A 57107-nucleotide genomic window follows, 5' to 3' on the forward strand; every position below is an offset into this window, starting at 1 on the left:
ATTGCGGCAGTTCGGCATTGCCGACCTGGTAGAAAAACAACTTAAAGGTTCAAGATGAGCGACCTGCTCGCCATAGGCGCATCGGGCGTGAAGGCATATGGCCGTGCGCTGTCGGTTGTGGGCGATAACATCGCCAATGCCCAGACCGATGGGTATGTCCGGCGCACGGTTCGGCTGGAGGAAGCTCCTGCCGCAGGCGACGTCGTTCTGTCGCGCAACAGTATCCGCCCGGGTGGGGTCAGCGCCGCTGGCGTCACACGCGAGTTGGACCAATGGTTGGTGGATGACGCGCGCACGGCCTCCGGCGAAGCCGCGCGACAGTCGGCGCGTCTGAGCTGGATATCTGCGACCGAAAGCGCGCTTGGCAATGGCGGCAATGATATCGGCGCCACCGTAACCCAGATTTTTGCAACCGCTGATCAACTGAGCGCCAACCCGAATGATGCCACTTTGCGGCGTCAGTTTCTCAACAATATCGATGAAAGCGCCAGCGCGTTCCGGCGGGCATATGATGCATTGAGTTCCATGGCAAATAGTGCTGCGATGGAAGTGAGCAGCGCAGTGGATCAATTGAACACCGACTTATCAGCGCTTTCCCGGGTCAATGACGGCTTGCGCCGCGCACGCGCCGGGTCATCCAATGAAGCCACCTTGTTTGACGAACGTGTTCGCCTTGTCGGCAACATCGCAACCGCGATAGATATTGATATCCATTATGACGCAAACAATGCCGCCATTGTCCGCACCCCGGCAGGCGTTCCATTGGTCGAAGGTAATAGCGTCGCCACCGTGAATCTTGGCGTGTCCGCAGGCGGGCTTTTGTCCTTCGGCGTTGCTCCTGCAACTTCACTTGCACCCGCGTCGGGTCGACTTGCAGGCCTGACCGATGGCGCAGCACATATATCCACCCAGCTTGCGGCACTGGATTCGCTTGCGGCACAATTAAGCACTGCGCTGAATAGCGCACATCAGGCAGGCGTCGATGCCAATGCTTCTGCTGGAAAGCCATTGTTGAATTTCAATGGCTCTGCCGCCGACTTGACCGCAACCGCGCTTGCCATAGCAGACGTTGCGACCGCAAACGCAGCGGGCAGCAACGGCAATATTCTGGCCTTCAACGCCGTCCGCACGAGCAGCGGCATTGAACAGGATATCAGCGCCTTCATCACGCAACAGGCGCAGATAGCATCCGCAGTTCGCGCGCAAGAGGCCGCGGCCAGTGGGCGGCGGGACGGCGCATTTGCCGCACGCGACGCCGTTGGTGCAGTCGACCTCGACCGCGAAGCTGCGGATCTGTTGCGGTTTCAGCAGGCCTATGAAGCTGCGGCCCGAACGATTCAGGTCGCACGGGAAACCATGCAGACCATACTCAACATCTTCTGAAAGCCCATGCGATGATTAACGGAACCGGAGGCCGCATGACGCAGGAAGCCACACGCCAAGCGCGTCTGGCGGCGCAGATTTCGGCAAAGCAAACGCAAATATCCACCGGCAAGCGTCTTCAGCGCGCGTCGGATGATCCAACGGCGGCAGCGCGCATTGCGGACCTGAGCCGCATGCAAACCAATGACAACGCGCGCGCGCGCAACATCAGCTTGGGGATCAGCATGACGGCGCAAGCTGACGCGCAGTTGCGCAACATGTCCCACCTGCTGGCGCGTACGCGGGAGTTGACCATTTCAGCCGCAAGCGTCGGCCTTACCCCGTCTGACCGCACGACCATGTCACTCGAAATACGCGCCATGGCGGACGAAATTGATGCCATGGCATCCTTACAATCCGCCACAGGCGACGCGCTGTTCGCAAATAACGCTGCGAACCCAATCCGTTTTGACGACACCATCGCCTTCGCGCCAGTGCCCGCACGTCAGGCCATTTTTGAAACGGGCGGCATTGCGATTACGCAAATCATGCGGGATGCTGCCTCTGCTATCGCGGCGGGCGACCTGCCGTTAATAGGCGCGGCGTTAACGGCGCTGAACGGGGCAGTAAATCATGCCGCCGATGCCCAGGCGGAAATCGGTGTCAATGCAGCGCGGCTCGACCGGTTGCAGGAATTTTCCGCACAGCGCGGAATCACGCTCAGCGAAGAGCTTTCGAAGCTTGCCGATACGGATTTGAGCGCAGCTATTGCAGAGCTTAAAGCAATGACATTAACGCTTGAGGCTGCACAGGGCGCTTTTGCGCGCATTAACCGACGCACTTTAATGGATTTTCTTGCTTAGGGTCAGGACTACTTAAATCCACCTTCGCGGTTTGAGGCCATACTGTTCAGTGCAAGGCGGCAGGACGTCAAAATAGCTTCGATCTCGCAAGCAAAATGCCCTGCCAGGCAGAATGACTGCCTGCGGCGGACATTTTACTTCGATATCTTTGCCATTTTGACGCCGCGAAGGTGAATTTAAGTGCTCCTGACCCTAAAAACAGGCGCAATAATCGGCGGGCCCAGCCGTTTAACCAGCGGACAGTTCCACGCAGAGGGCAGATTTTTCATGTTAGCCATTATCGGTATCGTTGTTTTGCTTGTCATGGTGTTTGGCGGCTTTGCGATTACCGGCGGCAATCTGGTACCCGTGATGAAAGCCTTGCCAGCCGAAATGCTCATCATCGGCGGCGCCTGTGCTGGCGCATTAATCATCGGCAACTCGGTCAACGACTTAAAGTCTCTTTGGGCCAGCCTGCAGAAGGTGTTCAAAGGCCCGCAATATGGAAAGCAGGATTATCTGGACTGCATCTTCCTGATCGCCAAGTTGATGAAAATGATGAAAATCGACGGCCCGGTTGCAATTGAATCCCATATTGAAGATCCAGACAATTCTACAATCTTCAGCGAATATCCAAAATTGCTAAAGGACAAGACGCTTATTCATTTGATCTGCGACACCTTGCGGCTTGTCGTTGTGTCTTCCGGCACGCTTGACCCGCATGCCGTCGAAGAGGTGATGGATAACGCCATCAAGAACCATCATCACCATAATATCAAGCCCGCAGACGGCTTGCAGGGCCTTGCCGATGCGTTGCCGGCGCTTGGTATTGTGGCGGCGGTGTTGGGCGTGGTGAAAACCATGGGTTCTATCGATAAGCCGCCGGCTATTCTTGGCGCTATGATTGGATCGGCTTTGGTTGGCACATTTTTGGGCGTGCTGCTGGCTTATGGTCTGGTCGGCCCCTTTGCCAACCGCGCGCGCCAAGTCATTGAGGCCGATGCCGCAATTTATCATGTCGTCAAACAAATGATCATTGCCTCTCTGCACGGCCATCCGCAGCCATTGGTCATCGAGGCGGCACGTTCGGGCATCGAGCATTCCAACCAGCCCAGCTTTGCTGAGGTCTTTGACGGGATGCGAGGCCGGTAATGCCTAAACCAATTGCGCCGGTCCGTCCGGTCATTGTCAAGAAAATCTATGAAGCGCCGCATTCTGCGCATCATGGCGGCGCTTGGAAAGTTGCTTATGCCGACTTCGTAACGGCGATGATGGCATTCTTCCTATTAATGTGGCTTTTAGGCGCAACGACGGAAAAACAACGCAAGGCGTTGGCAGACTATTTCGCGCCGACATTGGTTGCGAGCAAACAGGATACGGCAGGCTCTACGAGCTTTTTTGGCGGCGATTCGATCACTTCGGTCGACAATTATCCAAATCGCGCCGGCCAAACAGGCACGCGCAGCATTACAATCCCTAGCGCAGCGACGGGTGGTCCCAAAGAAGCAGCGGGACTTGGACAGGATAAAGCCAATTTCCAACAGGTCCGCGAAAAACTGGCGAAGAAGGTTAATGCAGACAAATCGATGAAGCGATTTGCCCGAAGCGTTCGCATTACCGAAACGCGCGAAGGCATGCGTATCGACCTGATCGACGATGCCAATTTTGCCATGTTCATATCGGGAACCGACATCTTGACCCCCGATGCCATTAATCTTTTGACTCAAGTCGCCGATAGCTTGCGCGGTCTGCCAAACGGCCTGATCATCCGGGGGCATACCGATGCGAAACCTGTGTCAGCACGCTTAGGCATCAACAACTGGCAAATTTCGTCCGCCCGCGCAGAAGCAACCAGGGCCCATTTGGTCCGGTCAGGTATTCCCGATTCGCAATTCTTACGCATTGAAGGCGTCGCAGACCGCGAACCCTATTTTCGAGACAATCCGGACGATTCGCGAAACCGGCGCATGTCCCTAACGCTTGGCTGGCGGACGGTCTCAGAGGGCAGATAGCATCTCAAATTGGATGTAACATTTTGTAAAATAAATCAGTAGAATAACAACTGTATTCCATATCGGAACGGAATCGAATTTCTGCGCATTTTGTTAACCTTCTGTTTACTTTCTTATCTAATCTAAACCCCGACGTTTATTTTGTTGGGAAAAATAATGAGTTCAAATATCTGTGCCGTCCAGACGGCAGCCGCAAAGCCGATCGCGATCGAAGAATATTTGCTTGGTGATAGCGCGCCAATGATTCTGTTGCGTAACATGGTCCGACGCGTAGCAAACTCCACGGCCTCCGTCATGATTTGCGGCGCGTCCGGTTCGGGCAAAGAGGTCGTCGCGCGCGCCATTCATGCAACCGGTCTGCGCGCGTCCAAACCTTATGTCGCGCTGAACTGTGGCGCTATTCCGGCGGAATTGATTGAATCCGAATTGTTTGGACATGAACGCGGTGCGTTTACGGGCGCACAGGCTCGCCGCACCGGCCATTTCGAAAATGCCGATAAGGGCACGCTGTTTTTGGACGAGATTGGCGACATGCGTTTCGACATGCAGGTTAAACTTCTGCGCGTTCTGGAAGATGGTTTGGTGTCGCGCGTGGGCGGCAACAGCGCGTTACCTGTTGATGTGCGCATCATTTCTGCGACGCATCAAAATCTTGAGCAGGCCATTACCAACGGACGTTTCCGGCAGGATTTATATTTCCGCTTGGGCGTCGTCCTGCTGCATGTGCCAACGCTCGCCGAACGGGTCGAGGACATACCCCAATTGATTGCCCATTTTCAGCGTGGCAAAAATAGCACCGAGAACTGCCATTTTGACAATTCCGCAATTGCCCAACTGCAGGCGCATGATTGGCCCGGCAATGTCCGCGAACTGCGCAATATTGTTGAGCGCGCAAATGTGTTGTTCCATGGCGAGACGATTGACGCCTTTGGTGTTGACCAATTGCTTGGGTTCACCGCACCCCGGATGAACGTAGCACCACGCGCCGCAACATTGCCCGATCCTGTCCCGACCAAGCCGCAAACATGGGACGCGCCCATCGACCTCAAGGCGCAAATTGAAAGGATTGAGCTGGAGCGGATTCAAACTGCCCTTGGCCGCGCCGATGGCGTCATATCTGAGGCCGCGCGCTTGTTAACGCTCAAGCGCACCACCTTGATTGAGAAAATGCGCAAATACGGCGTCGACCGCGTCGTGCTTCAATAGGGCCAGGGACCGCCGAAACGATAATGCCTGTTGCGCCAACTTACGCGCTTTGCTAGGGGCCGGCTCCTACCTGTCTAGGCGTGTGCGGCCATGGCGGAATTGGTAGACGCGCAACGTTGAGGTCGTTGTGGGCGAAAGCCCGTGGAAGTTCGAGTCTTCTTGGCCGCACCATTTTTTACTCCATCGATCTAGCGCAAAGCTCGTGCCTCCAAGCGTTGATGACCGCATGTCCCGTTTCGCGCAATGCCGGGTAAAACCACAGGCGGACGACGTGCAGCATTATTTCGGGGATAACGCTCCTGCGACCGGAATTGATGCAGCACCCGTCGTCCCAGCGCAGGCTGGGGCCTATCGCGCCTGTCGATCTCGCCAGACACACGTGATGGCACCAGCCCGCGCTGGGGCGACGGTGGTTTTTGCTGAATGGGTTGGTTTAGGGGATTGATGCATTTGTCATTGGAATCGCGCAATTCATATTTTACAAATATTTACAATGTTTACATTTGAACTCGGACTGCCGTAAGCTTAACGACGGAGTCGTAACATCACGCAAAAGGCCGAAAAGGTTCTTAACCAATGAAAGTGTCAGAGCTCTTGGCGGCCTTCATAGTAGGCGGATTTTTTTATTTTATTCTATCGGTTTTAACATGTGCATTGCATGTGCGGTTTGACCCATACAGCCAATTTTCGCGCATGTTTAGAAGGCGTCCGTTTCTAGCAGCATTGTATCCTTTCGTTATTTTACTTTTCTGCGTCAAACGTGCGATTGTATTTATTCACGCGGGCGGTCACGGGGCGTACATTAAACTTTTCGAATTTATCAGCGGTCGCAAGATCTATCAAAAAGCCGGAGGGTATTCTAATTACAGCAACACAAGAAGGGCGACTGTGGACAGGTCGGCGAATCACCTCGAAGCTGAGGCAGGCACATCCCTCATTGGGGATAGTGGTATCTTGTCAGAGAAAGTCTAACTTGAAAGACATACGAAGGGGACTGACAGGACGTTAGTTTTCCGACGCCTTAGGTTGGGGACCACTTAAAGACCTTAAGATTATCCCAAGGTTTTTCAAGTCCATGTCGCAGATACGCCGGCGCGAAGTTGACCCCAGAATAAGCTGAGTGTCTGACCCGAAATTAAGTTGAGTAGTGTCAGCGAGTTAGCTTGACGCTTTTCCACATCATTGATTCAGCGGTTTTGCAACAACCCGAAGGATTTCAACGATGTGGACCGACACCACTCGCGCGCATCATGCACGCAACGGATTGGCTTTGCCAAGTGATTTAACTGATGAGGAGTGGGCGGTTCTGGAACCGTTTTTTCCGCTGCCGTCCTTTGTCGGCCGTCCGCGCAAATGGCCGATGCGGCGGATAGTAGAAGCGATGCTGTATCTGCTACGCGGTGGCCTGCCATGGCGGATGCTGCCGCCGGGCTTTCCACCTTCCTCGACGGTGCAGCGTTGGTTTTACGCTTGGCGCGATGATGGCACATGGCAACGGATCAACCATTATCTGATCCAGGATGCCCGGGTGGCGCAGGGTAGCGAGGCTTCACCCAGCGCCGGAGTGATTGACAGCCAGTCTGTCAAAACGACGGAAAGCGGCGGCATACGCGGCTATGACGCGGGCAAGAAAGTGAAGGGGCGCAAGCGCCATATCATCACCGATACGAACGGCTTTCTGGTACACGCCATTATTCACAGCGCCGATATACAGGACCGCGACGGCGCGCCGATCGTGCTCTCCGACATCCGTTATAGCTTCCCTTGGCTGCGCCATGTCTTTGCCGATGGCGGCTATGCCGGTGACAAGCTCAAAACCGCGCTGACCAAGATCGGCGACTGGACCATCGAAATCATAAAGCGTTCTGACCGGGCAAATGGCTTTATTGTTCTACCGCGCCGCTGGGTCGTCGAGCGAACGTTCGCATGGCTAAACCGCAACCGGCGCCTTGCCAAAGACTTCGAGCGCAGCATCGCTTCCGCAACGGCATGGCTGTTCATGGCCTCCGTCCAGTTCCTCGCTAGACGAATCGCAAAACTATGATATTAAACATGATAATTATGAGTCAGACTCTGAAATAGGCGGGAGCCGGAACAAAAATATTTGTAAAATAATTTGAGTCTTCTTGACCACCATTTTTAGCCAACCGACGTAAGGCAAAACATGGAACCCGGGCGGGGCTATTGGGGATCGTGACCGCCCCATAACTCAATCCCATTTCGGCGTCTTGGCAAAATCAGCTTCGCGAAAGGGCGTTTCGTTGAACAGATAAGGGTAATAAAAGCGCCGCAGCCGTTCATGATAGATGCGAATGCGATCCTGGTAGGCAAGGCCTGCGCGCATATCCGTTTTTGCCACGCGATGGAGAAGCGTCTGGACGCCCACGGCAGGCAGGAGGGCGCCGGTACGAACGGTCAAGCTATCGCGCCTTTCCAAGCCGGCACGATAGGCCTTTGCTTGGTCGCCAGCGGCAAGGTCGCCCAAATGCTGGAAAGCATAATACCATTTCCAGTGGAAGCCGCCTTCGACCGGTTTGGTGTCTTTCCATTCGGGATGGACCTTGAAAAAGGTCTGCATTGTTTCCGCCTTGGGCCGATCCCAACCGCCATGGATTTTCTCACGCTGCGCAAGCGTGAGCTCTACACCCTGACGCACCGGCACTGCCATGTTGATAGCGAGATGCGCCATAGCAGGAAGGATTAACGTGAGCACCAGCCAGCTTGCCGCCAATGTCGCGGCATTGGTAACCGAGCTCCAGCCCCGACTACCGATCCACAGGCAGAGCAGGGTCCAGAAGACAAGATACGCCGCGGAGACCAAAAAGAATATTGCGATGCCGCCAATATGCGCACCCGAAATTATGGCACCAACGGCAAAGGGTAGCACCAGCATCAGCCACAACGCACCCAGCCGCAGGACAATGCGCCGTCGCCATAAACCGCGCTCGCTTCGCGCCATGGCAGCGAGCAGATTGAAACGGCCAGCCTCTCGCTCGCCAGACTTGAGATCATGGAGCAATATGATCACGAGCAAAGGCGCAATATATGTCAACACAAACGCCCAGTCGAAACGGCCCGGCAGCGCCAGCTCCGCATTGTAATTTTCGCTTTCATAGAGTTGCGCCTCTAGTCCCAGCGCCCGGACGCGCAGGATATAAGGGGCAACATCGCGTTGGCCGATGGCGGCAAAGGCGAGTGCGGATGGCGCGTCCCATGTCGCATGGAAAGTGTAATAAGCGGCATTTCCGGCATCCCCTTCCTTGGACACCCATTTGGCAATGGCCGCGACGTCGGCTGCCTGTTGCGGCTGGATACGCGCGATAATGTCCCGCTGACGTGACATCTCGGTCATGCCCGCCCAGACACTAAAGATGGATAGAATTGCCATTAACAAAAGTGCGGGCAGCGCGAGACGTTGCCGCAGGAAAAGCCGAGCTTCGAGCGTCCATAAAGAACTCATGCCGTTGCCTCCAGCCGCCTAACCGTAAAGTGCACGCCCATGAGTAAGGCGACAAGCCACGTCAGGAGCATTGCGAGACCTGGCAAGGCGGCCTTCACTTTTTCCGGTGTCGAGGCACCGCGATAATTGAAGTCGGGCACGTCTTGCCAATTCTTCGGATCGATCCGCACACGGCGCGCAGCCTCCGGATCCTTGTTGCGATTGCTGTCGTCGGCATAAGCAATGGATTTCGCCTGCAATTCGTTAAGCTGCTGCACAATATCGAAGCGATAGGCCTCCGATTGCGAGAGGAAGCGTCGATGTCCCTCAAGATCGGTCCCCGCAATCGCCATCGAGGCGCGGCGCAGCGCGATGGCTGGGCTGAATAGACCTACCAAATCGGTTTGCTGGCTTTGCGCTTTTTGCGCTTTGAACTGACGCGTTGCATATTCATCGAACAGTTTGGATGTCAGTTTTTCGCCTTCTAAAGCCAGCAGTCCACGATAGTTGACGGGCAGGTCTTCAACCTTGTCCACGCCATATTGTTGAAGCGTGCGTGCCTTGAAAGCGCTGAAAAAGGGATCGTCCGGATTATGGCTATCGCCCATCGCCCGTAAATCTCTTTGGATTGCAATATCGGTTTCCAATCGCGTTAGCGCTGGATTGGCGGCGAGCGCCAAGTCCGGCGCAATGCGCGGCAGCAGGATCACGGCAAAGGCCCATATCCCGATCAGCGCCATAAGAGCGGTGCGCGCCTGCGCGGCAAGCGCCGACGCTAATGTTATCAATAACACCCAGATCGCAAGGTAGAGCGCATAGCCGCCAAGCATTAAGAGGCCGGGAACGCGCGCTGCACCCTCGACCGTAATCAGCCAGCCCAATGCGAGCGCAGCCGGTGCGAGCATCAGCGCGGCTATCGTCGCCAGCCCCCATGCCTTTCCCAACAAAAGGCTGCGTGCAGATACGCCGTGCGCAAACATCTGCCGGATCGTGCCCCGCTCACGTTCGCGCGCGACAGCGCCAAAGCCGATAAAGATAAGCATCAATGGCGCTAGCACTTGTAAGACGAATGCCGGGGTGAGTTGGCCGAAACGGACGAGTAGCGAGCTTTGTCGCACATCGCCAAAGTTGGCGCTGTTTTGCCTATGGCCCTCAAGGTAGATCGTATTGCCCGTAAACGCGTCAACGCCCGGATCGAACGCGGCCAATACAGGCAGCGGTCGGAATACGAAATGGCCATAATGCACCATACGGTGCGGGTGGCGCGCAGGGGCACCATCAAACGCCGCATCGGCCTGTTGCTGAAAACGGGCGCGAATGGCGTCGCTGTTATCTCGGCTACTGATCGACGTCAGCGCCGCCAGAATCGACAACGCAATCAACATCAAAAGCCCAAGCATAGCGACGCGATTGCGTCGCAGCAGCCGCCATTCATCGCGTGCAATCAGCCGTATCGCATTCATGCGGCGACGGCCTCTCCATAACGGCGGTGGAGCGCCATGACATCAAAGCCTTGCGCGCGGCTTACTTCTTCCACAATATGCCCGGCATCAAGGAAACCTATCCGATCGGCGCAATCCGCCGCCCCCAGCAGATCGTGCGTCACCATCAGGATCGCGGTGCCGCGCGCCTTTAATGTCGAAAGCAGCGCATTGAAATCCGCCGTCGCCTTGGGATCGAGGCCGGACGTCGGCTCGTCGAGCAACAGCACAGGCACCTGCCGCACCACCGCCAGCGCAATGGCCACCTTTTGCCGCATCCCCTTTGAAAAACCCGATAGGTTCCGGCTGCGCGCTTCACTTTGCAGGCCTGCGGCATCAAACGCAGCCTCAATGTCCGTGTTGCTGCGGGCTTCACCCGCCAGCGCCAAGAAATAATCGACATTCTCCCGCGCGGTCAGATGCTCGTAGAGCGCGACATTTTCGGGCAGATAGGCGATTTTGTGGCGCGTGGCTTCTGGATCATTTGCCGGATCAGTTCCGGCGACAACAACCTTGCCTGCGCTTGGTTTCAAAAAACCCAGCAAGGTCGACAGCGTCGTCGATTTGCCCGCACCATTGCCACCCAGTAACGCATAGATTTCGCCTGCTGCGACCGTCAGCGAAAGATCGTGGAGTACGAGCTTCCCACCGCGCGCAACGCGCAAATCAGATATTTCAATCACGGCCATCAGAAACTGACCCGTGCACCTACCGTGAACGCGCGCGGGCTGCCTGGCGCGACCCACAGACGGGCAAAGCTATTCGTAAAATAGGTTTCGTTGAACAGGTTTTTGACGTCACCGAAGACTTCCAACCCCTCTATCAGTTCGGCCTTAGCAAAGGCGCGAACCAGCGTGTAGCTGGGCAGGAAGAAGTTGGTGGCTGTCTCCCCCAGTCGTTCGCTGACATGCTGTATGCCAGCACCAAAGGTCAGGCCGCGATCATCGCCGATGGTAAAGCGCTTTGAGAGCTGCGCATTGAGGCTGTGCTTGGGAATATTGATCAACGGATCGCCCGAACGGATTTGTAAGCTGAAATTGGGATCGAGTACGTCGGCCTTCGCTTCGGCATCGACATAAGCGTAGGAGAAGAGCAGATCGACATCGCCGGGCAACCTGCCCGCAAGATCAAATTCAAGGCCTGTGCTGCCCGCCTTGCCGACGGGAATCGAGAAGCCGGGATTGGCAACATCGGCTGCGAGGACATTGCGCTTTTTCAGATTGAACAATGAAATTGTGCCGCTCAAGCTGTTGTCGAACAGCCCGAATTTGGCTCCGGCTTCAAAAGATTTGCTAAACTCCGGATCGAACACATCGCCATTGGCGCGCGCGCCAAGGTTGGAGCGGAAGCCTTCGCCATAAGCCGCATAAAATGACACTGCTTCGCTCGCCTTAACAACCAGCCCGAATTGCGGACTGACCCGGCTGAACGAGCGGTTCTGACTGACGCTTGTCGCCCGGTTAAGCGAACGAACATCATAGTCGTCATAGCGCAGGCCGATCCGAACCTGGAGCGCGTCAGACAGGCTGATCTGATCCTGCAGATAAAAGCCATAGGCCTTTTGCTGATCGAGCCGGTTGGTCAACGGCCCCGTCACGGGAAGGGGGAAGCGTCCATAGACGGGGTTTAATATGTTGATCGCATATTGCGCGGCTTCGGTTGACGTGGCGGTTACTGACGCGGGACGGAAACGCTGGAAAAGCTGGCCATTGTCGAATTCGTCATAATCGACACCAACCAGCAAGCGGTTCCGCAATCCGCCAAGCTCGAAATCACCCGACAGCTCGCCGCGCACAACGAAATGTTCGCCTTCATAGTCGCGGAAGCGGCGCTGTCGCGACAACACATTGGGTGTCGCGGGGCGGCCAAGAAACTGCCTGCCACTGGCAAGCTCGGCTTCGCTGGAAAAGCCTTCCAAATCGGTTTCACGATAGCTTGTGCCGATCAACACACTCCAATCATCCGAAAACGCGTGCTGCAATTGCAACTGATGACCGGTTACTTTCGCCTCAAGCGGTCCGTCGCCTGGCTCTCCAAGAAAATTGCGGCGCGGCATGGCGTTCAGATTGCCACCAGGCGCAACGATGCCGCGATCAAAGTCAGCCTCGCTGTGCGTCCACTCAAGCTCATAGCTGAGTACCGTGTCTTCTGCGAGCTTCAAGGCGACGGAGGGCAGAAAGCCATAACGCTTGCTGTCAACCGTTGTTCGGAAACTGTCTGATTTTTCGAAGAATCCGATCAGGCGCACGGCGATGCTCTCACCAACGGGCAAGTTGGCATCCGCATCAAAACGGACCCGGTCGAAACTGCCGAACAGGCCTGACGCGTTGACCTTCAGGGCATCAAATTCAGCCTGTTTGGTAATGATATTGACCGTACCACCCGGCTCTCCGCGCCCATAAAGCGCCGCTGCGGGTCCCTTCAGCACTTCAATCCGTTCGACACCAGCCACATCACGCGACCCGCCAAAGCCGCGACCGCCATTGAAGCCATTGACCAGATAGCCGCTAGGAAGATTGTCATCGCCAGCAAAACCGCGCACTGCATAACTATCCCACAGGCCGCCAAAATTATTCTGTCGGGAAACGGAGGCGTTCAGGTCAAGAGCATCTGTCAGGCGTAAGATGTTATTGTCTTCCAAGGTTTCGGAACTGATCACGCTAACCGCTTGTGGGACTTCTTTCGCTTCAAACGCGCCCTGATAGGCTTGGCGGATGCCTGTAACCGTAATTTCGGCATCCGCACTCTCTTCAGCAAAGGCCGGAACGGTTACAAGACATGAGGCACCAGCAAGCAAAATCGAAATAGAGCGCAAGACATTTTCTCCCTGAATATTCAATACATAGGAATCAGGTGATATAATATCATTACATTGTCAACCCTTCACCACCGCCTTTTGCGTCGGAATTCAAACGGACGAGCATTTTATCGTGCTTAAATGTCAACAGATGCTATGGCCGACACATGCAGTCCAAGCCTAACCTCAACACCCCCGATAAATCATTTGTCGCTGAAAATGATGCTCTTTTGGAAGCGGTCCGACACCTTATCGAACAGGTGCCAAGCGATCCCGCTTTGGCCTTTGACACCCTGCCTACATATCTGCCCGATACTGGCGCAGGCGAGCGGGAATTGTTGCCCGATCTCGCCGCGTTGGTGCTTGGCGGTGCTCATCGGCTTGATAACGAATTGTCCTTCGCGCACATGGACCCGCCAACACCGTGGCTGACGTGGGCGATGACGCTTTGGAACGCACGACTAAATCAGAATCTCTTACATCCCGCAACCGCGCCAATGGCACGTAAAATCGAAGAACGCACCATTGCGTGGCTCGCCCCATTTTTCGGGATGGACGGCGGTCACATGGTGCCAGGGTCAACGGTCGCAAACCTGACTGCGCTTTGGGCCGCACGCGAACTTCGAGGGGTTGACGAGGTCGTTGCCCCAGACACGGCGCATGTTTCGGTCGAGAAGTCGGCACGACTGCTTGGGTTACGTTTTCGGCCGCTGCCAACGGACGGTCAAGGCCGCCTCCTGCCTGACGCGGTTGCGGGATTAGATCGCGCCTGCCTCGTCCTCGTTGCAGGTGCAACATCGACCGGCGTTATCGATCCGTTACATTTGTCAGGCTCCGCAGCATGGACGCATGTTGACGCCGCATGGGCAGGGCCACTGCGCTTGAGTAAAAAATATGCCGGGACACTCGATGGAATCGAACTAGCGGACTCGGTGGCAGTTTCTGCGCACAAGTGGTTCTTTCAACCTAAAGAATCTGCCTTAGTTTTTTTTCGCGATGCGGCGATGGCGCATTCGGCGCTGTCCTTCGGCGGACCTTATCTCGCTGCGCCCAACATTGGTTTGTTGGGATCACATGGTGCGACAGCCGTGCCGCTTTTCGCGACATTATTGGCCTGGGGTCGCGATGGACTCGCGTCGCGGCTTGACACTTGCATGGCGGCAGCAGAAAAATTTGCCGCCTTTGTCGAAGAAGACCCGCGACTAGAATTGCTTGGCCATCCTGAAACCGGCGTCGTTGTCTGGCGTCCACGTAACAAGACAGTTGACCAACTTTCGGCCGCATTGCCTGTCGGACTTGCTTCAAAAACGACAGTTGCAGGAACCCAGTGGCTGAGATGTGTGGCCGCTAATCCATCTGCCAATGTCGATGCCATCATTGACGCCATTCAGACAGTAATTTGATCAAAACAAGGTCTGCTGCCGCCCGTTACCGCGCTGCGTCACGTGGTGCGGAATGCCGGGAAGAATTGTGCGCGCGAGCCGGGCCATGGACATAGGCTTAGGGCCGAGATAAAGAGCAGGCAATAATTTAGTGCACTGTCACCGGAATTCAATGGGCTTGCCAGAATCGGAAGGGTCAATCACGGTGAAGATCAACCGGGGGGCTTTTCCAGCATGGTTTTTGATCGCAGCAATGGAATCTATCGGAGCATCTTCGCTGCGCTTGTCGGATGGCTGATATTAGTAGGGGCTGGGAATGCCCCAAAAGCAGAGGCTAAGGCAGAACAAGCTACAGAACAAACCGAAATAGCCGATACCTTGAAGGGCATTAGATCTGCCCTGCAAGATGCGAATAGACCCGACAGCACCAGCAAGCCATGCACCAACGAGATGGAGAATCGAAATTCCGATCTTTGCGCTCAATGGAAGGCTGCGGACGCGGCCCGTGACGCAGCTAATTGGGCATGGTGGCAACTGGTCATTAGCGCCGCTGGCTTGTTGGGGCTGATAGTGTCGCTGTTTTTTACCCGCCGTGCCTTGGTCGCTGCCGATAACACTAACAAGGCGTTTATTCGTGCGGAAGCTGGCATCCTCGTGCCAAGCATTGAGTTTTTCGGCGGTGGACTGTGGGCCGATAGTTTCAAAATCAAGATGCACAATGTTGGTCGCACGCCCGTTACAATTGTCCATTATCAGCTTCACTTGGACAATGATAACATCGGCCATCAAATGGAAATTCCGCTCCATGCCGATGAGCATCAGCTTGAAATTATGATTGACGCCGGAAAGCCGTTCATATTGCCCTACAACGACATGTCCCAATGCCCCGAGGTTATCAGGATGGTCGGAGGCGCTATATACAGCGACATGTTCGGTCGAATTTCTACATGCCCGATCGCGTATTTGGTAAACAGATGCACGAGAACATTTACCTATGACCGTGAAGTCAATTTCTCCCGCTGGGATAAACTGGCAAAAAAACAAAACAAAAAGAACAATTAATTTAATCACAGCGCCCGCCTAGCGGCGGCAGCTTTAACCCTTCCTGTAACTCCTACATAATGCCGCTAAATTATTCGTAATTCCCAAAATGTCATATAATATCATTATATTGTCAACTCTTCACCACCCCCTTTTGCGTCGGCCCACCAAATCCATAGGGATTCGTAAATCCAAAACGTTCCGAATCCACCGCGTCTTTACGCAACCTCGCTTCACTCTGCGGCGCGCAGCAGCTTTGCCATTTCGGTGTCATCCCATTCGACGCCGCCCGCAATCCGCCAAACCTCCTTGCCTGCGCTGTCATATAATATGGTCGTGGGCAGGGCGATGGCGTTGTTGAATGCGGCCAAAATCGCGTTGTCGGCGTCGGTATAGGGCACCAGATTCTGAACCTTAGTCTCCTTAAAAAAGGCCAAGACGGGCGCGCGGCCTTCAAGGTCTTGGGATACCGCAATGACCGCCATCCGGTCCTTTTCCAGCTTTGCCAGCGCGTCCAGCGTCGGCATTTCGGCCTTACACGGCGCGCACCACGTCGCCCAAATGTTGAGCAACAACGGCTTGCCTTCAAAATCTGCCAAAGCCACATCCTGTCCGTCGGCGTCCGCAAAGGGCGCGGTTGGTGCCTTTTGGCCCGCGAATCTGTAACTAAGCGTCGCGCGGGTGCCATTTGCGCTTTCCAATATGATCTCGGCCTTGCCTGCGGCATCCGAGTTTGCAGCTAATGCGGGTTGCGCTTGCCCCTGGCCTGGGGTTTCTTTATCGCACCCGGTTAACACCAGAAGGATTAGGGCAATTACAAAGCGCATGTCGGATTCCAATAGCATGTGGGGCGGCCGGTTCGGCGAAGGCCCCGGCGCGATCATGCGCGAGATAAATGCCTCCATCCCATTCGACAAGCGTCTTTGGCAAGAGGATATTGCGGGCAGCAAAGCGCATGCCGATAACTTGGCCGCAAGCGGCATCATTTCGGAGGCGGATAATGCTGCGATCCAAAAGGGGCTCGACGCCGTCCACGCCGAATATCAAGCCAATGGCGTGCCCGTTGATCTGACGCTTGAAGATATTCACATGGTCACCGAAACGCGCCTGCGGGAAATTATCGGCGAACCTGCCGCGCGCCTGCACACCGCCCGGTCCCGCAATGATCAGGTCGCGACCGATTTCCGTCTGTGGGTGCGCAACGCCACACAGGAAATCGACGATGGCCTGCGCGCGTTTCAATTGGCGCTTGTCGCCCGCGCCGACGAACATGTGGGCAGCATCATGCCCGGCTTCACCCATTTGCAAGTGGCGCAGCCGGTGACGCTGGGTCATCATTTGATGGCTTATTATGAAATGGCAAAACGCGACCGCAGCCGCTTTACCGATTGCCGCCGCCGCCTGAATCTCTCGCCCTTGGGGGCGGCCGCTTTGGCGGGCACATCCTTCCCGATTGATCGCACCGCCACCGCCGCTGCGCTTGGCTTTGACGGTCCAATGGGCAACAGTCTGGACGCCGTATCCGACCGCGATTTCGCGTTGGAGTTTCTGACGGCGGCGGCACAAACCGCCTTGCATCTGTCGCGTTTGGCCGAAGAAATGATTTTATGGGCATCACAACCCTTTGGCTTCATCGCCTTGCCCGATGCCTGGTCAACGGGCAGCTCGATCATGCCGCAAAAGCGCAACCCCGACGCGGCTGAGCTGGTGCGTGGCCATTCGGGGCGGATCATCGGGTGCATGAACAGCCTGATGATCACTATGAAGGGCCTGCCCCTGGCCTATTCCAAAGATATGCAGGACGACAAACCCCCGGTGTTTGAGGCCTATGACCTGCTCGCTTTGTCGATTGCCGCGATGACGGGCATGGTTGCCAATGTGACGTTCAACGCAGGTCGCATGCGGGAGGTCGCAGATACCGGATTTTCCACCGCAACCGATTTGGCCGACTGGCTAGTGCGCGCATTTGCCATGCCCTTTCGTGAGGCGCACCATGTCACGGGCAGCATCGTCAAAAACTGCGAGGCACGCGGCATTGGCCTGTCGGAGATTAGCGCTGATGATTTGGCAGCGATCAACCCCATGCTCGCAGGCTGCACTTTGCCCGACCTGTCGATTGATGGCTCCGTCGCCAGTCGCACCAGCGCTGGCGGCACCGCGCCCGTGCGTGTACAAGAAGCCATCGCTGCGGCAAAAAAGGAACTTGAGGCATGAAATTGCAACGCGTCCTGTTGGTAATCGGCGTCGCATTGGCCGCGACCGCATGCGGTAAGGTTGGCGACCTTGAACCGCGTTCGGGCAATGCCCTTCCGCCGCAGGCTTATGGTCAGACGACCGAGCAAAGCGCACGGAAATTAACGATGCCATCGGTGCAGGCGCGTACCGCGCGTACCGATGAATTGCTGAAACGTTCTGAAAGGCGGGAGGATGACCCCTTTGACGTCGCACCGGGGGAGGAGCCCAAGCCCTTAAACCCTGAAAAACAAACGCCACCTGCCAAAACCAATCCCGAATAAGTACCCATCATGAACCATTTTGATCTTATCGATGGCGTCTTGCACGCCGAAAACGTGTCGCTAGCCGATATTGCGGATGCCGTTGGCACGCCTGTCTATGTCTATTCACGGGCCACATTCGAACGCCATGCAGTGGTGTTTCGTGCGGCTTTGTCGGGACTTGATAACCCGCATTTGGCCTTTGCGGTAAAATCGAACCCGAATCTTGCTGTGTTGAAAGTTCTGGCGCGGCAGGGCTATGGTGCCGATGTCGTTTCGGGCGGCGAAATGGACCGTGCGCTGGCCGCCGGCATGGCAGCCGAAGATATTGTCTTTTCCGGCGTTGGTAAAACCGCCGAAGAAATGACCCGCGCATTGAAGATAGGCGTTGGCCAGTTCAACATTGAATCGGAAGAAGAAGGTCAGGAGCTGGCGGCGCTGGCCGCTGCGCTTGGCCTGACCGCGCAGGCCGTTTTGCGCATTAATCCCGATGTGGACGCGGGCACCCATGGCAAGATTTCAACGGGCAAGGCGGACAATAAATTTGGCGTCGGCATTGACCGTGCGCCGGGCATTTACGCACGGCTAAGCATCTTGCCGCACCTGCACATGCGCGGTGTCGCGCTGCACATTGGCAGTCAGTTAACGAGCCTTGAGCCGCTTGAAACAGCCTTTCAAAAGGTAGGCGTGCTGCTGCAGGAATTGCGTGCGGCGGGCCATGTGGTCACGCATGTGGACTTGGGCGGCGGCCTTGGCGTGCGCTACCGTGACGGCGACAATCCGCCAGACCCCGCCGAATATGGCGCGATGGTCGCGCGCGTGACCAAGGATTGGGGCGTGCGGTTGATGTTCGAACCCGGCCGCGTTATCGCTGGCAATGCAGGCGTCTTGCTGACGCGCGTCATCCGCGTGAAGCCCGGTGCGGGCAATGCGCCGTTCGTTATCGTCGATGCCGCAATGAACGATCTGGCGCGCCCCGCGCTTTATGATGCCTGGCATGATTTTGAAGCGGTTGTGCCCAATGGGCACAAGATGCTGGCCAATATCGTCGGCCCGGTATGCGAAACCGGCGACACCTTCGCCATGGGTCGTGAGATTGACCCTGTTATGGCCAATGACCTTGCCATTTTCCGCACCGCTGGCGCTTATGGTGCGACGATGGCGAGCACATATAACAGCCGTGGACGGGTGCCCGAAGTTCTCGTCGATGGCGACAAGTTCGCGGTCGTGGCGGAACGGATTTCGCCTGAGGCGATCTTGGCGGCGGAGCATGTGCCCGACTGGCTGAAATAGGAAATCGCGTTGGATCAGTTGCCGATATTTGTGAACCTGAAAGGCAGGAATGTCATTTTGGTCGGTGAAGGCGAAATGGCCGATGCCAAAAGACGCCTGATACAACGCGCTGGCGGCATGTGTGTGGATGCGAGTCATAAGGACGCCCGGATTGCTTTTGTGGCGATCGCGGACGAAGACGACGCACGCGCCGCCGCCGATGATTTGAAAGCGCGCGGTTTGCTCGTCAATGTCGTGGATAGGCCTGAAATGTGCGATTTCACCACGCCAGCGATTGTGGACAGGTCGCCCGTTTTGGTGGCGGTCGGCACCGGTGGGGCGTCGGCGGGCATGGCAAAGGCCATTCGCCAACGCATGGAAACCTTATTGCCCGAAACCTTGGGCCCGCTGGCCGATGCGATTTCGGCTGCGCGCGCAGCCCTACGCGAACGCTGGCCCGAGGGACCACAGCGCCGACGCGCGCTGGATCAGGGCTTTGCCGCAGGTGGCCTGCTGGACCCGTTTGGCAACCACGCGCCCGACACCGTCGAAGTTTGGTTGAAAGCCGCCGAAGAGCCAAAGGGTGACCGCATAATCGAAATCGCGTTGCTGTCGGATAATCCCGATGACCTGACCTTGCTAACCGCGCGGTTATTGGGTGAGGCGGACCATGTTTTCCATGACGCCCATGTGCCAGCGGCGATCCTAAACCGTGCGCGCGCCGATGCGTTACGCCATGCAGGCCCGCCGCCCTTACCCGCGCCAGAGGGCTTGTCACTGTTCCTACGGTTGCCGTCCACGCATGGATAGGGCATGAGGTGGGCTTGAACAATATCAAGGTCGCCATGTCTGCTTTTCCATCGAAAATCTGTTTCTACGGCTGCGGCAATATGGGCAGCGCAATGCTGCGCGGATGGGTGGCTGCTGGCGTGTCGCCTGACACTTTCCATGTTGTTGACCCTGTCGCCGAAAACCTGCCTGCGGGCGTTGCGGTATCGCGCGCGTCACAAGAGGTTGCGCGGCCATTTGATGTGCTCGTGTTGGGTATCAAGCCGCAGCTTTTGTCATCGCTCGCACCCGACATTGCGTCATTGCTTGCGCCCGGAGCATGGGTGATTTCGATACTCGCTGGCACCACAACGCAAACCCTGTCGGAGGCATTTCCTTCCGCGCGGATTATCCGGCTGATGCCCAATCTGGCAGCCGCTATCGGCAAATCACCCCTTGGCGTGTTTGCGCCAAATGAAACGGAATTGGTCAAAACGGACATCGCAGCTTGGCTAACGCCTTTGGGGGCAGTCATTTGGATCGACGACGAAGCCCATATGGATGCGGTAACGGCGCTGGCGGGGTCGGGCCCAGCCTTTATCTACCGCGTCATTGATGCACTGACCAAAGGCGGGGAAGCATCAGGATTGCCGCACGCGGTGGCCGCGCAATTGGCCATAAAGATGACCGAAGGGGCGGCGATTTTGGCCGCGACGTCCCCCGAAACGCCGAAGGCACTCGCCGCGCGCGTCACCAGCCCGGGCGGCACAACTGCCGCTGGCCTTGCGGTGCTGGACGCCGATAATGCATTAGACAGATTGATGACGCAGACGCTGCGCGCTGCGCGCGACCGGGGGACAGAGCTGGCAAAGGGAGACGCCAAGTGAAAGGGAAATTCTTATTGGCCTTATCTTGCGCCTTAGCGCAGCCGTCCGCCGCATCGGTAGCAACCCCGCCATCGACCATGGCGGGCTTTGCCTATGCGCAGCTTTCAAAGGCGCAGGTCGCGGCTATATTCCCTGCAACGATCGCGCGTAAATAAGATGGCATTTGGCAAACCTGATCTGGGCAGCATCACGCCAAAGGGCGCTGCCTTCGACCCCGCCTTGGTTAACAAGGTGATGGGTAAATTCGGCCATGGCGGATTTCTCAACATGGAATATGTTGGCCATGGCGACGACTGGGTTGAACTTGCGATTGATTGGCGCGACGACCTTGTTGCTGATCCCGACACCGGCATACTGGCTTCTGCCGTGATCATCAGCCTTATGGATAACGCCACCAGCATGTCGATCTGGACCAAGCTTGGTGAATTCCGTCCGCAAGTGACGATGGACCTGCGGATCGACTATTTGCGCCCCTCGCCCTCGGGTGAACGCGTTTATGGTCGGGGGATTTGCTACCATTTGACCAACAGCATCGGTTTTGTGCGTGGCTTTGCGCATAATGGAAACCCGGACGAACCCTTGGCGCATGCTAGCGGCACGTTCATCCGCATTGGCGACCGCATATCATGATCGATAAGTCAGTCCTTCCGCCCTATGCCCGCGCGCTCGATATGGACATTGTCGACGAAATCCACGGCGTGCCGGTAATCGGCATGCCCTTTGCCGACCGCGTTCAGGGCCGGCCGGGCTTCCTGCATGGCGGGGCGATTTCGGGCTTGCTCGAGATTGCAGCTATCGCCGCCATTCATCAGGCGCTTAGGGCCAAAGGCAGCGATTCCAATATCAAACAGGTCAATGTCACTGTCGATTTCATGCGTGGCGGCCTAAACCAAATGACCTATGCAGTCGGCGAAGTGACGCGCCTTGGCCGGACGATGGCCAATGTTGAGGCGCGGGCATGGCAGGAAGACCGGGATAAGCCCATCGCCATGGGCTATATGCATTATCTGATTAAGCCAAAGCGTGCGGGTTAAGCCTCTCCATGCGTTTCGATAAGCGCGCTGGCAATGGCCTCTTCAGGCGTTTTGTCGCCCCAGATGATGAACTGGAACACCGGATAGAAACGCTCACATTCGTCAATCGCGACGTCAATGATGGTTTGCGCCTGGTCAACACCCAACAAGCCGTTTGATGCCATCAGGCTGCCATGGCGGAACAGCAATATACCATTGGCCGACCACATGTCGAAATGGCCAAGCCATAATTGTTCATTGATGAGGCCAAGCGCCGTGTAGACACTCGCCCGCTTGTCCGTAGGCACAGTGATATCCGGCAATATGATCAGTTGAAGCGCATTATCTTCCTCACGCCAGATCGCGCGAAGCTGATAGCTGGCCCAACTGCCCTTATATTCAGCGGTGATTTCGTCTTCACCATCCAGTTCAAATGACCAGCCGCGCGCCTCAAACAAAGCCGCGAGCATGTCTACGGGCGCGGATTCATCGCGCTCGAATTGCTCATATTGTTTGTCTGCGTCGTGCATGATGATTGCGCCTGTCGTGTTGTTCGAGTCTGCCCCCTGACGGACTCGCACGCAAGGGGCTTGCGGCGACGCGCAACATTAGGCTGTGGGCCAACTGTGGAAAAGTTCAATATTAACCTTTTGCCGGCTTGGTCGCTGGCTTCGTCTTGGCGGCTGCTGCGCCGCCTTTTGTCTGTAAGGCCGCTTCCAAGGCGGCAACGCGCTTACCAAGCGCATCGGCTTCAGCGCGGGCATTGGCCGCGAGGGTTTTGACGGCGTCAAATTCTTCGCGTGACACAAGGTCAAGGCCGCCAGCCCACTCGCGCGCGCGTTCGCGCATGCTCGCCTCGGCCTCACGACCCATGCCCGCGACGGTTCCGGCAACGCCGTTCAAAACCTTAGCCAAATCGTCAAAAATGCGCTTTTCGCTTTGCATGTCATTCACTCCATTGCGGTCAGGGAATGGACCGAATTCACCCTATTTGGGAAGTCGCGACCGGAACGTAAAGGCTTTCCGCGTCGGGATTAAGCTTGTCGATCTGAAAATTCAGGATGGCAGCGAAACTTATCCACACCAAATACGGCACCATCAGCCATGCCGCAGCCTTGCGAACCCGCGCAAATACAAAGGTAGTGGCAATCGCAACGCCAAGCATGACGAGGATGATGAAAAATGCGGCTGACACCTGATGATAATGGAAAAAAGCGGGCGACCATGTCAAATTTATCAGGAACTGCGTCACAAACAGGGCAACTGCCGGTCTCTGGTAACGCGACTCACGCGCGTGGAGCACCATGGCAAATGCGAGTCCCATCAGGAAAAATAGGGTTGGCCATACCACACTAAACACCCAGCCTGGTGGCTGTGCCGCTGGCTGAATCAAGGACTGATACCAAGCGTTTTTCGCAGTAGAGCCTGAAACCACGCCAGATAGCGAACCCAGTAGCATAATGACGGGAATCACAAACAATGCCAAACGCACCAAGGACATGCGCGACTGCGACGAAGGTGCAAACTGGTTCATGACGAGGCTCCGATCTTGATCATCGCGATTCGGAGGAAACGCGTTCAACCTCAACATAAGCATTGACGCCCAATAGAACAAGGCCGCCTACCCGGTTGGATAGACGGCCTGGAATGTGCGTGTCAGCGCACAACGCGCGCTGCGGCCTTTTACTTGCGTGTGCCGGTCAAGCCCATCGAACCAAAGGCACCAGCCTTCACCTCGCCGGTCATGGCATCGCCCGACACGGTTGCTGTGGCGTTCAAATGCATTGGCATAGGCACAGTGATGTCCATGCCCCAACTCAACGTATCGCCATCGACAGTGCCATTGGCAATGTCCATGGAACCCAGCCCACCCGACATCTGGCCCGAAAAGCTGCCGCCGTCGCTGTTGACGGTCAACACGGCTTTTTGGTCACCCATCGGGCTTTTGATTGTTACGTCCCAGTCGCCATCAACTGCTGCCATATCCTTGCTCCTTATTTAGCATTGTTGCTTGCACTGGTGTTAGCAGCTTCGGTCACCATTTCAATTGGCAATCCCAGTGCCTCCAACTGCGGTTTCACCTTCGCCGCGTCGCCGACAATCAACCAAGTGATCTTGGATGGATCCACCTTGACCCGCATTGCGTCATTCAATGCCTTGGCCGTCATCGCAGTATATTTACCCGCCAGTGTTTCGGCATAATCAAATGGACGTTTGTTCAAACGATCCGCCTGCATCTGGGCCAATACGGCAGACGATTGTTCATAACGGCCGGGCAGTTCAAGAACATTGCCCTTGATCGTTTTATCAAGTTCGTCCGGCGTAACCGGCTTTGCACCGTTAAAGTCCTTCAACTGGTCGAGCAACACTTTGACCGATGGTCCGGTCTGGTTGGTCTGCACTGGCGCGAACATGAAGAATGGTACGCGATCTTCGGCACCATTGATTTGGCTGCGCACGCCATAGGACCAGCCCTTGGTTTCCCGCAGGTCCATGTTGATACGCGACAGGAAATCACCGCCGAAAATCTGGTTCGCCGCGCGCAGGGTCAGCAAATCGTCCGATCCCTTTGCATCCAGAACAAGGCCAGCGAGCACCAAGGATTGCGGCGAATTTGGACGATCAATCAGCAAAATTTTTGATGCAGGCGCTGGCATCGCAACCGCGAAATTCTTCGCTGGCGCAGGTGCGGCTGCGGGATTCCACTTGCCGAAACGCTGTTCAAGCATGGGCTTGATTTCTTTCAGGCTGGTATCACCCACAACAAAAATTTCCGCCTTCGATGGATGCATCCAGGATTGATGGAAATTGGCAACATCATCACGGCTGATTGTCGCCACGGTTTCTGCATATCCGCTGCCCGTTTGTGGTCCACCATAAGGATGCGCCTTGCCATAAAGCAATGGCGGCAGGCGGCGCACGGCAACACCCTGTGGCTGGTTATTTTCCGACTTGATCAGGGTTAGTTGCTGAACACGAACGCGCTCCAGTTCATTGGTCGCAAAGGCCGGATTTTTGATAACATCCGCAAGCAGATCGAGCGAAAGGCCAAGATTTGGCTTGACCGCGCGCAGGCTGGCTACCGTCCGGTCGAGTGAAGACCCAACATTGACGTCAGCGCCCAATTTCTCTTCGGTTTCGGCAATTTGTGTCGAGGTCAGCGACGTTGTGCCTTCCATCAGCATCGTCGACATCATCGACGTTATGCCGCGCTTGTCGGCTGGGTCCGCTGCGTAACCAGCATTGAAGCTGACCGCGACACGGACCGTTGGTACCGCGGCGCGGCGCGCAAAGAACACCTTGATGCCATTGCTTAAGGTTGCTTCTTCAACCGTCGGGAAATCGAGCGCAGGCGTGCCTGTCGGTTCCGGGAATTTGCTGCGATCCTGAAAAGCAACTGGCGCCGGCACGGATACATCGTCGGCCCCTGGAGGCGCATAAAATGCAGGCGCAGTTAACGTGCCTGTCCGGCTACCTGATCCAGCGGCTACGTCTTGATACGCCTCGCGCTCACCGGGTTCGACGCGAATTTCAAGCACCGGGCGCGTCAGCCATTTCTGCATCGCGGCCTTCACCGCTTCTGGCTTTGCCGATGCTAGCCGCGCCAATTCCTTTTTGTAGAAGGACGAATCCCCCACAAATAACTCGCCTTCGGCCAAAGCGACGGCCTTGCCGCCAAAGCCACCAACTTGTTCAAGGCCGTCGATTTGCTGGGCAATGTTGCTTGCGGCAACGCGCTGCACTTCTTCGGCGGTCGGGCCGGTTTTGATGTAATCGGCCAAGATTTCATCCAGACGCTTCGCCACCGCATCGGCATCACCGCCGGGCTTTACGTCCGCTTGAATGTTGACCAAGCTGCCATGCACGAAGGGGATGAGGTAAGCAGATACGGCCACCGCGCTTTGTTCCTGACGCACCAAAATATTGTCCAGACGCGAGCTCGACAGGCCACCAAGCGCGTTCATCGCGATGAACAATGCATTTGCATCGGGGTCGGCAAGGCCCGGCACCACCCAGTTGCGATAAATACGCGTGGTCGGCACCTTGTCCTTCATGACGATTTTGACGTCTTTTTCGAGCGTTGGTATTGGCGCATTAACGGGTGCCACTTCCTTGCCGCGCTTGATGCTGCCGAACCATTTTTCCACCAATGGCTTCGCCTGCGCCGCATTGATGTCACCTGCCAGAACCAGAATGGCATTATTTGGACCATAATGGTCGGTAAACCATGTCTTCATATCATCCAGCGAAGCCGCCGACAGGTCTTCAAGGCTGCCGATCGTGCTATGATGATATGGGTGGCCAACGGGGAACAATGTCCCTGACTGCTTATATTCAACCAAGCCGAATGGCTGATTGTCGCCCTGACGCTTTTCATTCGACACAACGCCAATCTGGTTATCCAGCTTTTCCTTCGTCACAGCATTGAGCAAAAAGCCCATACGGTCGCTTTCGAGGAACAATGCGGATTCCAACGCCGTAGTTGGCACGGTTTGAAAATAATTGGTGCGGTCCAACCATGTGGTGCCATTCAGGTCGGTCGCGCCGATTTTCTTGGTATATTCAAAATAATCGCCCGGCGCATTTTCGCTGCCGTTGAACATGATATGTTCGAACAAATGGGCATAGCCCGTTTTGCCCTTTGGCTCGTTCTTGGACCCGACGCCATACCAGATGGACACGGCAACAATAGGGGCCTTGCGGTCTTCATGCACCAAAACGGTCAGACCATTGTCGAGGGTGAATTTTTCATGCGGAATATTTACCGCCTCGACCAATTTCGAAACGGGCGCTGCTGATTGCGCAAAGGCGGGTGCCTGCGCCGCGATCACCGAGCCCGACATCATAAGGGCGAGCGTTAGTTTACGTATCATATTCTGCTCCTATAGCTAAGAATCAATGCAGCTTGAGATAGCGACGACGCGGGCAAACACAATGTAATAGCGAAGCATTTTCGACAAACGACGTTCAGGGTCGATAACGGCGCTTTGCATTTTTGACGGCGTCGGCCCATTCGAAATGTACCGGCTTGTAACCACCTGCAACGAACAATTTCATCTGGTCTGTATAATGCGGCGATTCGGGGCGGGTGGTCGCCGAACCATAAGGCTGGATCGATTCTGATTGCACCTTGCCGTCCTTGTCCCATCGCATCAGCATGATGAAACTATCGCCATGTCTGACGCGCGCTTTGCCATCGGCTTGCTCTGCATCCCATATCGTTGTGGCACGCAAGGCATCGCTGCCGCCGAGCATAGGTAAATCGACGTCGCCGCGCCGTAGGCGCTGAATATCGGCCAGCGGCGGGTCGATGCGGCCAAAGCGTTTTTTGAACTCTGTGGCAGCCTCCTGAAGCGTACGACGGGCATCGGGCATCTTGTCACCGCGCCAGTTTGGCCGCGCGCCAAAGCGGATGATGCGTTCGGCAAGGGCGTCCGCTCGGCCCTTGCCATCGCTTGACCAATCCCAGCTCGCGAGCAACTTTTGCGCTTCGGCAAGCTCGGGCGCGTCTTTCAAATCCAGCGCGGCAAAGGATGCCATCCACGCCCCGACCCAGCTTTTTTTGCTGTACATCATGTCCATCTTGATCGCGAGCAGCTCTTGCGGCGTGATTGACGTGTCGGCGGCCAGCAACTCGGTTGCGCGCAAGCCGCGATTCGTCATGCCACGCTCAATGCCCAGATACGGCGAATAAGCTAGCGGGTCCATTTCCGACCCCGGCCCTGCCGCCAGAAACGGCGTGTTATTGGCGTTCTGGACAAAGCCCGATGCAGGATCCACAATCTTGGGATAAAGGTCAAAGCCAACTGGCCCTTCCCACATGGCCGCCGATGTATCGCCCGGAAGCAGCTTGGTATAATCATATCCCGGCTTACGGTCGGGGAAGAGGGCGTTGTAAATATAGGCAACGCGGCCGGTCTTGTCGGCATAAATGAAATTCGTCGCAGGAATGCCGCCAATCGCCATCGATTGGGTCCATTCGTCCCAATTCGTCGCTTTGGTATTGCGATAATATTGCTCAACGACTTTTACATTGTCGATGCCCGCATAGCGGATCGCGAAATAGCCCTTGTCATTTTTGATAACGGGTCCGTGGATGGAGCGATATACCGTTTGCGGCACCGGAAGATTGAACGGACCTATTTTCACCGGCAACCAAACCCGCTTCGATGACAAAGGCATCCATTTGCCGTCATAACGATATTGGTCGCCAGCCTTGTTCATCACCAGTCTATAGACGTCGATCAGGTCGGGGCGGTTGACGGTATTGGTCCAACCCAAATGACGGTTGTGGCCAAGCAGGACAAAGGGCGAGCCGGGGAACAAGGCGCCAGCCATATCCAGCCCCTCACCCGAATGCGTAACGGCTTCGTACCACGCAACCTGACCTTCATAAGGCTGGTGCGAATTGGAAATCAGCCACGTCTTGCCATCGGCCATACGCTTGGGCGCAATTGCAAAGGCGTTGGAACCGTTCATTTCCGGATCGCGCCCGATGGGCGTCATCGGTGGCGCACTTTCCTTTGGCAGGGGTTTGCCTTCGGTCAATGCCCCGATGGCACCATCCAGACCATAGAAGAATGGCGCGCGCAGCACGAAGCCTGTGACAATGTCCTGTCCAGTAACGGGAAACAGCTTCGACAGCCGGACTTCTTCGGGATGTTTTGACACATAATGGTTCAAACCAGCGGCATATGCCTCTGCAACTGCGCGGACCTGCGGCGACAATTCCATATAGCGCGCCTCGGCCGTCTCCCGCGCGCCCAACAGATGCAGCACATAATCGACCTTGGCCCCATCGGAGCCTGCAAGCGCGCCATAGCGCCCACGCGTCATGGCAACGACATCCTGTATCGTCGAAAAATCATCTTCAGCATGGGCAAAGGCAAGGCCGTAAGCGGTGTCGGCATCGGTCTTGCCGTTGATGTGCGGCACGCCATAATTATCGCGGACAATCTCCACATCATAGGCGCGGGCTGGCATGTCATATCCGGTGGCCGCCAACGGCTCCCACAGCGCGCCTGCACCCGCAACGACACCGACAAGCGCCAAGGACGCCCACAAAAATTTCCGCATTATACGCTCCCCCTGCAATGAGACCTTGTCACATCGGTTCATTTGCTTACATATCCGGCATAACCAAGATTTACAGAAAGGATAGTCCCCCGATGCATCGCAGTTTCTTAACCCTCGCACTGGCTAGCGCCACAATCACCCCCGCTTTTGCGCAAGCCGACATGATTGGATCGGGCATATCGCCCTCGGCGGCGGCGCATTCGCAAACACGGCCAATCAATTTCGCGACGACCGCGCCAACGTCCGGCGCTTTGGTCATATTGATGCGTAATGCGACGCTGCCAGCCAACATGGTTGATGCGGCAACGACGCAGGCATTGAACGCGGCCATCACTTCGGCAAAGTTTGAAGGCAAAGAGGGTAGTTCCTTGTCGCTACGCGGCATTGGCGGTTATGCGCGCATCGTCCTAAGCGGGGTTGGCGCGGAGGGCGACCGCATCACCCATATCCGCAACGCATCGGGCAAAGCGGCTCAGGATTTGCGCGATGAAGCCCAGCAGGTCACAATTACCGGCGGCCTGAACCAAGACGAAGCCGCTGCAGCCGCTTTGGGCTATGCCATGGGCCAATATCGGTTCGACCGGTATAAAACCGTGGACCGTAAAGCGCCGCCCACGAACGCAGTGACCATCATCAGCAGCGATGCGGGCAGCGCAGAGGCTTTATGGATGTCGCGCCATGCGGCCTTAGCTGAAGGCGTCGCCTTATCCCGCGATCTGGCGACTGAGCCTGCTAATGTCATCTATCCAGAAACCTTTGTCGAGCGTGTACGTGCCGCATTTGGCAATACCGCCAATGTTAAAATTGAAGTGTTGGACGAACCCATGATGCGCAAATTGGCCATGGGGTCGCTGGTCGGCGTCGGCCAGGGTTCGCGCCGCCCATCACGCCTGATGATCGTCGAATATCGCGGCGCTGGCGATGGCCCGCCATTGGCGATGGTCGGCAAGGGCATTACTTTTGATACCGGCGGCATATCGCTGAAACCCGGCGCTGGCATGTGGGAGATGAAGGCGGACATGTCCGGCGCAGCCAATATCATGGGCGCGCTGTTATCGCTCGCAAAGTCGAAGGCACCGGTGAACGTCATCGGCGTAGCCGCGCTGTCCGAAAATATGCCCGGCAGCAATGCGCAGCGTCCCGGCGACGTCGTGCGCACGATGAGCGGCAAAACCATAGAGATACTGAACACCGACGCCGAAGGCCGGCTGGTGTTGGCGGACGCCAATGAATATATCGTCGCCAACAAAAAACCCGGCGCTTTGATCAACATGGCGACGCTGACAGGTTCCATCGTTGCCGCACTGAACGACGAATATGCTGGCCTGTTCAGCCGTGACGACCGGTTGGCAGCAGCCATTGCCGCAGCGGGCACAGCAACGGGTGAAGAAGTTTGGCGGATGCCGCTCCACAAAAACTATCTCGATGATATGAAGTCCGACATTGCCGACATCAAAAACGTCGTTGAGGGTGGCGGACCGGGCGCAGGTCTGGGCGCGACCTTTGTTGGCTTCTTCGTCGACAAAAATGTGCCTTGGGCGCATCTTGATATTGCGGGCGTCAACTGGGCGGACAAGTCCGGGCCAGTGACGCCAAAGGGCGCATCGGGTTGGGGCGTGCAATTGTTGGATACGCTTGCCCGCAATTGGAGATAACATCGACGACGACGCATTTCCGCTGAATGGTCGCAGCACTTGTGTTGCGAAAATGCCGCATTACATTCTGTGTAGACATGGAGCCTTTGTGAACAAAGGCCCCATCGGCCATTTAGGAAATAGCGCATGAACCTCGAAAAATTCACCGACCGCGCCAAAGGTTTTCTGCAAAGCGCACAGACCGTCGCCATTCGCATGAGTCATCAGCGGATCGGGCCTGAACATCTCCTCAAAGCTTTGCTGGAGGATGAGCAGGGCATGGCGTCTGGCCTGATCAAGGCCGCTGGCGGCGACGCGGCGACCGCGTTGCGCGAAACCGATGTGGCGCTCGCGAAGGTGCCTGCGGTGTCCGGCGGCGGCGCGCAGCAGACCCCCGGCCTCGACAATGACGCGGTGCGCGTGCTCGATGCTGCCGAACAGGTCGCGCAAAAGGCGGGCGACAGCTATGTCACTGTTGAACGGCTTTTGCTCGCACTGGCGCTTGCTAAGACCAGCACAGCAGGCAAGGCGCTGGCCGCAGCAGCCGTCACAGCCGAAGGGCTGAACGCCGCGATCAACGAACTGCGTGGTGGCCGCTCAGCCGATACCGCAGGCGCAGAGGACCGTTATGACGCGCTGAAGAAATTTGCGCGTGACCTGACGGAAGTCGCGCGCGCTGGAAAGTTGGACCCCGTCATCGGTCGCGATGAAGAGATTCGCCGCACAATCCAAATCCTTGCGCGCCGTACAAAGAATAACCCCGTGTTGATCGGCGAACCAGGCGTCGGCAAAACGGCCATTGCCGAAGGACTGGCCTTGCGCATCGCCAATGGCGACGTGCCCGATAGCCTGAAGCATCGCAAATTGCTGTCACTCGATATGGGCGCGTTGATCGCGGGCGCAAAATATCGCGGCGAATTTGAAGAGCGGCTCAAAGGTGTGCTTGACGAGGTCAAGCAGGCCGAGGGTGACATCATCTTATTCATCGACGAAATGCATACGCTTGTCGGCGCGGGCAAAGGCGAAGGCGCGATGGACGCCGCCAACCTCATCAAGCCGGCCTTGTCGCGCGGTGAACTGCACTGCATTGGTGCAACGACGCTGGATGAATATCAAAAACATGTCGAAAAAGACCCTGCGCTACAACGCCGGTTTCAGCCGATTTTTGTCGGCGAGCCTACCGTGGAGGACACGATTTCCATCCTGCGCGGGTTGAAGGAGAAATATGAACTGCACCATGGCGTGCGTATTACCGATAGTGCGCTGGTGAGCGCCGCCACCTTGTCGCACCGCTATATTTCCGACCGTTTCCTGCCGGATAAAGCCATCGACCTGATGGATGAGGCGGCGTCGCGCCTGCGGATGGAGGTGGAATCCAAACCGGAAGAGATTGAAACGCTCGACCGCCGGATCATCCAGTTAAAAATTGAACGCGAAGCGCTGGGCAAGGAAAGCGATGCCGCGTCCAAGGACCGTCTGGCCAATCTGGAGGGTGAGCTCGCCAATTTGGAGCAGCAATCGCTGGAACTGACGCAGCGTTGGCGGGCCGAAAAGGACAAGATTTCTGCCGAAACCAAAATCAAAGAACTACTCGATGGTGCACGCATTGAGTTGGAGCAGGCGCAGCGGTCTGGCGACCTCGCCAAGGCGGGCGAGCTGCAATATGGCACGATACCCGGGCTGGAAAAGCAACTAGAGGACGCGGTGGCCGCAGCCGGTAATGCGATGTTGCGCGAAGAAGTGACCGCGCAAGATATTGCCAGCGTCGTTAGCCGCTGGACCGGCATCCCCGTGGACAAGATGCTTGAGGGTGAACGCGACAAGTTGCTCAACATGGAACAGCTTATTGGCGCGCGCGTCATTGGCCAGAAGGACGCGGTGGAAGCCGTCTCCAAGGCGGTGCGCCGTTCGCGCGCTGGCCTTCAGGACCCGAACCGCCCGCTTGGTTCCTTCCTGTTCCTTGGGCCAACGGGTGTCGGCAAGACCGAGCTGACAAAAGCGCTCGCATCATTCCTGTTCGACGACGACAATGCGATGGTCCGCATCGACATGTCCGAATATATGGAAAAGCACAGCGTCGCCCGCCTCGTCGGCGCGCCTCCGGGCTATGTCGGCTATGAAGAAGGCGGCGTGCTGACCGAAGCAGTTCGCCGCCGGCCCTATCAAGTCGTCTTGTTTGACGAGGTTGAAAAGGCCCATTCGGACGTATTCAATATCCTGCTGCAGGTTTTGGATGATGGCCGCCTGACCGATGGTCAGGGCCGTACGGTTGACTTCTCCAACACGCTGATCATTCTGACATCCAATCTGGGCAGCCAGCATATGGCCGCGTTGGAAGACGGGCAGGATGTGAAAGAGGTCGAGCCGCAAGTCATGGAAATCGTGCGCAGCCATTTCCGGCCCGAGTTCCTGAACCGGCTGGACGAGGTTATATTGTTCCACCGCTTGGGCGCAGATCACATGGCCCCGATTGTCGATATTCAGGTGCAGCGGGTGCAAAATTTGCTCAAGGATCGCAAGATCACTTTGTCCTTGTCAGACGAAGCCAAAGCATGGTTGGGCCGCGTCGGCTATGACCCTGTATATGGCGCACGCCCGCTAAAACGCGCAATCCAACGTTATTTGCAGGACCCGCTGGCCGACATGCTGCTACGCGGCAGCATCCCCGATGGCGCGACGGTCAAGGTCGAGGAGGGGGATGGGGGGTTGAATTTGGCGGTATAGGCGGCACTTGACGCCGAGAACATTCTGGTTGCTGCGGCACGCGCCCGCAACCAGAATGCTAAAAAATAATCCCGCAAAGTCAGGATCACTGACCGCCTGGGCGTGAAGTTCCATCCTCCACCAGACGGCGGGCGTTCTCATTGCCAGATTCTGTTATCCGGCGCCATTCCGCCAATGTCTTGCATACCTTCCCTTTTTTCACCAGTGAGCCCGTCACCCTTACGGCGCGACAGCGGATGGTTTGGTCTGGATCGGAAGCGGTTTTGTCGGAGGCTTTGGCCAATTTTCTGTCCTGCGATAGCGGTGCAGGCGCCGGAGCCGTTACCGGCGCGGAAGTTGGTGCTTGGGCCAAAGCCGACGTCATGATGCCAATGGTTAAGGTGGTGAACAGCATTGGTCGCATGTGCAAATTTCTCCGTTGAGAGCCGCCTATCAAATAACACAGACATTTTTCAGTGCAAGTAAGCAAGAAAAAATCTTGTAACTCAATGCGTAAGTTCAGGGTCAGGAGCCAAAGCCTGTTGCGTCAGCCGCGGAATAATATCGGGTAATGACGTCCTGTTCGGCGATAGTTAAATGCGGGTTCCACACATCAAAGATAAGAACGGCACGATACTTATCGCTATCATTCCACGCTTCATGTTCGATGGTGTCGTCAAAGGCAAAAGCCTGCCCCACGTGCCATTCACGGGTTTCGCCGCCAACACGAAAGCCGCAATTTTCGGGCACGATCAGCGGTAAATGCACAATCGCACGGGTATTGGTCACGCCAGTATGCGGCGGAATTCGGGTATGCGGCTTCAATATGGAGAAAAACGCACTGGGTGCCCGACCGGGAAGCGTTGTGGTCGGTAAGCTGGCCAAGGCCGCCGCTGTGTGCGGGCAGCGGTCCAAAACCGCCTGATTGGGTTGCCCATATTCCCATAAAAAGCATGCACCCCAGTCCAAGGACTGGTCGAGCGCAGACCATTTATTTTCAGGGAGGCCCGAATCCATTTTAACATAAGGTCGCAACGCGTCGCCCGGATCGGCCAGCAGCGCCTCCAATTCTGTGCGTATTTCGTCGGTCGCAGCTTCAATCGCGGGCATCCAAGGAAAATGATGGCGATCGAAAAATTCATCCGCCGGCAGGAAGGGATAATATAGGCCTTCGCATGCGTTCACATAGGTCCGTCGGCGGCCCAAGGCTACATCGACAAATGCCTTGCTGCGGCGCAGCTCTGTTTCATCCATGGCCGCAGATAATGGCGCGAGTTCCGCGCTAACCACTTCCGCAATCTGGAGCGTCGCTTGCGAAACAAATGCCTGCCCCTTCTGCAGTGCTGCGGCAATATCGGGAGGTAAGTCTGATGCAACTGCCGCCATTTGGAGCACGCCGCTCCACGCGACCAGCGCTTGCGCCTTTTCACCTATTCGTTCATGCAATTCGGCCTTGCGGAGCCAGCCCATAAAGTCCCGGCGGTCGATGTTAACTGCCGCATCCAGCGCCTGCATTTCTCCTTTGTCATCGCCTTGCGCACGCCGCGCGGTGGCAACATTTCGCCAAAGCGCGCTCGACATCGCGTCATGCACGGTTGCGGCCACAAACAGGCGCTCCGCCTCGGCAAAGCTTCCGGCCCGCAGTGCAAGCATGCCTTGGCTGTTCAATCGGGCCGCTTCGGCCGGTGGTGCGGTGTCGGTCATAAGGCGAATGCTTGCCATTTACCGTTAGAAACGGCAAGGTCGATGACGTCATGGCGAACAATAATCACGAAATTTGGAATGACGGCGCATGGCTTGCGCATCGGTACGACGCGTCCGCAGACGCCTTTCATCTGCGTCCTGTAAGCCGTTCGGCGCACAATGCCGCCGCCTTCCTAACCGATGAATATCTCGGGCTGGAACCATGCCCGCTAGTCCTATCACGACGCGAAGCCAAAGCGCGTCGCGCCGAAAACGCGAGCCTGCATTTTATTTTGCATTCGGCCTTTTGTGCATCGACCATGTTCGCCAACGGCTTTGATCTGCCGGGGCTGTCCATGGGTTTGAAGGAACCCGTTTTGTTGAACGACATTGTCGGCTTTCGCCGTCGCGGTGCACCACCCGTGGCGGTCGCGGAACGGTTGGGCGATGCACTGGATATGCTCGCGCGTCCGTTTGGCGACGATTTGGCGGTTGTTGTGAAGCCGTCCAATATCTTCAATGCGCTTGCCCCCGCATCGCTTGCCATGCGGCCAACGAGCAAAGCCATTCTCCTGCACGCCCCACTGTCGGTATTCCTTCTGTCTGTGGCCCGCAAGGGGCTTTGGTGTCGGCTATGGTGTCGCGAGTTGTTGGATGGGCAGATAACAGACGGTATAGTCGATCTTGGTTTTGAGCCGGGTGATTTTTTCCGGCAGACCGATTTGCAAGTTGCCGCGGTCGGTTGGCTGGCGCAGCAAAAGCTGTTTCATCACATGGCGCGAAAGTTCGGACCCGAACGTATCGCAACGCTGGACAGCGAACGGCTGACCGCAAATCCCGGCAAGGCTTTATGCGCTGCGGCTTCCCACTTTGGCCTTGGCGCACATGCCGCTGCAAACGACGCGCATCCTGCGTTTGGCACGCATAGCAAGTTGGGCGGCAGTTTCCGGACAGAGAACCGGCGCGCGGAATATGCATTGGCGCAGACCGCGTATGGCGACGAAATTGAGAAGGTCCTGATTTGGGCCGATGCGGTTGCCCAATCTGCCAATATCCCACTGACCTTGGAGCATGCGCTGCGCTTTTGAAGCGGCGCGCCGGCCAAATGCTGGCCTGACCTTTTATATCTTGGGTTCGGCGATACAAAAGGGGCGGACATTGCTGCCCGCCCCCTTGTTTCTGTATATGCTCTTCAACTTAGAAGCGCAGCTTTGCCGTTACAGCATAGCGACGGCCCAGCGCGTCATATGTCGACGGGAAGGTGTTACCGCTGTTGAACGTTGTCGAACCCGCATTGTTACCGGTCAATGGCGGTTCCTTATCCAGCAAATTCTGCACCGAAATGGTGATGGTCAGATTTTCGCTGGCGTTAAGACGCGTTGACAGATCAAAATAGTTATAGGCCTTGATCTTGCCGAAGTTAACCGTCTGGCCACCAACGCCCAAGACTGATGCGCCAATGGTTCCGTTGAAGAACGCACCGCCGTCAATCACGTCCAATGGCTCTTGCTCCATCGCCGACAGATGACGCCACAATAACGACACGTCGATCTTGTCAAACGACAATGTTGTCCGCTGCGACCATGAATAGTCTGGCTGCAGTGAACCACAGTTGGAGCTGATATAGCTCGTACATTCACGATTGACGGAGTCCGGGTTTGCCACAAACGCGTTGAACTTGTTATTGAATGTGTAGTTCCCGTTGAACGACAAGGCCAAACCGATATTGTCGGTAAGATCCGTCTTGTAGTTCAAGATCAAGTCGATACCGTCAGTTTCAATTGCACCCGCGTTCGTCCGAACCCGAGGCAGGCCAGTGAAAACGTTCGGATCGCCGCTCAGGCCGCCATCGGCCGGGCTACGGCGAATGCTGGTACACGCAGCAGTTGTCGATGCGCCAGCCGCTGGACTGAATACATTCGATCCAAAGCAAGCCGCAATCACGTCACCAGGGGTCGGGGACGAAATCGCTTTGGTTACCTTGATATTGTAATAATCGATCGATGCAGTGAAGCCTGGGATAAAGGCTGGCTGGAATATTGCACCAATCGTGTAGCTGTCCGACTTTTCAGGCTTAATGTTGAGGTTGCCACCACCGGTCGAGTTCACCTGACCTGCGTTAGGCTGGGGAATCGAGTTGATGTTGCCCGCATTGGCACCTTGCGCCAAACAGACTGCACGCAGCTCTCCGGTCGGACCACCTGCCGGACGTCCTGGCAATACAGCGCCAGCCGTCGTCAACGTCGCACAAGGATCAGTGCCAAGATTGGTTAGAGTCGTGTTCACTGGTGAGAACAGTTCATTAATGTTCGGCGCGCGAACGGCACGTGCGAAGTTACCACGGATAGCGAGTCCTTCGACTGGTTCCCAAGTACCACCAGCCTTAAAGGTTGTGGTGTTGTATGATGGGTTACCTGGTGCGTCGACTGCATAAGACGAATAACGAAGGCCGCCTTCAACAGTCAGGCTGTTGAAGAATGGCTTGTCGCTAACCAGTGGCACAACAACTTCGCCAAAGGCTTCATACACGTCGAAGCCGCCTTCGATACTCGGGGTCGCACCGCCGGCACCACCAAGATCGCCGCCCTTGGCAAGCGCGTCAGCGCCCTGACGGGCAGTATATTTACGATATTCACCGCCGACTGCAAATGCCGCGGGGTCTTCAGCAAATGGGCTGGTAACGCCCGCATCGCCGCTGATGGTTCCCTTGACTTGTGCAAGCGAGGTTTTCGTAAAGCTGGTGCTTTCCTGTACTAAGAACGGGATAGCTGCCTGTTGGATTGTACCGAACACATTTGCTGCAACGCATCCATTGGATGTGTCGAAGCAGACGGGTGCTGCTGCTGTTCCGCCGGCACGAAGCGACTGACGGAAACGCGAGTTTAAGGTATAACCCTTAATCGTCTGAATGTTTTCACTTTGGCCATAAGCACCTGCGATATCCCAGTCGATTGAGTCGGTGATCGAACCTCGGGCACCTAAGCGGTAATCGAATACGGTCGTAACATATTCCGAAATACGAGGACCAGCTTCGATTGCGCGACGGGCAAACGTTGTCTGCGGGTTAGGGTTATAACCTTCACCTGCTTCAATCGTGCCGTTGTCGTTAACGTCAAAAGCAACAAAGCCACCTAGACCGATTTCACGATATGCTGCGTCACCCGGACGAAGCGCACCGTTTGCTGCTGCAGCGCACTCCGCAGGCGAAAAGCGAGCGGTGTATACTGTTGCGCTTGGATTTACGTCGAATGCGCAGAACTGGTTACGTGCAGCGGCTGGCAAGAACGGGTTGTTCAATGGAATGTTCACGCCGATGCTAAACGCACCCGATGGTGCAATGATCGTGTTGACAGTGTTCTTTGAGAACAGGCCGCGTGAATATATTTCGACCGCATCGCTGACTTCGTAACGTGCCTGACCGAACATGTTGAAACGTTCGAACGGTGTTTGGAAGACGTTAAATGGATTGAAGTTAAACGTCGAGAATGTTGGAACGAGCTGACCAGCATCGTTGATCTGGTTAGTTCCGCCATTGCCCGTACCACTAACCAGGCGACCGCCTGAGAAGCGCGACGGGAATGCCGTGCCCGAACCCGACGCCGTACCAGCGTAGGTGTCAACGGTGGTGAGCGATATGTCGCGCGCACCTTGATACACTGCATCAGCTTGCTGGTAACCGATACCCAAAACGGCGTTACCACGACCATCATCGAAGTTTGCGCCGATTGTCGCATCAACGCGGAAAACATTGCCGTCGCCTTGCTCGGTGAGCTGCTGCGAAGCTTGCACTTCCAAACCGGAGAAATCATTCTTCAAAATGAAGTTAACAACACCACCAACGGCGTCAGCGCCATAAGTGGTCGATGCACCACCGGTGAGAACGTCAACGCGCTCAACCAAGGCAAGCGGAATGTTGTTCAAATCAACGCGACCTTCAAAATCGGCAGGGACGATGCGATCACCGTCTAGCAAGACGACGTTGCGGTTTGAACCAATGCCGCGCAAGTTGACGAAGGACGCGCCGGCATTGCCGTTATTGACCGCAGAACCGATCGAAGCAACAACGCCTGGGATTTCACGCAGAACTTCTTCGGCCAAGTTGGACTGAAGCAGTTCCATTTCTTCGGAGGTGGTTACGTTCACCGGAGCCGAACGCTCTAGGTTCGGATTGGTGATGAGCGAACCGGTAACGATGATCTCGCTTGCCGCCTCTTCTTCGGCTGCCGCATCCTGGGCGAACGAAGGCGTTGAGATCAACGCCAAGCCCAATGCCAGCGGTGCCGCTGCATATTTCAAATTGCTGATACGTGTCTTTTTCACGGTATAGCCCCTTATAAAAAGCCAAACTTGGCCGGTTTCCCGGCAACCCGTGGCGGTTCAACTCCCCAGCTTTTCCATCATCGCTGCGCGCATTTTGTAAACGCACAGCGCGACGAAGTCCCTCCGGGTTGATGTTGCTTTGACGGAAATCCAGCATTTGCGCAACAAATTGGGTGTAGATGACAATATTGTTGCAATGGTGTGTTATTAACGCAACAGTGCCTTAGCGCGTAGTCCTTTGCATTGGCAGGCGCTGCGTCGCAGTCAGAAAAATCGTTCATGACAGCGACAGCGCGCTTCGTTAAAGAGGCCTTATCCGGTTTTCAGAGGCACATCATTAATGTCCGTACGCTCCTTATTTTCGAAGCTCAGTTTGCTCTTGGTCGGCATTTTTGCCTTTGCCTTGTCGCCTGCCTTTGCGCAGACGCCTGCACCAGCGCCCGCCGCGCCAGACCTTGAAAACATGTTGGTCTTGGATCTTTCCACCGGCGGACGGGTCACGATTCAAATGTTCCCAACCGACGCCCCCGCCCATGTCGAGCGTATCAAGACGCTGACGCGGCAAGGCTTTTATAACGGCGTGATCTTTCACCGCGTGATTGATGGATTCATGGCGCAGACGGGGGATCCAAAGGGCACGGGCCAAGGCGGATCGGAACTTCCCGACCTCAAGGCCGAATTTAACAGAATTCCGCATTTGCGCGGGACGGTGTCGATGGCGCGGACGAACGAGCCTGACACCGCGAACAGCCAATTCTTCATCTGCTTTCAACCGCGCTTTAGCCTGGATAACAAATATACGGTGTTTGGCCGCGTGACATCAGGCATGCAATTTGTCGACGCCATCGAACGAGGTGAGCCGCCTATGAACCCGAGCAAGGTGCTTCAGGCGTCTATCGCGGCCGATAATGTACCGCCGCCTGCTTTTACGCCGCCGCCAGCGCAAGCCCCCATCACTGTTGACCAGTTGAACGCTGGATAAGCGCGAAGCACTCCGCCATGCGCGTCGATCTATTTGATTTCGAGCTTCCGCCCGAGCGGATTGCGCTGCGTCCCGTCTCGCCGCGCGATTCCGCGCGTATGTTATGCGTGGGCGGCGATGCTGCACTGGCGGACCGCTGGGTACGCGACCTGCCGGCGATGTTGCGCAAGGGCGATTGCCTGATCTTCAATGACACGCGGGTCATTCCGGCGCAGCTTCAGGGACGGCGCGGCGATGCCTCCATCGGCGCGACCTTGCACAAACGGATCGACCTGCGCCGCTGGCAGGCGTTTATCCGCAACGCCAAACGCCTGCATCCCGGCGATGTGATTGATTTTGGCAAAGGCGTCATGGCCATCGCCGAAGAGCGTCATGACGACGGCAGCTTCACTTTGTTTTTCGAAGGCGATGAGCCGGTCGAAATCCTGCTGCAACGCGCCGGGACCATGCCTCTGCCGCCCTATATCGCGGGTAAGCGCGCAACCGACGCGCGCGATGCGCAGGATTATCAAACGATGTTCGCGCAAAAGGATGGCGCGGTGGCGGCGCCGACTGCATCGCTGCATTTTACGCCAGAATTGATGGAGGCGGTGCACGCAGCGGGCATCGAAACGGCGACCCTGACGTTGCATGTCGGTGCGGGCACATTCCTGCCGGTGAAGGCCGATGACACCACCGAACACCGCATGCACAGCGAATGGGGCAGCATCGATACCGCAACCGCGGATCGGCTCAACAGCATCCGCGCAAATGGCGGGCGGTTGATTGCGGTCGGCACAACGTCGCTACGGCTTGTTGAAAGCGCGGCGGACGAAGTGGGCATCGTGCACCCGTTTGAAGGCGATACCGATATTTTCATCACGCCCGGTTATCGTTTCAAGGCGATTGGCGGCCTGATGACCAATTTCCATCTGCCCAAATCGACTTTGTTCATGCTCGTCAGCGCATTAATGGGCCGCGAGACAATGCAGGCGGCTTATGCGCATGCCATCGCCAATGAATATCGTTTCTACAGCTATGGCGACAGCAGCTTGCTTCTGCCCTGACCCTAATGCCCCTTCAGCTCGTCACCCGTCAGGCGGACGATATGCAGCACATTGGTTGACCCCGGCGTCCCAAACGGCACACCCGCCATGATGATGATCCGGCCGCCTGCAACGCCCAAATGGTACCGCAACGCCATACGCTTGCCCTTGGCAACCATTTCTTCGAACGAGCCAATGTCCCGCGTGCGCACGGCAAAAGCGCCCCATAATAACCCTAAACGACGCGCGGTCGTCTGGCTTGCGGTCAGGACCAACAATGGCACAGCAGGACGCTCGCGTGAAATGCGGCGTGCGGTTGACCCTGATGATGTGAAACACACGATGGCGCTTGTTTCGACGGTGTCAACAATACGCCCGCTGGCCTCGGCCAGGGCGTCGGCGGTCGTGCCGTCTGCGGGGGTTTCGGTGAAATGGATACGTTTAAAGAAGTCCGGGTCGCCCTCGACCTGTTGTGCGATGCGGTCCATGATCGACACCGCCTCAATCGGCCACGCCCCCGCTGCGGTTTCGGCAGACAGCATCACGGCGTCCGCGCCATCGTAAATCGCGGTGGCCACGTCCGACACCTCCGCCCGTGTCGGTGATGGCGAAACGATCATCGACTCCAACATTTGCGTCGCCACCACCACGGGCTTGCCCATGCGCCGTGCGGTTGACACAATTTTCTTTTGCAGCGGCGGCACTTGTTCCGGCGGCAATTCCACGCCCAAGTCGCCGCGTGCAACCATAACACCATCGGCCAGCTCAAGGATTTCTTCCAACCGTCCGATGGCCGCAGGTTTTTCGATTTTGGCAAGCAAAGCCGCCTTTTTTCCGATCAGCCTCTTGCCTTCGGCCACATCCTCAGGCCGCTGAACGAACGACATCGCGATCCAGTCAACGCCTTGCTCCAACGCAAAGGCAAGGTCCGAACGATCCTTCTCGGTCAACGCAGCGATTGGCACCACAACGTCAGGGACATTCAACCCCTTGCGGTTCGACAGCGTCCCGCCAACCTCAACCTTGGTGTTAATATGTTCAGGGCCAATCTCGGTGACGCGCAAGACCAGCTTGCCATCGTCGAGCAAAAGCCGTGCGCCGACGTCAAGCGCGGCAAAAATTTCCGGATGCGGCAAATAGACGCGATGGGCGTCGCCCGGTGTCTTGTCCGTGTCGAGCCGGAAATTGTGGCCCGTGTGCAATTCGACCTTATCATCGGCAAAGGTTCCGACCCGTAATTTCGGACCTTGCAGGTCAACCAATATCGTCGTTGGCCGGTTATATGCTTTTTCAAGCGCGCGGATATTGGCAATCAACTGCGCCTTGTCGGCCTGATCGCCATGGCTCATGTTGATGCGGAAAGCATCGGCGCCAGCGCGGAACAGTTTTTCGATCATCTCGGGCGTATCGCTCGCGGGGCCCAAGGTTGCCAATATGCGGACCTTGCGCATGCGGGGTTTATGATATTGCATGAAAATGGCTCCGCGATATGGATTTTGAATGTCGCCCTCCCCATAACGAGGCAAGTCAGTAACGAAAAGGGCGCATAGCTATGCAACAGGAAACGCACATTTCAGACTCCGCCGCCGCCGCCGCATTTCGCCGCCTCGTCGCGCATTTGCAGCACCGACATGATGCGCAGAATATCGACCTCATGGGCCTTGCGGGCTTTTGCCGTAATTGCCTGGCCGATTGGGTGATGGAGGCAGACGGGCAGTTGACGAAGGATCAAGCCCGCGAGTTGATCCACGGCATGCCCGCCGCACTGTGGAAGGAAAAATATCAAAGCGAGGCAACGCCCGAACAGTTAGAGCGCATGAAAGAAAGCGTAAAGAAGAATGCGGCCTGATTGGACGAAGGCTTTACTGAGAAGCAAAAAGTAAGACCCTGAAACGAGTTCAGGGTGACGGGCTTGGGTTCATGTTCTAAGCGGGTGCCATTCTGATTCGGGGCGTGATGCCCCATTCGACACATAGGGGAAATATCATGGCCGAGGGCAATATCGCCGCAGATCAACTGCGTCTGTTCATTGAGCGTATTGAGCGTTTGGAAGAAGAGAAAAAAGGCATCGCCGACGACATTCGTGACGTATATTCGGAAGCCAAGAGCCAGGGCTATGACGCAAAAATCATGCGCCAGATCGTCCGCTTGCGCAAAATGAGCCAAGACGACCGTCAGGAAATGGAAGCGATCCTCGATACCTATAAATCGGCGCTTGGTCTGGCCTAATGGTCGCCTGACGTAATTGCGAAAAAAGACTCGTCATCCTGGAGCCGAAGGCGTGCGGCGCATAGTAGCTGCCTCCGAGACCGGGATGACGCGGCATTAAAGCACATGGCTTGCCCAATGGCGCGTGCCTGATGTAAGGGCGCGGCATCCTATCCTTTAGCCAGAGAAGAGCAGAGCCATGGCAGGCCATAGCAAATTCAAAAATATCCAGCATCGCAAAGGCGCGCAGGACAAGAAGCGTTCGGCGCAATTTTCCAAGCTTTCGCGCGAAATTACCGTGGCGGCGAAGATGGGGATGCCCGATCCGGACATGAACCCGCGCCTGCGCCTTGCGGTCAATGCCGCCAAGGCACAGTCGGTGCCCAAGGATAATATCCAGCGCGCCATCGACAAGGCAATCGGCGGGGACGCCGAAAGCTATGATGAAATGCGCTATGAAGGCTATGGCCCCGGCGGCGTTTCCATCATCGTTGAGGCACTGACCGACAATCGCAACCGCACCGCGACCAATGTGCGCACCGCATTCAGCAAAAATGGCGGCAATTTGGCCGCCTCGGGCGCGGTGAGCCATGGGTTCGACCGTATGGGCCTGATCACCTATCCCGCCAGCGCGGGTGATGCCGACAGCGTTTTTGAGGCCGCATTGGAAGCCGGGGCCGAAGATGTGGAGTCGAACGAAGACGAACACAGCATCTGGACCAGCATGGACGCGCTGCACGAAGTGGCCAAAGCACTTGAAACCATGCTTGGCGCGGCAGAAAGCGCAAAACTCGCGTGGAAACCCCAGCTTTTGGTCGAAGTTGACGAAGCCAATGCCGCAACCTTGCTCAAGATGATCGATGCGTTGGAGGACGATGACGACGTTCAGACCGTATGGGGCAATTACGATGTGTCCGACGAGGTCATGGCGAAATTGGGATGATCATATTGTCATGATAATATTGGGATTAGACCCCGGCCTTGGGACAACAGGCTGGGGCGTTATCCGTAAGGAAGGCAATCGTCTTTCCCATATCGACAATGGCGAGATTGTAACCGACGCCAAGCTGCCATTGGCCAACCGCCTTGTGCTTTTGGATGAAAAATTGAGCGCAGTGCTTGACCATTTTCGCCCGGATTATGCCGCGGTCGAAGAGGTGTTCGTCAACAAAAACCCGCAATCGACGCTAAAGCTTGGGCAAGCGCGCGGCGTGGTGCTTTTGGGGGCGGCGCGCAACAACACACCCGTGACCGAATATGCCACGCGGCTCGTAAAAAAATCCGTCGTCGGCACTGGCAAAGCGGAAAAGGAGCAGGTTCAGGCCATGCTGCGCATCCTGTTGCCGGGGCTGAAGCTCGCCGGACCAGACGCTGCTGATGCGTTGGCGGTGGCGATCACCCATGCGCACCATATGCGCGGTTGATGGGTGCACGCAGAGGCGCAGAGAGCGCAGAGTATCTTGCCCATAAAATTACATATTTTAATCTCTGCGTCCTCTGCGTCCTTTTGCGCCTCTGCGTGAAAAAATTCTGCCCTGTTCCCGCGATGTTCTCTTTTGCTTGCCGATTTGAAATCGAACGGCTAACCCGCGAACATGATTGCAAAGCTGTATGGCCGCATTGATGAAACCGGCGTTGACCATCTGGTGATTGACGTCAACGGCGTCGGCTATCTGGTGCAGGCCAGTGCGCGGACGCTATCGGCCTTGGGAAAGACCGACGATTTCGCGACCGTCTTCACCGAAATGCAAGTGTCGGAAAACGACATGCGCCTCATCGGCTTTGCCACCCGCGAAGAACGCGACTGGTTCCGCCTGTTGACGGGCGTGCAGGGCGTCGGCGGCAAGGTTGGCCTCGCCATATTGTCCGCAATTGAACCGCAGGACTTGGCCCTCGCAATCGGCAGCGGCGATGCCGCGATGGTCGCGCGCGCCAATGGCGTCGGGCCAAAGCTTGCCAGCCGCATCGTCAATGAATTGAAGGACAAGGTCGGCGCTTTGGCGGGCATCGGTGGCGGCGCGAAGCTGATGTCCACCGGCGCCGCAAATGGCAACCACGCACAAGACGCAATGTCGGCGCTCGGCAATCTGGGCTTCAAACCCGGCGAAGCAGGCAATGCCGTCGCGCAAGCCGTCGAAGAACTTGGCCCCGATGCGACCTTGGATGCATTGGTCCGGCTAGCGTTGAAGCGGGCTTCGCGGTGAGTGATAGACAAATTCCTACAGAAATGTATAAGGATGCTATGGCCCAATTAAACATATCTATTCCACCTGCGCTTAAAAGCTGGATCGACCACCGCGTTACGGAAGGTCGATATTCAAGCGCGAGCGACTATATGCGTGATCTCGTACGTCGCGATCAGGAATCTGAGCCCGATGATATTGAATGGGTGAAAGCCATGCTTGCGGAAGGCGTGGCTTCCGGAATTTCCGACGAAGAGCCGGAAACGATTATCGAAAACATTATCGCCAGACGGCGTGCAAGGCGTGGCTAAAGTTTCATTTTCGAATGCTGCCGTTGCTGACTTGTGTGCCATTGACGAATGTGATGAGATGGTCCTGATTGTGCGCATTTTGCACCATGCAGTAGACGCAAAGCTGGCGTTGAAGGGGGATGCGCGGTGAGTTTACTCTCTGCTCCAGCTACGCGCCCCTGTAAGTCTGGCGCCTCTAAATGGACCCTGAAACAAGTTCAGGGTGACGGTGGAGGGAGAATGACTGTCACATGCCATCGCAATATCACCTGTCATCACAAAATCACCTGCCATCGCAACATTCGTCACCCTGAACTTGTTTCAGGGTCCATCGGGAGGTTAACCCTTCCCCACCGGTGGCAAACCCAACCCGACAGCCAAATCCATCCAGTGCGGATTCGCGTCGTTAATCAGATTGATTTTCCACGCCCGATGCCAATTCTTCAATTGCTTTTCGCGCGCAATCGCGGCCTCCATCGCGCCAAAAACCTCAAAATGCACCAATCGGTAAATCGCATATTTGGAAGCATGCCCGGGTGTCACACCGCCCCGATGTTGCGAAAGCCGCTTGAGCAGGTCAGACGTGACACCGATATAAAGCGAACCATAATGCTTGCTTGCAAGTATATATACGCATGGGGTTTTTTCGTCTCTCACACGCTGGATAGTGCCTCAAAATGGACCCTGGAACGACAGTCACCGAAGGTGAAACAAGTTCAGGGTGACGCTGGAGGGAGAATGACCGTCACATGCCATCGCAACATTCGTCACCCTGAACTTGTTTCAGGGTCAATCGGGCAATCCAAAACTAACGGTGAGAAGTCCGCATGACTGACGACGACCGCCTCACCACGCCTGACAAACGGCCCGAGGACATCGACGCCGCGCTTCGGCCTAAAACGCTTGCCGAGTTTATCGGACAGGCGGCAGCGCGCGATAATTTGCGGGTGTTTATTGAGGCGGCGAAGGGGCGGGCGCAGCCGTTGGACCATGTGCTGTTCTTTGGCCCGCCGGGTCTTGGCAAGACCACGCTGGCGCAGATTGTGGCAAAGGAAATGGGCGTCGGTTTTCGCGCCACCTCCGGCCCTGTCATCGCCAAATCCGGTGACTTGGCCGCGTTGTTGACCAATTTGGAAGATGGCGACGTTTTGTTCATTGACGAAATCCATCGCCTAAGCCCCGTGGTTGAGGAAATCCTCTATCCGGCGATGGAGGATCGCGCGCTCGATATCATGATCGGCGAAGGGCCTTCGGCGCGCTCGGTGCGGATTGATTTGCCTGCGTTTACGCTTGTCGGCGCGACCACGCGGCAGGGGTTGCTGACCACGCCATTGCGGGACCGCTTTGGCATTCCGGTGCGGTTGAATTTCTACACGCATGCCGAGCTTGAGTTGGTCGTCACCCGCGCTGCGCGATTGCTGGACCTGGGCATTGCCCCCGACGGCGCGAACGAGATTGCCAAGCGGGCGCGCGGAACGCCGCGTATTGCCGGACGGCTGCTGCGCCGCGTGCGCGATTTTGCCAATGTGGCTGGCGAGCCCGTTGTCACCGCCAAAATCGCCGATAGCGCGCTCAACCGGTTGGAAGTCGATGCGCTTGGCCTTGATGCGATGGACCGGCGTTATCTCTATATGATCGCCGACATTTACCGTGGCGGACCTGTAGGTGTGGAGGCGCTGGCCGCCGGCCTTTCCGAGCCGCGTGACACCATTGAGGATGTGGTGGAGCCTTATTTGCTGCAACTGGGCCTGATCGCGCGAACGGCGCGTGGCCGCTGCCTCAATGCGCCGGGCTGGAAACATCTTGGCCTCAACCCGCCCGCCGGGTCACAGGATGGATTGTTTGACGCATAACGTTGCATGGAGTCTCTCAAACGACCAATCGCATGTCCACTCGCTAAAACCCCTTCCCGCCGGACTCGACAACGGTTAAGCAAAAAGCGCAATGTCTATGCCTCAACCCTATCAAGGCCATTTTGACGGCACGCGGCACTATTTTGCCGTGCGTGTCTATTTTGAAGACACCGATTTTTCCGGGGTGGTCTATCATGCGCGCTATCTGCATTTCATGGAACGGGCGCGTTCAGACATGCTCGCCTGCGTCGGCATTGATCAGCGGACCGTTCATGCCGAGGGGCAAGGCGCTTATGCCGTGACCGAAATGCACGTCAAATATCGCCGTGCCGCAGTTTTTGACGATGCGTTGGTGGTCGTCAGCACCGTTGAGGCCGTCCGCGCGGCCAGTTGCGACATTCATCAAACCGTCATACGCGGCGGCGAAATACTCACCGAGGCACGGGTGACCGCTGCCTTTGTTTCACCCGACGGCAAGGCCCGCCGACAACCTGCGCATTGGGTTGCCGCGTTCCAGCCAATACTAAATCGACCCGCAGAATAGGATATTCATGAGCCTGCTTATCGCCACCCAAAATATGGGCTTTTCACCCGTTGATTTGTTTATGGACGCCGACTTGGTGGTCAAATCTGTCATTGTCGGCTTGGCGCTGTCCAGCGTCTGGGTGTGGACGATCATCATCAGCTTCATGGTGAAGATGTCAGGTATCAACCGGAAAAGCGAAGCGTTTGAGCGTGAATTTTGGGGCAGCTCGGATATTTCGGCTTTTGCAAAAGCACATGCCCAAAATGAACTGCCGGTGGCGAAGGTCTTTGCCGCTGGGATGGCCGAATGGCGACTGTCCACCAAAGGTAAAAACATTGACCGCGCCGGAACGCGTGAGCGCCTTGCCACGGCGATGGATGCCACAATCGCCGCGGAAGCCGACCGCCTCGCCAATCGACTCAACTTTCTGGCTACCACCGGCTCCGTTGCGCCGTTCATTGGCCTGTTCGGCACCGTATGGGGCATCATGCGTAGCTTTGCCGCCATTGCGGCAGAGCAAAATTCCAGCCTTGCCGTTGTCGCGCCGGGGATTGCGGAGGCGTTATTTGCCACCGCCATTGGCCTGTTTGCCGCCATTCCAGCGGTCATCGCTTATAACCGCTTCTCCCACCGTCTGAACCAATATGAAGCGCGCATGGGGCGCTTTGCCGATGGCTTTCATGGGACGTTGAGCCGGGAATTGGAGCTTGAGATTTAAGCATGGCCATGAACACTTCATCTGGCAGCAGCGGCGGCGGACGTGGGCGACGGCGGGGAAGCCGACGCGCGCCGATGGCGGACATCAACGTTACACCGTTCGTGGACGTGATGCTCGTTCTGCTCATCATCTTCATGGTCACCGCGCCCTTGTTGGTAACTGGCGTGCCCGTCGAGTTGCCGGAAAGCCGCGCCAATGCGCTGGATCAAGAGGATGAACCCATAGAAATCGCCATTGACCGCGACGGCGTGACGTTCATCGATGGCACCCAGGTTGCGCCCGCTGACCTTGCCGCACGACTGGGCGAAATCGCCGCTGCCGAAACACCTGATAAACCGCGCCAGATCATGCTGCGTGGGGATACCGCGATCAGCTACGGCCAGATGATGCGCGTCATGGGCGAATTAAACCGTGCTGGGTTGAACAGCGTAAGCTTAGTCACCACCGGTTCATCAAACGAAAACTAACCAGATGGCAATGGATCGGGCGGAGATATTCGGATTTGGCGCTGCACTTGGCGTCCACGGCCTGTTGCTGGGCGTGTTCGCGCTTGGACTGATGGCGTCTGCAAAAACTGCGCCCAAGCCAGAGTCGATCTCCGTTTCGCTTATCGGCGAAATCGCCGATGTCTCGAGCGCGCCAGATGCGATCCAAGAGGAATCCGCGCCGCCAGCCGCAGGCGAGACCGCGCCCGCCGAACCGCCGCCTGCCCCGAAGCCCGTCATGCAAATCGAAAAGCCGCAGACAAAGCCCGTGCCTAAACCCGCCAAAGCAGAAACGGCCCCATCTGTTGCTAAGGCCGCGGCCAAGCCGGTAAAAACCGCCGCCGCCGCTCCACCCAAAACCGTCAAAGCCGCGACAGTCAGCGGCAAAGGCACGACGCCGGCCAAGCCCGGCGGCCTCAGCCGCAGCTTTGAAGACAGTATCAACAATATCGGCAAGGCCCCCGGTGCGGGCAAGGCCGTAGGCACGCCAGCCGCCAAAACCGCCACCGAAGTGCGTCGCTCCGTTGGCGTCAGCATCGCTGGCCAAATCCGCAGTCGCGTGCGCGCCTGTGCGCCAACTGGCGTCGACATCAACAAGATCGAGACGTTCGTGACGTTAAGCCTTGAACCATCGGGCAGGTTGGCCTCCGTGCGTTTTGACAAGCAAATTGGCCTGAACGACACCAACCAGACACAGGCCGGGCCGTTGAAAGATTGCATCTTGCAAGCGGTGCGCGCAGCATCACCTTATGTCGGGCTTGATCCTGAATATCATGACGTTTGGAAAACCCACGCGCTTCGTTTGCGCGCCACGGGATAAAGGAATGAGATATATGTCACTCTTCGCACTGAACCGGAAACTGGCGTCTTTCTTGCTTTTAATCTTGGGCACGCAAGCCGCGATTGCGCAAACACCTCCCCCTCCGGCACCTGCAACAGATGAGCCGGAATTGGTCGAATTTGACACCTCCAAAACCCGCTCCATCGCAGTCCCTGCATTGGTCGCGCCGTCGCCAGCCGACACGCCAGCCGGTAATAGCGCGGCGCTGGGCCGCCAAATTGCAGAGGTTATCTCCTCCAACCTGCGTGCATCGGGCGTGTTTGAAACCCAAGGGCCAAATGGCCTGCGCGCGATTGGCTTAGCCGAAGTGACCGCGCCGCAATTTGGCTATTGGAAAGCGCGTCCGGTCGAACAACTGGTGCAGGGCTTTGTCCGCGTGGGCGGCGATGGCAATTTGACCGTTGGCTGTTATCTCTACGACGTTGGTTTCGGCAATGAAACCACGCGGCTTGGCTTTAATGTGCCGCCGCGCGAATGGCGCAGGGCCGCGCATAAATGCGCTGATGCTATCTATTCGCGACTGACGGGCGAACTGCCCTTTTTCGATAGTCGCATTGCCTATATCGCCGAAAGCGGTCCCAAGAATAAACGGATCAAGCGGCTGGCGATCATGGATTCGGATGGCGCAAACCATCGCTTCATTACCAATGGCCAATCGACCGCACTAACGCCGCGATTCTCGCCCAGTTATAAATCGATTCTGTATTTGTCTTATGTCGACGGCAACCCGCGTATTTATGTCTATGACATTGATGCCGGGCGTCAGCGCCTGATTACCCAATCCAACAGCCCGACATTCGCGCCGCGCTGGTCGCCCGATGGCCAGACGATACTATATTCGATGGCGGTTTCGGGCAATACCGACGTCTATAAGATTTCGGCGAGCGGCAACGGCACGCCTGTAAAGCTAACCAGCTCGCCCGGCATTGATGTCGGCGGTAGTTTCTCCCCCGATGGCCGTCAGATTGTCTTTGAAAGCGACCGTTCGGGCAGCCAGCAAATCTACGTGATGAACGCCGACGGCAGCAACCAGCGCCGCATCAGCTTTGGCGCGGGCCGTTACGCCACGCCCGAATGGAGCCCGCGCGGGGACTTGATTGCCTTTACGCGTATCGCTGGCGACTTCCGCGTTGGTACGATGCGGCCTGACGGTTCGGGCGAACGGCTGCTGACCAATAGCTGGCAAGACGAGGCGCCGACTTGGGCACCCAATGGCCGTGTTATCCAATTCTTCCGCACGGCCAAAGGAAGTGGTAAAACAAGTATCTGGCAAGTTGACCTTACCGGTTCCAACGAACGCCAATTGCCCACGCCTGTCGATGGTTCAGACCCGGCATGGGGACCAGTATTGCCGTAACAACATTTACCCTCAAACCTATCCCGACCGAATGTCGGGCAAAGCCCAAGGAGAAGACCATGACGAAAAATACGATCAAAATGGCAGCCCTTTTGCTGGCATCGACCGCTTTTGTTGCTGGCTGCGGCAAGAAAAAGGTTGATACCTTGCCGCCTGCGGCCGAAGGCACCGATTATGGCCAGACGCCAACTGACCCGAACGCTAATGGCGCTGGCCAGATCATCCCCGGCAGCCAGGAGGATTTCCTGCAACAAGTTGGCCAGTTTGGCGACCGCATCTTGTTTGAAACCGACCGCTTCAACGTTGATGCCGAAGATCAGGCGACACTCCAGCGTCAGGCGCAGTGGTTGGCGCAATATCCCAATACCCGCATCACCGTCGAAGGCCATGCCGATGAACGCGGTACCCGCGATTACAACCTGGCCTTGGGTGAGCGCCGCGCGAACTCCGCCAAAAACTTCCTCGTTTCCATCGGTGTCGATGCCAGCCGTATTCAGACCGTCAGCTATGGCAAAGAGCGGCCATCGGCATTGGGATCGGACGAGCAAGCTTGGGCGCAAAACCGCCGCGCGGTGACCGTCACCATTCGATAAAGCGAGGCCAGACCCGCAGTTTCGGTCCGACAAAGAGCAGAAAAATGCGGGCTTGAAATGTAGGATTTGTTTTGAAAGAGTGCCATTGGCGGCCCGTTTGGTTGTCAGGCGCTCTTTCTTATCTTTAGTCCGGTTATAGCTTTTCGGTACAGCCGTTTAGGTGAGACCTTAGTGTGACTTTTCAGCGATAAGCCGCACATTTGCGTGGTTTTGCGAAACCCAAGTGGTTTGGCAAAAGTCGTTCGCGCAACGCTGGGTTCGGGTTATCATACGCGCGATGCGGGCTTGCGGACACGCGCTAGGCATGACAACCTAAACACTATAAGAAAAATAAAAGGGGAGCCTATATATGAAAAATTACATCAAATCCGTCTTGCTGCTGAGCGCGGCAATCCTTCCGACGAGCGCATTTGCCCAAGCGCCAGCCGCTGCCGATGACAAGGCCCCCAAATGGGATGTCGCCGCGCCTCCAGGCCTGACCGTGCGTCAGATAACCATCGACACTGACGAAGGATCATGGATGAACCTTGACGTCAGCCCCGATGGCCGCACGATTGCGTTCGATCTGCTTGGCGATATCTATATCATTCCCGTAACCGGCGGCACACCAACCCGCATAGCCGAAGGCCTGCCGTTTGAAACACAGCCGCGCTTTTCGCCCGATGGGGCGCGCATTGCCTTTACCTCCGACCGGGGTGGTGGCGACAATATCTGGATCATGAACCGCGACGGTTCGGACAAGAGGCAGTTGAGCAAAGAGGATTTTCGCTTGCTCAATCAACCAAGCTGGAGCCCCGATGGCCGATTCATCGCCGCCAAGAAGCATTTCACCACTGGCCGCTCGCTAGGAACGGGCGAAGTCTGGCTCTATCATGTTTCCGGCGGCGCAGGCGTCTTGTTGGTCAAGCGGCCTAATGAGCAGCACCAGAAGGAATTGGGTGAGCCAATCTTTGCGCCCGATGGCAAACATATTTATTACACGCGCAACATCACGCCCGGTCCCATTTTCCAATATGCGCAGGATTCCAACGGTCAGATTTTCGATATTGAAAGCTATGACATCGAGACCGGCAAGACCGAAACTGCGGTGGCCGGTGTCGGCGGATCTGTCCGCCCAACCCCTTCGCCCGACGGCCAAAAAATCGCCTTTGTCCGCCGCGAGCGAACTCAGTCCAAACTATATGTGAAGGACCTCAGCACGGGCGAAGAGCGCAAGATTTACGATGCGCTGGATCAAGATGTGCAGGAAACCTGGGCCGTTACGGGCGTCTATCCCAATATGGATTGGTCGCCCGACAGCAAGACCATCTATTTCTGGGCAGGCGGCAAGATCCGCAAGGTTGATTGGCCGAGCGGCGCGTCAAGCGTCATCCCGTTTCGCATTTCGGACACGCGCGACATGATTGACCCGCCGCTGCCTCAAATTGAAGTAGCGCCGACCAGCTTTGAAACCAAAATGCCGCGCAGCCCTGTAACCGCGCCAGATGGCCGGACCGTGCTGTTTGAAACCATGGGCAAATTATGGCTAAAGCCCGCAGCAGGGGGCACTGCACGACGCCTGACCGCGTCCGATACCGGTATGGAGGCCTATCCCACTTGGTCGCGCGACGGCAAAACCATCGCTTATGTCCATTGGACCGATAAAGGCCTTGGTAACATCCACACCATAAGCGCAAGCGGCGGCACGCCCAAAAAGGCAACGGCGCAGCCCGGCCATTATGCCCGCCCGCGTTTCTCGCCCGATGGCAAGACGATCGTCTTTGAAAAGCTGGAAGGCGGCGGACTGACCTCGCCCTTGCGCTCGGACCAGTCCGGCATTTACCGGATGCCCGCGATGGGCGGACCGTCAACACGCGTCACCTCGGCAGGAACCACGCCACATTTCGGTGCCTCCAACGACCGAATGTTTTACACAGAATCGGGTGCGAATAAGCGCATGCTCGTCAGCGTGGATATGAACGGCGAAGCCAAGCGCAACCATGCCAGTGGTGAACTGACGACGATTTACGAAGTGTCGCCCGATGGCAATAACTTTGCCTTCCGCCAAAATTACGAAGCCTTTGTCATGCCCCTCATGCCGGGCACGCAGGACGTGACCGCGTCGTCATCGGGCAGTGCGCTTCCCGTCATAAGGGTCAGCAACGGCGGCGCAGATTACATGCATTGGAGCCGCAATGGCGACACCTTGCATTGGGCAATTGGACCGATGCTTTACGCGGCGCAGACCAATGCTTTCTATCCCAATGGGCCGCTGGCCAAGGATGCAAAGCCCGTTAAATTTGCCCCGCCGAAGGAAGGCATATCGCTGTCCATGACGGTCAACTCGGACCGCCCAAGTGGCGTTGTCGCCTTCACGGGCGCACGCGTTGTGACCATGGCGGACAAGAGCGGCGGGATAATCGACAATGCCGTGATCCTGGTCGAGAATGACCGGATTAAGGCCGTTGGCAAAATGGGCGACTTTGCTATTCCTGCTGGCGCAAAGACCGTTGACGTTACGGGCAAGACCATCATCCCCGGCCTTGTCGATGCGCATGCCCATGGCCCTTATGGCGTGGACGAAATGACCCCGCAGCAAAATTGGGTGAATATGCTCAACCTCGCAATGGGTGTTACCACGCGCCATGACCCGTCAAGCAGCGCAGCCACCGTGTTCCCGGCGTTGGAGATGCAGCGGGCTGGCCTGTTGCTTGGGCCACGCTCCTTCTCGACAGGCGAGATCGTTTATGGGGCCAAGGCCGCGGACGTCTACGCCGAAATCAACGGTCTGGATGATGCGCTGGCGCATGTTCGCCGGTTGAAAGCGCAAGGCGCGCATAGCGTCAAAAACTACAACCAGCCGCGCCGTGAACAGCGCCAGCAAGTGGTGGCCGCCGCGCTTCAGGAGAATATGCGCTCGGTCGCCGAAGGGGGTTCGCTGTTCGGTATGGACATGAACCTGATCGCCGATGGCAACACCACGCTTGAGCATAATATCCCGCTCGACATCTTCTACGATGATGTGCTGCAATTCTACTCCAAGTCGAAAGTGGGTTATACGCCCACGCTTGTGGTGACCTATGGCGGCCCAGCGGGCGACCCTTATTGGCGGTCACACACCGATGTGTTCCGGCATCCGTTAATGGCGAAGCATTATCCGCCGACCGAGCTTGCCGCCAATAATGCCCGCCGCGAAATTGCGCCGGAGGAGGATTATGTCGACGACAACAGCGCGCGTGAGGCACATAAGCTTGCCAAGCTGGGCGTCCCTGTTTCCATCGGCGCGCATGGCCAAGAGGCTGGCATTGCCGCGCATTGGGAGCTTTGGTCCTTCGTCCGTGGCGGGATGTCACCCATCGAAGCACTCGCCGCTGGCACCATCGAGTCCGCACGCTCGCTGGGCTATGACAAGGATGTGGGCTCCATCACGGCAGGCAAGCTTGCTGATCTCGTCATCCTTGATGCCGACCCAAGCGTTGACATCCGCAATTCGGATAAGGTCGCAAAGGTCATGATCGGTGGCCGCCTATATGACGCAGCCACGTTGAATGAGGAAGTCACCGGAACACGCAAGCGCATGCCTTATTATTGGGAATAAGCTTCATCCGACGCGCATGGTTTTCTGGCCCGGGTGCATAATTCCGGGCTGGAAAATGGTGCGGACATCGGGTCGGAAGTGGCTGGGTCAAGCGCCGCATTTTCGGCCAAAGCCTTTTCAGCCCCGGGCACTTTCGCACTTCTCGAATGACACAGAAGTGCTGATGCCCACCTTATCTAGCTAGCGGGGTTGAGCCGTCGTTCCGCCAAGGAACGGACACTTGCCTTCCATTCAGAAGACATGCAATCGAGCAACTGTTTACGCTTCTTGAATCCACCGATAGAACATGTCGCAACCACTTTGCAGGGTAATGCATCGATATCTGGGTCACCGCTTGGTTTAGTGATTTCACATTTCTTGACTTCACCTTTTTTCGTAACTTTGAAATCAAATTTAACTGCGGACAATTTCTTACCGATTACCACGATTTCATCTTGGATATCTTCAGAACCCGACTGCTGTGCATAGGCACCGTCAACCGAGATCGAATTTGAGAAAATAAAAGAAGCGGCAATTACGAGAATCGCGAACTTGCGGTTTGATCGCATAATAACAATCCTTTAGGTCTAGGAAGCGCTATAAATCCGTTATCGTATGAAACGTCTGCAATCAAGCACATGTCCTTTTCTTGGGAATAAGATTCGTCCGACGCGCAGGCGGGTCGCTATGTGACGATATGCCAAATCATTTCAGGAGAAAAAAGCAGACTCCACATTGCTGCAAAATGCAGTATAGAACAAAACATGAACATAAAGGCGATTCTACCAAAAGCGGCTTTTCCTTCTGTGCATAGTGCATGGAAGCAATATCAGCCGAATGCATCGCCCCCCTTATTGCCCATCGGCGCGCCCCAAGTCGACGAACGCTTGCGCGGCGGCATAGTCCAAGCCGGGCTGCATGAATTTTTTGGCGGGGCAAAGGCCGACTCTTATGCGGCCGCCGCATTTGCACTGTTGCTGGCATGGCGCTTGCCCGACAGCGACGCGGGCATATTCTGGATAACAGGCGACAAGGAACGTCAGACGTCGGGCCGGCTATACCCGTTTGGGCTATCG

General features: G+C 56.5%; 55 protein-coding genes, 1 tRNA gene and 1 pseudogene (2 of these 57 running past the window's edge). 41 read left to right on the top strand and 16 right to left on the bottom strand.

The features are described 5' to 3' along the window. The 8 genes from HEQ18_RS07755 to HEQ18_RS07790 form a co-directional block, all read left to right on the top strand. Nucleotides 1–58: the 3' portion of a rod-binding protein gene (locus HEQ18_RS07755; RefSeq protein WP_397606326.1), read on the top strand. It extends 215 nt beyond the left edge of the window; the window shows 58 of its 273 coding nt (coding positions 216–273); the start codon falls outside the window, past its left edge; the stop codon is at nt 56–58. Continuing rightward, the gene (gene flgK / locus HEQ18_RS07760; protein WP_432814265.1) at nt 55–1383 is read left to right on the top strand and encodes a flagellar hook-associated protein FlgK; all 1329 of its coding nucleotides are present in this window, start codon (nt 55–57) and stop codon (nt 1381–1383) included. Before HEQ18_RS07755 ends, flgK begins: the two co-directional genes overlap by 4 nt. Nucleotides 1384–1418: 35 nt before the next feature. Continuing rightward, the gene (locus HEQ18_RS07765) at nt 1419–2225 is read left to right on the top strand and encodes a flagellin (protein ID WP_432814266.1); all 807 of its coding nucleotides are present in this window, start codon (nt 1419–1421) and stop codon (nt 2223–2225) included. 267 nt (nt 2226–2492) lie between these two features. Further along, the gene (gene motA, locus HEQ18_RS07770; RefSeq protein ID WP_432814267.1) at nt 2493–3356 is read left to right on the top strand and encodes a flagellar motor stator protein MotA; all 864 of its coding nucleotides are present in this window, start codon (nt 2493–2495) and stop codon (nt 3354–3356) included. Further along, nucleotides 3356–4216, top strand: coding sequence for a flagellar motor protein MotB (locus tag HEQ18_RS07775; protein WP_432814268.1), 861 nt, complete (start codon nt 3356–3358; stop codon nt 4214–4216). Before motA ends, HEQ18_RS07775 begins: the two co-directional genes overlap by 1 nt. A gap of 156 nt (nt 4217–4372) precedes the next feature. Then, nucleotides 4373–5422, top strand: a complete 1050-nt coding sequence (locus tag HEQ18_RS07780; RefSeq protein ID WP_397606513.1) for a sigma-54 interaction domain-containing protein — start codon at nt 4373–4375, stop codon at nt 5420–5422. 84 nt (nt 5423–5506) lie between these two features. Then, nucleotides 5507–5593, top strand: a tRNA-Leu gene (locus HEQ18_RS07785). Between the two features lie 1051 nt (nt 5594–6644). Further along, complete coding sequence (locus tag HEQ18_RS07790; RefSeq protein ID WP_432814158.1) at nt 6645–7466, top strand: IS5 family transposase; 822 nt, start codon at nt 6645–6647, stop codon at nt 7464–7466. A 165-nt stretch (nt 7467–7631) separates the two neighbouring features. On the opposite strand, the gene HEQ18_RS07795 is transcribed toward HEQ18_RS07790, so the two are convergent. From HEQ18_RS07795 to HEQ18_RS07810, 4 genes are read right to left on the bottom strand one after another with little or no spacing between them, the layout of a single operon-like run. Next, nucleotides 7632–8882 carry an ABC transporter permease gene (locus tag HEQ18_RS07795; protein ID WP_432814269.1) on the bottom strand — a complete coding sequence of 417 codons (1251 nt, stop codon included), beginning with the start codon at nt 8880–8882 and terminating at the stop codon, nt 7632–7634. Beyond that, nucleotides 8879–10324 carry a DUF3526 domain-containing protein gene (locus tag HEQ18_RS07800; protein ID WP_432814270.1) on the bottom strand — a complete coding sequence of 482 codons (1446 nt, stop codon included), beginning with the start codon at nt 10322–10324 and terminating at the stop codon, nt 8879–8881. Before HEQ18_RS07800 ends, HEQ18_RS07795 begins: the two co-directional genes overlap by 4 nt. Then, entirely contained in the window at nt 10321–11031 is a 711-nt protein-coding gene (locus HEQ18_RS07805; protein ID WP_432814271.1) for an ABC transporter ATP-binding protein, read from the bottom strand. Before HEQ18_RS07805 ends, HEQ18_RS07800 begins: the two co-directional genes overlap by 4 nt. Further along, a complete protein-coding gene (locus HEQ18_RS07810; RefSeq protein ID WP_432814272.1) occupies nt 11031–13157 on the bottom strand; it encodes a TonB-dependent siderophore receptor in 2127 nt (708 codons plus the stop codon). The genes HEQ18_RS07805 and HEQ18_RS07810 overlap by 1 nt, the downstream gene beginning before the upstream one ends. A gap of 149 nt (nt 13158–13306) precedes the next feature. Here HEQ18_RS07810 and HEQ18_RS07815 point away from each other — a divergent pair, with 149 nt between their 5' ends. The 3 genes and pseudogenes from HEQ18_RS07815 to HEQ18_RS07825 all read left to right on the top strand — a co-directional run bounded on the left by HEQ18_RS07815 (nt 13307) and on the right by HEQ18_RS07825 (nt 15583). Next, nucleotides 13307–14542 carry a pyridoxal phosphate-dependent decarboxylase family protein gene (locus tag HEQ18_RS07815; protein WP_432814273.1) on the top strand — a complete coding sequence of 412 codons (1236 nt, stop codon included), beginning with the start codon at nt 13307–13309 and terminating at the stop codon, nt 14540–14542. A gap of 151 nt (nt 14543–14693) precedes the next feature. Next, nucleotides 14694–14747, top strand: a pseudogene (locus HEQ18_RS07820) (hypothetical protein); the annotation flags it as partial. 8 nt (nt 14748–14755) lie between these two features. Next, entirely contained in the window at nt 14756–15583 is an 828-nt protein-coding gene (locus HEQ18_RS07825; protein WP_432816028.1) for a hypothetical protein, read from the top strand. Between the two features lie 212 nt (nt 15584–15795). Here HEQ18_RS07825 and HEQ18_RS07830 read toward each other — a convergent pair whose 3' ends face one another. Beyond that, nucleotides 15796–16389, bottom strand: a complete 594-nt coding sequence (locus tag HEQ18_RS07830; protein WP_432814274.1) for a TlpA family protein disulfide reductase — start codon at nt 16387–16389, stop codon at nt 15796–15798. Between the two features lie 16 nt (nt 16390–16405). Between HEQ18_RS07830 and argH the strand changes: the two genes are divergently transcribed. From argH to HEQ18_RS07870, 8 genes are read left to right on the top strand one after another with little or no spacing between them, the layout of a single operon-like run. Then, entirely contained in the window at nt 16406–17776 is a 1371-nt protein-coding gene (argH, locus tag HEQ18_RS07835) for an argininosuccinate lyase (protein ID WP_432815974.1), read from the top strand. After that, nucleotides 17773–18078, top strand: a complete 306-nt coding sequence (locus HEQ18_RS07840; protein ID WP_432814275.1) for a hypothetical protein — start codon at nt 17773–17775, stop codon at nt 18076–18078. Before argH ends, HEQ18_RS07840 begins: the two co-directional genes overlap by 4 nt. 9 nt (nt 18079–18087) lie before the next feature. Further along, nucleotides 18088–19350 carry a diaminopimelate decarboxylase gene (gene lysA / locus HEQ18_RS07845; RefSeq protein ID WP_397605515.1) on the top strand — a complete coding sequence of 421 codons (1263 nt, stop codon included), beginning with the start codon at nt 18088–18090 and terminating at the stop codon, nt 19348–19350. A gap of 9 nt (nt 19351–19359) precedes the next feature. Further along, the gene (locus HEQ18_RS07850) at nt 19360–20139 is read left to right on the top strand and encodes an NAD(P)-dependent oxidoreductase (RefSeq protein ID WP_432814276.1); all 780 of its coding nucleotides are present in this window, start codon (nt 19360–19362) and stop codon (nt 20137–20139) included. A 14-nt stretch (nt 20140–20153) separates the two neighbouring features. After that, nucleotides 20154–20984 carry a pyrroline-5-carboxylate reductase gene (gene proC, locus HEQ18_RS07855; RefSeq protein ID WP_432814277.1) on the top strand — a complete coding sequence of 277 codons (831 nt, stop codon included), beginning with the start codon at nt 20154–20156 and terminating at the stop codon, nt 20982–20984. Further along, nucleotides 20981–21139: a hypothetical protein gene (locus HEQ18_RS07860; protein ID WP_397605512.1), complete on the top strand. Its 159-nt coding sequence runs from the start codon at nt 20981–20983 to the stop codon at nt 21137–21139. Before proC ends, HEQ18_RS07860 begins: the two co-directional genes overlap by 4 nt. Before the next feature lies 1 nt (nt 21140). Further along, on the top strand, nt 21141–21614 hold the full coding sequence (locus HEQ18_RS07865; protein WP_397605511.1) for a PaaI family thioesterase: 474 nt from the start codon (nt 21141–21143) through the stop codon (nt 21612–21614). After that, entirely contained in the window at nt 21611–22018 is a 408-nt protein-coding gene (locus HEQ18_RS07870) for a PaaI family thioesterase (protein ID WP_397605510.1), read from the top strand. Before HEQ18_RS07865 ends, HEQ18_RS07870 begins: the two co-directional genes overlap by 4 nt. Here the strand turns inward: HEQ18_RS07870 and HEQ18_RS07875 are convergent. The 6 genes from HEQ18_RS07875 to HEQ18_RS07900 all read right to left on the bottom strand — a co-directional run bounded on the left by HEQ18_RS07875 (nt 22015) and on the right by HEQ18_RS07900 (nt 29074). Further along, complete coding sequence (locus HEQ18_RS07875; RefSeq protein WP_432814278.1) at nt 22015–22527, bottom strand: YbjN domain-containing protein; 513 nt, start codon at nt 22525–22527, stop codon at nt 22015–22017. The two genes, HEQ18_RS07870 and HEQ18_RS07875, sit on opposite strands and share 4 nt — an antisense overlap. Before the next feature lie 112 nt (nt 22528–22639). Further along, nucleotides 22640–22942 (bottom strand): accessory factor UbiK family protein, encoded by a 303-nt coding sequence (locus tag HEQ18_RS07880; RefSeq protein ID WP_432814279.1) that lies wholly within the window; start codon nt 22940–22942, stop codon nt 22640–22642. 37 nt (nt 22943–22979) lie between these two features. Further along, on the bottom strand, nt 22980–23531 hold the full coding sequence (locus HEQ18_RS07885) for a TspO/MBR family protein (protein WP_432814280.1): 552 nt from the start codon (nt 23529–23531) through the stop codon (nt 22980–22982). Nucleotides 23532–23680: 149 nt separating this feature from the next. Beyond that, nucleotides 23681–23980: a hypothetical protein gene (locus HEQ18_RS07890; protein WP_296198498.1), complete on the bottom strand. Its 300-nt coding sequence runs from the start codon at nt 23978–23980 to the stop codon at nt 23681–23683. An 11-nt stretch (nt 23981–23991) separates the two neighbouring features. Then, nucleotides 23992–26871 (bottom strand): M16 family metallopeptidase, encoded by a 2880-nt coding sequence (locus HEQ18_RS07895; RefSeq protein ID WP_432814281.1) that lies wholly within the window; start codon nt 26869–26871, stop codon nt 23992–23994. Between the two features lie 94 nt (nt 26872–26965). Further along, nucleotides 26966–29074 carry an acylase gene (locus HEQ18_RS07900; protein WP_432814282.1) on the bottom strand — a complete coding sequence of 703 codons (2109 nt, stop codon included), beginning with the start codon at nt 29072–29074 and terminating at the stop codon, nt 26966–26968. 92 nt (nt 29075–29166) lie between these two features. On the opposite strand from HEQ18_RS07900, the gene HEQ18_RS07905 reads away from it, so the two are divergent. The 3 genes from HEQ18_RS07905 to HEQ18_RS07915 all read left to right on the top strand — a co-directional run bounded on the left by HEQ18_RS07905 (nt 29167) and on the right by HEQ18_RS07915 (nt 33854). Then, nucleotides 29167–30729 carry a leucyl aminopeptidase gene (locus HEQ18_RS07905; protein WP_432814283.1) on the top strand — a complete coding sequence of 521 codons (1563 nt, stop codon included), beginning with the start codon at nt 29167–29169 and terminating at the stop codon, nt 30727–30729. 126 nt (nt 30730–30855) lie between these two features. Then, nucleotides 30856–33432: an ATP-dependent chaperone ClpB gene (gene clpB, locus HEQ18_RS07910; protein WP_432814284.1), complete on the top strand. Its 2577-nt coding sequence runs from the start codon at nt 30856–30858 to the stop codon at nt 33430–33432. Between the two features lie 263 nt (nt 33433–33695). Further along, nucleotides 33696–33854: a hypothetical protein gene (locus HEQ18_RS07915; protein WP_432814285.1), complete on the top strand. Its 159-nt coding sequence runs from the start codon at nt 33696–33698 to the stop codon at nt 33852–33854. 82 nt (nt 33855–33936) lie between these two features. Here HEQ18_RS07915 and HEQ18_RS07920 read toward each other — a convergent pair whose 3' ends face one another. Continuing rightward, a complete protein-coding gene (locus HEQ18_RS07920; protein ID WP_432814286.1) occupies nt 33937–35115 on the bottom strand; it encodes an aspartyl/asparaginyl beta-hydroxylase domain-containing protein in 1179 nt (392 codons plus the stop codon). Between the two features lie 11 nt (nt 35116–35126). Between HEQ18_RS07920 and HEQ18_RS07925 the strand changes: the two genes are divergently transcribed. After that, a complete protein-coding gene (locus HEQ18_RS07925) occupies nt 35127–36182 on the top strand; it encodes a hypothetical protein (protein ID WP_432814287.1) in 1056 nt (351 codons plus the stop codon). A gap of 109 nt (nt 36183–36291) precedes the next feature. Here HEQ18_RS07925 and HEQ18_RS07930 read toward each other — a convergent pair whose 3' ends face one another. Continuing rightward, on the bottom strand, nt 36292–39414 hold the full coding sequence (locus tag HEQ18_RS07930) for a TonB-dependent receptor domain-containing protein (RefSeq protein WP_432814288.1): 3123 nt from the start codon (nt 39412–39414) through the stop codon (nt 36292–36294). Nucleotides 39415–39754: 340 nt separating this feature from the next. On the opposite strand from HEQ18_RS07930, the gene HEQ18_RS07935 reads away from it, so the two are divergent. Both HEQ18_RS07935 and queA read left to right on the top strand, forming a co-directional pair. Then, nucleotides 39755–40396, top strand: coding sequence for a peptidylprolyl isomerase (locus tag HEQ18_RS07935; RefSeq protein WP_432814289.1), 642 nt, complete (start codon nt 39755–39757; stop codon nt 40394–40396). A gap of 17 nt (nt 40397–40413) precedes the next feature. Continuing rightward, complete coding sequence (gene queA, locus HEQ18_RS07940) at nt 40414–41442, top strand: tRNA preQ1(34) S-adenosylmethionine ribosyltransferase-isomerase QueA (protein WP_432814290.1); 1029 nt, start codon at nt 40414–40416, stop codon at nt 41440–41442. A 2-nt stretch (nt 41443–41444) separates the two neighbouring features. On the opposite strand, the gene pyk is transcribed toward queA, so the two are convergent. Beyond that, on the bottom strand, nt 41445–42893 hold the full coding sequence (gene pyk, locus HEQ18_RS07945; RefSeq protein ID WP_397605496.1) for a pyruvate kinase: 1449 nt from the start codon (nt 42891–42893) through the stop codon (nt 41445–41447). An 80-nt stretch (nt 42894–42973) separates the two neighbouring features. On the opposite strand from pyk, the gene HEQ18_RS07950 reads away from it, so the two are divergent. The 7 genes from HEQ18_RS07950 to HEQ18_RS07980 all read left to right on the top strand — a co-directional run bounded on the left by HEQ18_RS07950 (nt 42974) and on the right by HEQ18_RS07980 (nt 46253). Beyond that, entirely contained in the window at nt 42974–43270 is a 297-nt protein-coding gene (locus tag HEQ18_RS07950; protein WP_432814291.1) for a DUF1244 domain-containing protein, read from the top strand. A 137-nt stretch (nt 43271–43407) separates the two neighbouring features. Next, nucleotides 43408–43650: a DUF2312 domain-containing protein gene (locus HEQ18_RS07955; protein WP_125229489.1), complete on the top strand. Its 243-nt coding sequence runs from the start codon at nt 43408–43410 to the stop codon at nt 43648–43650. A 178-nt stretch (nt 43651–43828) separates the two neighbouring features. Continuing rightward, nucleotides 43829–44572: a YebC/PmpR family DNA-binding transcriptional regulator gene (locus tag HEQ18_RS07960; RefSeq protein ID WP_432814292.1), complete on the top strand. Its 744-nt coding sequence runs from the start codon at nt 43829–43831 to the stop codon at nt 44570–44572. Between the two features lie 10 nt (nt 44573–44582). Then, nucleotides 44583–45053 carry a crossover junction endodeoxyribonuclease RuvC gene (ruvC, locus tag HEQ18_RS07965; RefSeq protein ID WP_432814293.1) on the top strand — a complete coding sequence of 157 codons (471 nt, stop codon included), beginning with the start codon at nt 44583–44585 and terminating at the stop codon, nt 45051–45053. A 171-nt stretch (nt 45054–45224) separates the two neighbouring features. Continuing rightward, a complete protein-coding gene (gene ruvA / locus HEQ18_RS07970; RefSeq protein WP_432814294.1) occupies nt 45225–45833 on the top strand; it encodes a Holliday junction branch migration protein RuvA in 609 nt (202 codons plus the stop codon). Between the two features lie 38 nt (nt 45834–45871). After that, nucleotides 45872–46123, top strand: coding sequence for a type II toxin-antitoxin system ParD family antitoxin (locus HEQ18_RS07975; protein WP_432814295.1), 252 nt, complete (start codon nt 45872–45874; stop codon nt 46121–46123). After that, a complete protein-coding gene (locus HEQ18_RS07980) occupies nt 46116–46253 on the top strand; it encodes a hypothetical protein (RefSeq protein WP_397580708.1) in 138 nt (45 codons plus the stop codon). Before HEQ18_RS07975 ends, HEQ18_RS07980 begins: the two co-directional genes overlap by 8 nt. Before the next feature lie 188 nt (nt 46254–46441). On the opposite strand, the gene HEQ18_RS07985 is transcribed toward HEQ18_RS07980, so the two are convergent. Next, nucleotides 46442–46759 carry a GIY-YIG nuclease family protein gene (locus HEQ18_RS07985; protein WP_432814296.1) on the bottom strand — a complete coding sequence of 106 codons (318 nt, stop codon included), beginning with the start codon at nt 46757–46759 and terminating at the stop codon, nt 46442–46444. Nucleotides 46760–46929: 170 nt separating this feature from the next. Here HEQ18_RS07985 and ruvB point away from each other — a divergent pair, with 170 nt between their 5' ends. The 8 genes from ruvB to HEQ18_RS08025 all read left to right on the top strand — a co-directional run bounded on the left by ruvB (nt 46930) and on the right by HEQ18_RS08025 (nt 56052). Next, the gene (gene ruvB / locus HEQ18_RS07990; protein WP_432814297.1) at nt 46930–47955 is read left to right on the top strand and encodes a Holliday junction branch migration DNA helicase RuvB; all 1026 of its coding nucleotides are present in this window, start codon (nt 46930–46932) and stop codon (nt 47953–47955) included. A gap of 91 nt (nt 47956–48046) precedes the next feature. Next, nucleotides 48047–48499 (top strand): YbgC/FadM family acyl-CoA thioesterase, encoded by a 453-nt coding sequence (locus HEQ18_RS07995; RefSeq protein WP_432814298.1) that lies wholly within the window; start codon nt 48047–48049, stop codon nt 48497–48499. A gap of 7 nt (nt 48500–48506) precedes the next feature. After that, nucleotides 48507–49199 carry a protein TolQ gene (tolQ, locus tag HEQ18_RS08000; protein ID WP_397605486.1) on the top strand — a complete coding sequence of 231 codons (693 nt, stop codon included), beginning with the start codon at nt 48507–48509 and terminating at the stop codon, nt 49197–49199. An 8-nt stretch (nt 49200–49207) separates the two neighbouring features. Continuing rightward, nucleotides 49208–49666 (top strand): protein TolR, encoded by a 459-nt coding sequence (tolR, locus tag HEQ18_RS08005; protein ID WP_432814299.1) that lies wholly within the window; start codon nt 49208–49210, stop codon nt 49664–49666. A 4-nt stretch (nt 49667–49670) separates the two neighbouring features. Further along, nucleotides 49671–50504 (top strand): hypothetical protein, encoded by an 834-nt coding sequence (locus tag HEQ18_RS08010; protein ID WP_432814300.1) that lies wholly within the window; start codon nt 49671–49673, stop codon nt 50502–50504. 13 nt (nt 50505–50517) lie between these two features. Beyond that, nucleotides 50518–51882, top strand: coding sequence for a Tol-Pal system beta propeller repeat protein TolB (gene tolB / locus HEQ18_RS08015; RefSeq protein ID WP_432814301.1), 1365 nt, complete (start codon nt 50518–50520; stop codon nt 51880–51882). A gap of 74 nt (nt 51883–51956) precedes the next feature. After that, nucleotides 51957–52475 carry a peptidoglycan-associated lipoprotein Pal gene (pal, locus tag HEQ18_RS08020; protein WP_397605522.1) on the top strand — a complete coding sequence of 173 codons (519 nt, stop codon included), beginning with the start codon at nt 51957–51959 and terminating at the stop codon, nt 52473–52475. A gap of 349 nt (nt 52476–52824) precedes the next feature. After that, on the top strand, nt 52825–56052 hold the full coding sequence (locus tag HEQ18_RS08025; RefSeq protein ID WP_432814302.1) for an amidohydrolase family protein: 3228 nt from the start codon (nt 52825–52827) through the stop codon (nt 56050–56052). Between the two features lie 176 nt (nt 56053–56228). Here the strand turns inward: HEQ18_RS08025 and HEQ18_RS08030 are convergent, their stop codons facing one another. Further along, nucleotides 56229–56600, bottom strand: a complete 372-nt coding sequence (locus HEQ18_RS08030) for a hypothetical protein (RefSeq protein ID WP_296198560.1) — start codon at nt 56598–56600, stop codon at nt 56229–56231. A 195-nt stretch (nt 56601–56795) separates the two neighbouring features. Here HEQ18_RS08030 and HEQ18_RS08035 point away from each other — a divergent pair, with 195 nt between their 5' ends. Continuing rightward, on the top strand, nt 56796–57107 hold the start of the coding sequence (locus tag HEQ18_RS08035) for an ImuA family protein (protein ID WP_432814303.1). The gene runs 474 nt beyond the window's last position; the window shows 312 of its 786 coding nt (coding positions 1–312); its start codon is at nt 56796–56798; its stop codon lies beyond the right edge, outside the window.

Source organism: Sphingorhabdus sp. (assembly GCF_050921905.1).
Lineage (GTDB): Bacteria > Pseudomonadota > Alphaproteobacteria > Sphingomonadales > Sphingomonadaceae > Sphingorhabdus_B.

Bases quoted from the DNA above. Each gene is read 5' to 3' on its own strand.
- flgK (WP_432814265.1), top strand. From the start codon at position 55: ATGAGCGACCTGCTCGCCATAGGCGCATCGGGCGTGAAGGCATATGGC.
- HEQ18_RS07765 (WP_432814266.1), top strand. From the start codon at position 1,419: ATGACGCAGGAAGCCACACGCCAAGCGCGTCTGGCGGCGCAGATTTCG.
- motA (WP_432814267.1), top strand. From the start codon at position 2,493: ATGTTAGCCATTATCGGTATCGTTGTTTTGCTTGTCATGGTGTTTGGC.
- HEQ18_RS07775 (WP_432814268.1), top strand. From the start codon at position 3,356: ATGCCTAAACCAATTGCGCCGGTCCGTCCGGTCATTGTCAAGAAAATC.
- HEQ18_RS07780 (WP_397606513.1), top strand. From the start codon at position 4,373: ATGAGTTCAAATATCTGTGCCGTCCAGACGGCAGCCGCAAAGCCGATC.
- HEQ18_RS07790 (WP_432814158.1), top strand. From the start codon at position 6,645: ATGTGGACCGACACCACTCGCGCGCATCATGCACGCAACGGATTGGCT.
- HEQ18_RS07795 (WP_432814269.1), bottom strand. From the start codon at position 8,882: ATGAGTTCTTTATGGACGCTCGAAGCTCGGCTTTTCCTGCGGCAACGT.
- HEQ18_RS07800 (WP_432814270.1), bottom strand. From the start codon at position 10,324: ATGAATGCGATACGGCTGATTGCACGCGATGAATGGCGGCTGCTGCGA.
- HEQ18_RS07805 (WP_432814271.1), bottom strand. From the start codon at position 11,031: ATGGCCGTGATTGAAATATCTGATTTGCGCGTTGCGCGCGGTGGGAAG.
- HEQ18_RS07815 (WP_432814273.1), top strand. From the start codon at position 13,307: ATGCAGTCCAAGCCTAACCTCAACACCCCCGATAAATCATTTGTCGCT.
- HEQ18_RS07825 (WP_432816028.1), top strand. From the start codon at position 14,756: ATGGTTTTTGATCGCAGCAATGGAATCTATCGGAGCATCTTCGCTGCG.
- HEQ18_RS07830 (WP_432814274.1), bottom strand. From the start codon at position 16,389: ATGCGCTTTGTAATTGCCCTAATCCTTCTGGTGTTAACCGGGTGCGAT.
- argH (WP_432815974.1), top strand. From the start codon at position 16,406: ATGTGGGGCGGCCGGTTCGGCGAAGGCCCCGGCGCGATCATGCGCGAG.
- HEQ18_RS07840 (WP_432814275.1), top strand. From the start codon at position 17,773: ATGAAATTGCAACGCGTCCTGTTGGTAATCGGCGTCGCATTGGCCGCG.
- lysA (WP_397605515.1), top strand. From the start codon at position 18,088: ATGAACCATTTTGATCTTATCGATGGCGTCTTGCACGCCGAAAACGTG.
- HEQ18_RS07865 (WP_397605511.1), top strand. From the start codon at position 21,141: ATGGCATTTGGCAAACCTGATCTGGGCAGCATCACGCCAAAGGGCGCT.
- HEQ18_RS07870 (WP_397605510.1), top strand. From the start codon at position 21,611: ATGATCGATAAGTCAGTCCTTCCGCCCTATGCCCGCGCGCTCGATATG.
- HEQ18_RS07875 (WP_432814278.1), bottom strand. From the start codon at position 22,527: ATGCACGACGCAGACAAACAATATGAGCAATTCGAGCGCGATGAATCC.
- HEQ18_RS07880 (WP_432814279.1), bottom strand. From the start codon at position 22,942: ATGCAAAGCGAAAAGCGCATTTTTGACGATTTGGCTAAGGTTTTGAAC.
- HEQ18_RS07885 (WP_432814280.1), bottom strand. From the start codon at position 23,531: ATGAACCAGTTTGCACCTTCGTCGCAGTCGCGCATGTCCTTGGTGCGT.
- HEQ18_RS07890 (WP_296198498.1), bottom strand. From the start codon at position 23,980: ATGGCAGCAGTTGATGGCGACTGGGACGTAACAATCAAAAGCCCGATG.
- HEQ18_RS07895 (WP_432814281.1), bottom strand. From the start codon at position 26,871: ATGATACGTAAACTAACGCTCGCCCTTATGATGTCGGGCTCGGTGATC.
- HEQ18_RS07900 (WP_432814282.1), bottom strand. From the start codon at position 29,074: ATGCGGAAATTTTTGTGGGCGTCCTTGGCGCTTGTCGGTGTCGTTGCG.
- HEQ18_RS07905 (WP_432814283.1), top strand. From the start codon at position 29,167: ATGCATCGCAGTTTCTTAACCCTCGCACTGGCTAGCGCCACAATCACC.
- clpB (WP_432814284.1), top strand. From the start codon at position 30,856: ATGAACCTCGAAAAATTCACCGACCGCGCCAAAGGTTTTCTGCAAAGC.
- HEQ18_RS07920 (WP_432814286.1), bottom strand. From the start codon at position 35,115: ATGACCGACACCGCACCACCGGCCGAAGCGGCCCGATTGAACAGCCAA.
- HEQ18_RS07935 (WP_432814289.1), top strand. From the start codon at position 39,755: ATGTCCGTACGCTCCTTATTTTCGAAGCTCAGTTTGCTCTTGGTCGGC.
- queA (WP_432814290.1), top strand. From the start codon at position 40,414: ATGCGCGTCGATCTATTTGATTTCGAGCTTCCGCCCGAGCGGATTGCG.
- pyk (WP_397605496.1), bottom strand. From the start codon at position 42,893: ATGCAATATCATAAACCCCGCATGCGCAAGGTCCGCATATTGGCAACC.
- HEQ18_RS07950 (WP_432814291.1), top strand. From the start codon at position 42,974: ATGCAACAGGAAACGCACATTTCAGACTCCGCCGCCGCCGCCGCATTT.
- HEQ18_RS07955 (WP_125229489.1), top strand. From the start codon at position 43,408: ATGGCCGAGGGCAATATCGCCGCAGATCAACTGCGTCTGTTCATTGAG.
- HEQ18_RS07960 (WP_432814292.1), top strand. From the start codon at position 43,829: ATGGCAGGCCATAGCAAATTCAAAAATATCCAGCATCGCAAAGGCGCG.
- ruvC (WP_432814293.1), top strand. From the start codon at position 44,583: ATGATAATATTGGGATTAGACCCCGGCCTTGGGACAACAGGCTGGGGC.
- ruvA (WP_432814294.1), top strand. From the start codon at position 45,225: ATGATTGCAAAGCTGTATGGCCGCATTGATGAAACCGGCGTTGACCAT.
- HEQ18_RS07975 (WP_432814295.1), top strand. From the start codon at position 45,872: ATGGCCCAATTAAACATATCTATTCCACCTGCGCTTAAAAGCTGGATC.
- ruvB (WP_432814297.1), top strand. From the start codon at position 46,930: ATGACTGACGACGACCGCCTCACCACGCCTGACAAACGGCCCGAGGAC.
- HEQ18_RS07995 (WP_432814298.1), top strand. From the start codon at position 48,047: ATGTCTATGCCTCAACCCTATCAAGGCCATTTTGACGGCACGCGGCAC.
- tolQ (WP_397605486.1), top strand. From the start codon at position 48,507: ATGAGCCTGCTTATCGCCACCCAAAATATGGGCTTTTCACCCGTTGAT.
- tolR (WP_432814299.1), top strand. From the start codon at position 49,208: ATGAACACTTCATCTGGCAGCAGCGGCGGCGGACGTGGGCGACGGCGG.
- HEQ18_RS08010 (WP_432814300.1), top strand. From the start codon at position 49,671: ATGGCAATGGATCGGGCGGAGATATTCGGATTTGGCGCTGCACTTGGC.
- tolB (WP_432814301.1), top strand. From the start codon at position 50,518: ATGTCACTCTTCGCACTGAACCGGAAACTGGCGTCTTTCTTGCTTTTA.
- HEQ18_RS08025 (WP_432814302.1), top strand. From the start codon at position 52,825: ATGAAAAATTACATCAAATCCGTCTTGCTGCTGAGCGCGGCAATCCTT.
- HEQ18_RS08030 (WP_296198560.1), bottom strand. From the start codon at position 56,600: ATGCGATCAAACCGCAAGTTCGCGATTCTCGTAATTGCCGCTTCTTTT.